The organism is Nocardia transvalensis, assembly GCF_015477765.1.
GTDB lineage: Bacteria > Actinomycetota > Actinomycetes > Mycobacteriales > Mycobacteriaceae > Nocardia > Nocardia transvalensis_A.
Genome location: NZ_JADLQQ010000009.1, coordinates 1 through 57,671, shown reverse-complemented (window position 1 = coordinate 57,671; position 57,671 = coordinate 1). Strand labels below are relative to the sequence as shown.

At 65.6% G+C, this 57,671-nt stretch carries 48 protein-coding genes and 2 pseudogenes (1 of these 50 running past the window's edge); 21 read left to right on the top strand and 29 right to left on the bottom strand.

What is annotated here, in order from left to right; translation table 11 throughout:
* The 3 genes from IU452_RS25905 to IU452_RS25895 all read left to right on the top strand — a co-directional run.
* Positions 1-97 carry the 3' end of an acyl carrier protein gene (locus IU452_RS25905; protein ID WP_195111785.1) on the top strand. 176 nt of this gene lie to the left of the window's left edge, so the window shows 97 of its 273 coding nt (coding positions 177-273); the start codon falls outside the window, past its left edge; the stop codon is at positions 95-97.
* On the top strand, positions 97-2,433 hold the full coding sequence (locus IU452_RS25900) for an MMPL family transporter (protein WP_195111784.1): 2,337 nt from the start codon (positions 97-99) through the stop codon (positions 2,431-2,433). Before IU452_RS25905 ends, IU452_RS25900 begins: the two co-directional genes overlap by 1 nt.
* Positions 2,434-2,543: 110 nt before the next feature.
* On the top strand, positions 2,544-5,600 hold the full coding sequence (locus tag IU452_RS25895; RefSeq protein WP_195111783.1) for a tetratricopeptide repeat protein: 3,057 nt from the start codon (positions 2,544-2,546) through the stop codon (positions 5,598-5,600).
* A gap of 301 nt (positions 5,601-5,901) precedes the next feature.
* Here the strand turns inward: IU452_RS25895 and IU452_RS25890 are convergent, their stop codons facing one another.
* On the bottom strand, positions 5,902-7,683 hold the full coding sequence (locus IU452_RS25890; protein WP_195111782.1) for an AMP-binding protein: 1,782 nt from the start codon (positions 7,681-7,683) through the stop codon (positions 5,902-5,904).
* A gap of 493 nt (positions 7,684-8,176) precedes the next feature.
* Between IU452_RS25890 and IU452_RS25885 the strand changes: the two genes are divergently transcribed.
* The gene (locus IU452_RS25885) at positions 8,177-8,536 is read left to right on the top strand and encodes a hypothetical protein (protein ID WP_195111781.1); all 360 of its coding nucleotides are present in this window, start codon (positions 8,177-8,179) and stop codon (positions 8,534-8,536) included.
* An 11-nt stretch (positions 8,537-8,547) separates the two neighbouring features.
* Here the strand turns inward: IU452_RS25885 and IU452_RS25880 are convergent, their stop codons facing one another.
* Positions 8,548-9,354 carry a hypothetical protein gene (locus tag IU452_RS25880; protein ID WP_195111780.1) on the bottom strand — a complete coding sequence of 269 codons (807 nt, stop codon included), beginning with the start codon at positions 9,352-9,354 and terminating at the stop codon, positions 8,548-8,550.
* Entirely contained in the window at positions 9,354-9,677 is a 324-nt protein-coding gene (locus IU452_RS25875) for a hypothetical protein (RefSeq protein ID WP_195111779.1), read from the bottom strand. The genes IU452_RS25880 and IU452_RS25875 overlap by 1 nt, the downstream gene beginning before the upstream one ends.
* Before the next feature lie 492 nt (positions 9,678-10,169).
* On the opposite strand from IU452_RS25875, the gene IU452_RS25870 reads away from it, so the two are divergent.
* Positions 10,170-11,030, top strand: a complete 861-nt coding sequence (locus IU452_RS25870) for an LLM class F420-dependent oxidoreductase (protein ID WP_195111778.1) — start codon at positions 10,170-10,172, stop codon at positions 11,028-11,030.
* Positions 11,031-11,075: 45 nt separating this feature from the next.
* Here the strand turns inward: IU452_RS25870 and IU452_RS25865 are convergent, their stop codons facing one another.
* From IU452_RS25865 to IU452_RS25855, 3 genes are all read right to left on the bottom strand, one after another.
* On the bottom strand, positions 11,076-11,495 hold the full coding sequence (locus tag IU452_RS25865) for a hypothetical protein (protein WP_195111777.1): 420 nt from the start codon (positions 11,493-11,495) through the stop codon (positions 11,076-11,078).
* Positions 11,492-12,133, bottom strand: coding sequence for a hypothetical protein (locus IU452_RS25860; RefSeq protein ID WP_195111776.1), 642 nt, complete (start codon positions 12,131-12,133; stop codon positions 11,492-11,494). Before IU452_RS25860 ends, IU452_RS25865 begins: the two co-directional genes overlap by 4 nt.
* Before the next feature lie 70 nt (positions 12,134-12,203).
* Complete coding sequence (locus IU452_RS25855; protein WP_195111775.1) at positions 12,204-13,349, bottom strand: FAD-dependent oxidoreductase; 1,146 nt, start codon at positions 13,347-13,349, stop codon at positions 12,204-12,206.
* A 197-nt stretch (positions 13,350-13,546) separates the two neighbouring features.
* On the opposite strand from IU452_RS25855, the gene IU452_RS25850 reads away from it, so the two are divergent.
* Positions 13,547-14,176 carry a TetR/AcrR family transcriptional regulator gene (locus IU452_RS25850; RefSeq protein WP_195111774.1) on the top strand — a complete coding sequence of 210 codons (630 nt, stop codon included), beginning with the start codon at positions 13,547-13,549 and terminating at the stop codon, positions 14,174-14,176.
* Positions 14,177-14,189: 13 nt separating this feature from the next.
* On the opposite strand, the gene IU452_RS25845 is transcribed toward IU452_RS25850, so the two are convergent.
* From IU452_RS25845 to IU452_RS25830, 4 genes are all read right to left on the bottom strand, one after another.
* Positions 14,190-15,956 carry a trypsin-like serine protease gene (locus tag IU452_RS25845; RefSeq protein ID WP_195111773.1) on the bottom strand — a complete coding sequence of 589 codons (1,767 nt, stop codon included), beginning with the start codon at positions 15,954-15,956 and terminating at the stop codon, positions 14,190-14,192.
* A gap of 67 nt (positions 15,957-16,023) precedes the next feature.
* Entirely contained in the window at positions 16,024-17,406 is a 1,383-nt protein-coding gene (locus tag IU452_RS25840; protein WP_324192823.1) for a HAMP domain-containing sensor histidine kinase, read from the bottom strand.
* Positions 17,403-18,116, bottom strand: coding sequence for a response regulator transcription factor (locus IU452_RS25835; protein WP_324192822.1), 714 nt, complete (start codon positions 18,114-18,116; stop codon positions 17,403-17,405). The genes IU452_RS25840 and IU452_RS25835 overlap by 4 nt, the downstream gene beginning before the upstream one ends.
* A complete protein-coding gene (locus IU452_RS25830) occupies positions 18,106-18,768 on the bottom strand; it encodes a hypothetical protein (RefSeq protein ID WP_195111771.1) in 663 nt (220 codons plus the stop codon). Before IU452_RS25830 ends, IU452_RS25835 begins: the two co-directional genes overlap by 11 nt.
* A 462-nt stretch (positions 18,769-19,230) precedes the next feature.
* Between IU452_RS25830 and IU452_RS25825 the strand changes: the two genes are divergently transcribed.
* Positions 19,231-20,349, top strand: coding sequence for a serine hydrolase domain-containing protein (locus tag IU452_RS25825; RefSeq protein WP_195111770.1), 1,119 nt, complete (start codon positions 19,231-19,233; stop codon positions 20,347-20,349).
* 274 nt (positions 20,350-20,623) lie between these two features.
* Here the strand turns inward: IU452_RS25825 and IU452_RS25820 are convergent, their stop codons facing one another.
* From IU452_RS25820 to IU452_RS25810, 3 genes are all read right to left on the bottom strand, one after another.
* On the bottom strand, positions 20,624-20,908 hold the full coding sequence (locus tag IU452_RS25820) for a hypothetical protein (RefSeq protein ID WP_195111769.1): 285 nt from the start codon (positions 20,906-20,908) through the stop codon (positions 20,624-20,626).
* 226 nt (positions 20,909-21,134) lie between these two features.
* The gene (locus tag IU452_RS25815) at positions 21,135-21,620 is read right to left on the bottom strand and encodes a VOC family protein (RefSeq protein WP_195111768.1); all 486 of its coding nucleotides are present in this window, start codon (positions 21,618-21,620) and stop codon (positions 21,135-21,137) included.
* Entirely contained in the window at positions 21,512-21,919 is a 408-nt protein-coding gene (locus tag IU452_RS25810) for an NAD(P)-dependent oxidoreductase (RefSeq protein ID WP_195111767.1), read from the bottom strand. The genes IU452_RS25815 and IU452_RS25810 overlap by 109 nt, the downstream gene beginning before the upstream one ends.
* A gap of 268 nt (positions 21,920-22,187) precedes the next feature.
* Between IU452_RS25810 and IU452_RS25805 the strand changes: the two genes are divergently transcribed.
* From IU452_RS25805 to IU452_RS25790, 4 genes are all read left to right on the top strand, one after another.
* Positions 22,188-22,844 carry a TetR/AcrR family transcriptional regulator gene (locus IU452_RS25805; RefSeq protein WP_195111766.1) on the top strand — a complete coding sequence of 219 codons (657 nt, stop codon included), beginning with the start codon at positions 22,188-22,190 and terminating at the stop codon, positions 22,842-22,844.
* 99 nt (positions 22,845-22,943) lie between these two features.
* Positions 22,944-23,828, top strand: coding sequence for a hypothetical protein (locus tag IU452_RS25800; protein WP_324192821.1), 885 nt, complete (start codon positions 22,944-22,946; stop codon positions 23,826-23,828).
* 155 nt (positions 23,829-23,983) lie between these two features.
* Entirely contained in the window at positions 23,984-24,313 is a 330-nt protein-coding gene (locus tag IU452_RS25795; protein WP_195112023.1) for an ArsR/SmtB family transcription factor, read from the top strand.
* 11 nt (positions 24,314-24,324) lie between these two features.
* A complete protein-coding gene (locus IU452_RS25790) occupies positions 24,325-24,942 on the top strand; it encodes an SRPBCC family protein (protein ID WP_195111764.1) in 618 nt (205 codons plus the stop codon).
* Positions 24,943-25,275: 333 nt separating this feature from the next.
* Here IU452_RS25790 and IU452_RS39630 read toward each other — a convergent pair whose 3' ends face one another.
* Positions 25,276-25,968, bottom strand: coding sequence for a helix-turn-helix domain-containing protein (locus IU452_RS39630; RefSeq protein WP_416382372.1), 693 nt, complete (start codon positions 25,966-25,968; stop codon positions 25,276-25,278).
* A gap of 515 nt (positions 25,969-26,483) precedes the next feature.
* On the opposite strand from IU452_RS39630, the gene IU452_RS25780 reads away from it, so the two are divergent.
* From IU452_RS25780 to IU452_RS38400, 5 genes are read left to right on the top strand one after another with little or no spacing between them, the layout of a single operon-like run.
* Positions 26,484-27,503, top strand: coding sequence for a DUF1702 family protein (locus IU452_RS25780; protein WP_195111762.1), 1,020 nt, complete (start codon positions 26,484-26,486; stop codon positions 27,501-27,503).
* Entirely contained in the window at positions 27,413-29,488 is a 2,076-nt protein-coding gene (locus tag IU452_RS25775; protein WP_324192820.1) for a CRTAC1 family protein, read from the top strand. Before IU452_RS25780 ends, IU452_RS25775 begins: the two co-directional genes overlap by 91 nt.
* Positions 29,485-30,546: an enediyne biosynthesis protein gene (locus IU452_RS25770; RefSeq protein ID WP_195111761.1), complete on the top strand. Its 1,062-nt coding sequence runs from the start codon at positions 29,485-29,487 to the stop codon at positions 30,544-30,546. Before IU452_RS25775 ends, IU452_RS25770 begins: the two co-directional genes overlap by 4 nt.
* Positions 30,547-30,550: 4 nt before the next feature.
* Complete coding sequence (locus tag IU452_RS25765) at positions 30,551-36,400, top strand: type I polyketide synthase (RefSeq protein WP_195111760.1); 5,850 nt, start codon at positions 30,551-30,553, stop codon at positions 36,398-36,400.
* A 3-nt stretch (positions 36,401-36,403) separates the two neighbouring features.
* The gene (locus IU452_RS38400) at positions 36,404-36,964 is read left to right on the top strand and encodes an acyl-CoA thioesterase (RefSeq protein ID WP_324192819.1); all 561 of its coding nucleotides are present in this window, start codon (positions 36,404-36,406) and stop codon (positions 36,962-36,964) included.
* Positions 36,965-36,985: 21 nt separating this feature from the next.
* On the opposite strand, the pseudogene IU452_RS25760 reads toward IU452_RS38400, so the two are convergent.
* Positions 36,986-37,522 (bottom strand): annotated as a pseudogene (locus tag IU452_RS25760) (winged helix-turn-helix transcriptional regulator); the annotation flags it as partial.
* Between the two features lie 294 nt (positions 37,523-37,816).
* Between IU452_RS25760 and IU452_RS25755 the strand changes: the two are divergent.
* On the top strand, positions 37,817-39,424 hold the full coding sequence (locus IU452_RS25755) for an MFS transporter (protein ID WP_195111758.1): 1,608 nt from the start codon (positions 37,817-37,819) through the stop codon (positions 39,422-39,424).
* Here the strand turns inward: IU452_RS25755 and IU452_RS25750 are convergent.
* From IU452_RS25750 to IU452_RS25730, 5 genes are read right to left on the bottom strand one after another with little or no spacing between them, the layout of a single operon-like run.
* Positions 39,408-40,328, bottom strand: a complete 921-nt coding sequence (locus tag IU452_RS25750) for a homocysteine S-methyltransferase family protein (RefSeq protein ID WP_195111757.1) — start codon at positions 40,326-40,328, stop codon at positions 39,408-39,410. The two genes, IU452_RS25755 and IU452_RS25750, sit on opposite strands and share 17 nt — an antisense overlap.
* The gene (locus tag IU452_RS25745; protein ID WP_195111756.1) at positions 40,325-41,455 is read right to left on the bottom strand and encodes a trans-sulfuration enzyme family protein; all 1,131 of its coding nucleotides are present in this window, start codon (positions 41,453-41,455) and stop codon (positions 40,325-40,327) included. Before IU452_RS25745 ends, IU452_RS25750 begins: the two co-directional genes overlap by 4 nt.
* Before the next feature lie 5 nt (positions 41,456-41,460).
* Entirely contained in the window at positions 41,461-42,333 is an 873-nt protein-coding gene (locus IU452_RS25740) for a class I SAM-dependent methyltransferase (protein ID WP_195111755.1), read from the bottom strand.
* 13 nt (positions 42,334-42,346) lie between these two features.
* The gene (locus tag IU452_RS25735) at positions 42,347-43,666 is read right to left on the bottom strand and encodes a cysteine desulfurase (protein ID WP_324192818.1); all 1,320 of its coding nucleotides are present in this window, start codon (positions 43,664-43,666) and stop codon (positions 42,347-42,349) included.
* A gap of 13 nt (positions 43,667-43,679) precedes the next feature.
* Complete coding sequence (locus tag IU452_RS25730; protein WP_228818768.1) at positions 43,680-44,399, bottom strand: crotonobetainyl-CoA--carnitine CoA-transferase; 720 nt, start codon at positions 44,397-44,399, stop codon at positions 43,680-43,682.
* 65 nt (positions 44,400-44,464) lie between these two features.
* Here IU452_RS25730 and IU452_RS25725 point away from each other — a divergent pair, with 65 nt between their 5' ends.
* Positions 44,465-45,115 carry a hypothetical protein gene (locus IU452_RS25725; RefSeq protein WP_195111753.1) on the top strand — a complete coding sequence of 217 codons (651 nt, stop codon included), beginning with the start codon at positions 44,465-44,467 and terminating at the stop codon, positions 45,113-45,115.
* Here the strand turns inward: IU452_RS25725 and IU452_RS25720 are convergent.
* Both IU452_RS25720 and add read right to left on the bottom strand, forming a co-directional pair.
* Positions 45,102-46,400, bottom strand: a complete 1,299-nt coding sequence (locus IU452_RS25720) for an ABC1 kinase family protein (protein WP_195111752.1) — start codon at positions 46,398-46,400, stop codon at positions 45,102-45,104. The genes IU452_RS25725 and IU452_RS25720 overlap by 14 nt on opposite strands.
* 44 nt (positions 46,401-46,444) lie before the next feature.
* The gene (add, locus tag IU452_RS25715; protein ID WP_324192817.1) at positions 46,445-47,515 is read right to left on the bottom strand and encodes an adenosine deaminase; all 1,071 of its coding nucleotides are present in this window, start codon (positions 47,513-47,515) and stop codon (positions 46,445-46,447) included.
* Between the two features lie 56 nt (positions 47,516-47,571).
* Between add and IU452_RS25710 the strand changes: the two genes are divergently transcribed.
* From IU452_RS25710 to IU452_RS25700, 3 genes are all read left to right on the top strand, one after another.
* Positions 47,572-48,864, top strand: a complete 1,293-nt coding sequence (locus IU452_RS25710; RefSeq protein ID WP_195111751.1) for an aminotransferase class V-fold PLP-dependent enzyme — start codon at positions 47,572-47,574, stop codon at positions 48,862-48,864.
* On the top strand, positions 48,861-50,555 hold the full coding sequence (locus IU452_RS25705; RefSeq protein WP_195111750.1) for an ABC transporter substrate-binding protein: 1,695 nt from the start codon (positions 48,861-48,863) through the stop codon (positions 50,553-50,555). The genes IU452_RS25710 and IU452_RS25705 overlap by 4 nt, the downstream gene beginning before the upstream one ends.
* A gap of 127 nt (positions 50,556-50,682) precedes the next feature.
* On the top strand, positions 50,683-51,213 hold the full coding sequence (locus IU452_RS25700; protein ID WP_228818790.1) for an NUDIX domain-containing protein: 531 nt from the start codon (positions 50,683-50,685) through the stop codon (positions 51,211-51,213).
* Positions 51,214-51,225: 12 nt separating this feature from the next.
* On the opposite strand, the gene IU452_RS25695 is transcribed toward IU452_RS25700, so the two are convergent.
* The 7 genes and pseudogenes from IU452_RS25695 to IU452_RS25665 form a co-directional block, all read right to left on the bottom strand.
* Entirely contained in the window at positions 51,226-52,443 is a 1,218-nt protein-coding gene (locus tag IU452_RS25695; RefSeq protein WP_195112018.1) for a class I SAM-dependent methyltransferase, read from the bottom strand.
* Entirely contained in the window at positions 52,440-53,171 is a 732-nt protein-coding gene (locus IU452_RS25690; RefSeq protein WP_195111749.1) for a class I SAM-dependent DNA methyltransferase, read from the bottom strand. The genes IU452_RS25695 and IU452_RS25690 overlap by 4 nt, the downstream gene beginning before the upstream one ends.
* A gap of 19 nt (positions 53,172-53,190) precedes the next feature.
* Positions 53,191-54,339 carry a DegT/DnrJ/EryC1/StrS family aminotransferase gene (locus IU452_RS25685; protein ID WP_195111748.1) on the bottom strand — a complete coding sequence of 383 codons (1,149 nt, stop codon included), beginning with the start codon at positions 54,337-54,339 and terminating at the stop codon, positions 53,191-53,193.
* Between the two features lie 108 nt (positions 54,340-54,447).
* The gene (locus tag IU452_RS25680; protein ID WP_195111747.1) at positions 54,448-55,086 is read right to left on the bottom strand and encodes a hypothetical protein; all 639 of its coding nucleotides are present in this window, start codon (positions 55,084-55,086) and stop codon (positions 54,448-54,450) included.
* Positions 55,086-55,946, bottom strand: coding sequence for a 50S ribosomal protein L11 methyltransferase (locus tag IU452_RS25675; RefSeq protein ID WP_195111746.1), 861 nt, complete (start codon positions 55,944-55,946; stop codon positions 55,086-55,088). Before IU452_RS25675 ends, IU452_RS25680 begins: the two co-directional genes overlap by 1 nt.
* A gap of 100 nt (positions 55,947-56,046) precedes the next feature.
* Complete coding sequence (locus tag IU452_RS25670) at positions 56,047-57,258, bottom strand: DUF6004 family protein (protein ID WP_324192816.1); 1,212 nt, start codon at positions 57,256-57,258, stop codon at positions 56,047-56,049.
* Between the two features lie 255 nt (positions 57,259-57,513).
* Positions 57,514-57,671 (bottom strand): annotated as a pseudogene (locus IU452_RS25665) (hypothetical protein); the annotation flags it as partial.

Sequence of the window (57,671 nt, the reverse complement as noted above, 5' to 3'; positions counted from 1 at the left end):
CCCTGAGGAGCTGGTCGACGTGCGCACCATCGGCGACGCCGTCGATCTGGTGATCGCGCTGTTGTCATCGGACACCATCGCGCCCGGAAACGCCTGATGCCGGGTCGGCCCGGCACCGCACCCGCGGCGCACGATTCCGAGGGCGGCGGACCTTCCCCCGGCTTCGGTCGATCGGGCTGGCCGACGGCGGTGTCGAACTTCGCCGAGCGCCACAGATGGCGGATCCTGGTGGTCTGGGTGCTCCTGCTCGGCATCGGTGCGGTGAGCGCGGCTTCGGTCACCGGAACATTGCGCAGCGGTGGCTGGGACGTCGCCGGGTCGGGAACGGTCGCGGTGCGCGAACTCCTGGCCGAGGGGTTGCACGGACGCGGGGCGACCACGGCCGTACTCGTGGTCCACGATCGCGAGAACACCGCTGATTCCCCCGCATTCGACCAGCGCACTCGCGAGGCCTTCGAACAGGTGCGCTCCGATCCCCGGCTGCGCGTACAGAGCAGTTTCGGATGGAGCACGCTGTCACCGCTGGCCAGGGGAGCCTTCCTCGGCAAGGACCGCGCGACGGTGGTGACCTCCATCGGATCCGGGCTCGGCGATGACGAGGCGACCAAGGTTCTGCCCGCGATACAAAAGGATCTGGTCGATCGCTTCGAATCTCGCGGACTCGATGTCTCGCTGGTGAATGTGCAGGCCTACCAGGGCGCGATCAACGAAGACTCGGCGATCAGCATGATCCGCGCCGAGGCGATCGCCCTTCCGCTCGTCGCGCTCGTGCTGCTGTTGCTGTTTCGGAGTGTGGTCGCCGTCTGCGCCGCGATGGCTGCCACGTTGACCGTCGTCATCTTCGGCCTCGGCATCGTCGGTGCCGTCGCCCGGCACGTCGAGTTGTCCATCTTCGTCCAGAACGTCGTGCTCATGCTCGGGATCGGCGTCGGGGTGGACTACTCGCTGATCATGATCAAACGCTTCAAGGAGGAACTCGCCGCCGGGCAGCCGGTGCGCACGGCCGTCCCCATCACCCTGGCCACGGCGGGACATACCGTCATCGTCTCGGGCGTGACGATCGTCGTCGGCGCGACGGCGCTGTACGTGGTGCCGTTGAATGCGATCGTGTCGATCGCCGCGGGTGCCGCACTGGTGGTGGCGCTCGGGGTGCTGGTCTGCATCGTGCTCATGCCGGTGCTGCTCCACCTGCTCGGCGACCGGATCAACCGGGGCGCCGTGCGGTTGCCCGCCCGGCTCGGCGGCACGGAATCGGCCTCCGACGCCGAACTGGCCGAGAACCGCTGGTATCGGACCGCGCTGGGCGTGATGCGGCGGCCGGTGATCTCCTTGACCGCGGGGGCCGCCGTTCTCGTGCTGCTCGCGATTCCGGCGCTGAACATGTCGTTGTCGGTGCCGGACCCGCGCATGCTGCCGGCATCGTCACCGGTACGTACCGGCTTCGAGTACGCCGCCGACCAATTCGGGCCGGGCGCCACGCTGCCGATCCAGGTCGTCGTCAGCACCCCGGCGCCGCTGGCCGATCCGGTCGTGGCGGACGAGCTGACCCGCTTCGTCGACGATGTCGCGGCACTGCCGAACGTGCAGACGGTGAACTCGGCGATGACGGTGCTGCGGCAGGTCTCGCCGACGAATCCGTTCGCCGCCCTGCAACCGGCGGCGTTCGATCGGCTGCCGTCCGACGCGCAACAGGGTGTGCGGTACTTCGTCCCCGCCGACGGGCACCTGTTCGTCGCCGAGATCGTCACCGCACAGCCTCCCGCCGATCCGGCGACGCGGGAGCTGCTGGGCAAGGTCGTCGACCGGGCTGGGCAGCTGCCGCCACCGCTGACGGCCGACGTGGGTGGTCAGACCTCCCGCGCGGAGGACGTGAACCAGGTGATCGCGGACAAGCTGGTACTGGTGCTCGTTCTGATGCTGGCCGCGGTGTACATCGTGCTGTTGTTGTCGTTCCGTTCGGTGTTCCTGCCGCTGAAAGCGATTGCGATGAACCTGCTTTCGGTGGGAGCGATATTCGGCGTGCTGGTGATGATCTTCCAGTACGGGTGGCTGCACGACGGGGTGTTCGACCACTCCGGTTATCTGGTCTCCTTCGTCCCACCGCTGGTCCTGGCCATGATCATCGGCTTGAGTACCGATTACGAGGTGTTCCTGTTGAACCGGGTCCGTGAGGAATACCTGGCGAGCGGGGACAATCAGCTCGCCGTGGCGCGAGGTATGGCCCGCACCGCACCGCTCATCACCGGCGCCGCCATCCTCATGATCGTCGTGTTCGGGGCGTTCGGGCTGGCCGGAAACATGATCATGCAGCAAATGGGTATCGGCCTGGCCGTCGCCGTCGCACTCGACGCGACGCTGGTACGGATCGTCATCGTGCCCGCGGTGATGAAGTTGTTGGGCCGATGGAACTGGTGGCCGTCCGGGAGGCCCTGAAGCATTACCAAGCCCTCTTGCAGGTTGCCGGACGAACCAGTCAGGGGCAGAGTGGTTCATGAACAGCAATGACCGTGATAGGGACGCCTGTGTCGTCAAGGTTCTCCGGGATGTCGGCCGAGACGGTTGCCGCGACGTCTGGATCTCGCGGCGACCGTAACTCGGCGCGGGCTCTGTTCGCCACCAAACTCGCAACGCTGTGCGCCGCCGCCGGTAATCCGACGCTGGAGCGCATTGCGGCAGCGGCGGCGGCCCGAATGCGGGCCGCCAACCCCAGAGGCTCCCGTCGCGGTGTGTCGCTGCAGCGGATCAGCGATTGGCGGGCAGGCCGCAATGTGCCGGCGCGATTCGAACCTCTCGTGCCGGTGCTTCTCACGCTGATCGAATCGGCCGAGGCCGGGCCCACCCCCCTGCCCCGGGACCTGGCGGACCTCGAAATGTGGCGCCACCTGTGGAAAGCTGCCCGCACGGAAGTGGATTCGGCACGACTGCAGGCCCTGCCGACCAGAACCGGCCGCCATGGCACGGTCGGTGCCGCCGCGGCCGCGCCCCGGCCGACGGTGACGACCGCGCTGCGACGCGACACCCACACGTTCGTGGGCCGCGACGCCGAGTTGCGACGCATCCTCGATGCGGCGACGCCGGGCCGGGTCGTGTCCATTCACACGGTCGACGGCATGCCCGGCGTCGGCAAGACCGCGCTGGTCACCCGCGCGGCGCACCTGTTGTCCGACCGGTTCCCCGATGGCCGCTTCTTCGTCGAATTGAACGCCTACACCCCCGGGCAGGCCGCGGCCGATCCCTTCGACGTGCTGGCCAGGCTGCTCACCGATCTCGGCATCGGTCCCGGCCATATTCCCAACTCACTCGACGGGCGCCGAGATCTGTGGCGAGACCGTGTCGCCGATAAGCGGGTGTTGCTGGTGCTCGACGACGCCCGCGATCTCGCCCAGATCGAACCGTTGCTCCCGGCCGGGCCCGAGTGCCTGACGTTGATCACGAGTCGCCGCCGCCTGGTCGCCCTCGACGGCGCTCTGCCGCTACCGCTGGACATGTTGGAACCCGACAACGCCGCGGCCCTGTTCTGCCGTCTCGCACAACGCACTCCGACCGGCAGCGAGGCCGCGGCGGTCGCCGAGATCGTCCGGCTGTGCGGGTACCTCCCCCTGGCGATCGTGCTGCTGGCCGGCCGCCTGGCCCACCACCCCGCGTGGACCATCGCCGACCTGGCCGCCCAGTTCGCGACGGCCCAGGACCGGCTCGGCGAGCTCGATGTCGGCCAGCGCGCGGTCCGCGCCTCCTTCGGCATGTCCTACGACGCGCTGCCGCCGGAGCGGCAACAGTTGTTCCGCCGATTGGGTCTGCACCCTGGCACCGCCTTCGACGCCTATGCCGTGGCCGCCCTGAACGACATTCCGGTCGACGCGGCTCGTCGCGACCTCGAGGCCCTGTACACCGAGCACCTGATCGACGAAACCGCGCCCGGCCGTTACGGTTTCCACGATCTGGTGCGCGAGTACGCACGCACGGTGGCCCACGAGGACCCGCCCGACGACCGCGCCCGAGCCGTCGACCGGCTGCTCGGCTACTACGAGACCACCGCCGGCATTGCCGTACGCCCGCACCGCGCCGCCCAATCGTCGTCCGACTCCCCGTCCGGGCCGGCACCGGACCTGTCCACCTATGCCTCGGCCCTGGCGTGGATGCGGATCGAGCGCGCGAATCTGTTGGCCTGTCTGGAATACGCCGCGTCGAACGACCAGCTGTCTCATGCGGTTGCACTGACCAACGCGCTCGCCGACGAGCTGCGCCTGCACGGCCCATGGCAGAACGCCGTCGAGTTTCATCAACGCGCGGCGGTCGCCGCGGACACGATCAACGACCGCACCGCCGGAGAATTCCCGCTGCGGGATCTCGGTTCGGCGGGATATCTCACCGATGACTATTCGACCGCGGCCGAACTGCTGCAGCGGGTCATCACGCGCCACGGCGAGATCGATGATCCGGCCGACCGAATCTCCGCCCTGCGAACCCTGTCCCGGGTTCGGTATCTGGCCGGTGACTTTGCGGTAGCTGCCGATGTGCTGGAACAGGTGCGGGCGATCTGTGACGAGATCGGCGACCGGGCCGCCGAGGGGTTCACTCTCAAGGGCCTGTCCTGGGTGCGCCATCTGATGGGCGACTACGCGGCCGCGATCGATCTGGCACAGCGGGCGCTGACCATCTTCACCGAGGTCGGCAACCGCTACGGTGCGGCCGGCGCGCTCCAGAATCTGGGCTGGGTGCGGTGCCTGATCGGCGATTATTCGGCCGCAGCGGATGCGTTGCGGCAGGCGGCGATTCTGTACCACGAGACGGGCCGCCCGTCCGACGAGGCCTATGCCCTCATGGGAGAGGCCTGGGTGTATCACTCCTCCGGTGACTACCCGACCGGATACGAGCTGATGGAGCGGGCGCTGGCGATCTGCCGCGACTCCGGCAACCGTTCGAGTGAGGCCTTCGTTCTCAACAACATGGGGTGGGTGCGGATGCTGACCGGCGGCTATGACGCCGCAGCCGAGGTGATGGAACTGTCCGCCGAGATCTACCACGACATCGGCAACAGTGCGGGTGAAGCCTCCGCCCTCAACAACCTGGGCAGGGTGCGATATCTGACCGGGGAGTACACGCAGGCGGCCGATCTGATCCGGCACGCGCTGGCGATCTACGAGGAGACCGGCAACCGGCTCGGTGAGGCCGAGGCGTTGAGCAACCTCGGTTGGGTGTACTGCCTGACCGGAGACCACCCGGCCGCCGACGATCTGTTGTGGCGAGCGTTGGCGATCTCGCGGGAAATCGGCCATCGCTACGGCGAGGTCGAGGCGCTCAACCGGCTGGGTGCGCTGTCGGCCGAATCCGGGGATCCCCAGCAAGCCTTGGAGATCTACGGTGACGCGCTACGTCTTGCACGCCGCATAGACGATTTGCTGCAGCAGGCTCGGGCGCTGGACGGATCTGCCCGGTGCCGGGCACGCCTCGGCGACCGGATGACCGCAAAGATCGAGTTGAAGGAGGCGCTGGCGATCTACCAGCGCCTCGGCACCAGCGAAACCGAGTCCGCCGCGGCATATCTCTCCACGCTCGTCGTTCCGGGATGCAATAGTTCCGGTCCGGAAAAATCTTCGTAGGCCGCTGACCTGGGAATTCACAGCGTACGGCGGCCGTAGGCCGTAGACGCGTCCGCCTGTCTGCTCGTAACTTGAACAGTGCTCAGCCGATTGGTCTCGAGCCGGGCGCCGGAGACCAGCCACCTCACAGCTGCGGTCGAGGGGTGCGCCGCTGCATATGACGGTCCGCCCAGACGCATCGTCGGTGCGGCCGAGGGGGGACGCGCGGGGGGCGCGGGAGAGGAGCTCTGCTGAGCCCCGTCGGAGCTCCTCTACCCGACTGCCCATCAAGAACTCGACCGGCGGTCCCGCAGCGCCCCTGTCACGCCGGGGTTCGAGGTGTAATCCCTTGGTGCCCAACCGTTCTCGCCTCCGGGCCGCCGCCATCCCAGGACTCCCGCAGCGGCGAGCGAGCGCCGAGATGGCACACCTTTGCGGTGATGGCACCGGTTTCCAGCAGCCGCCACAGCTCGACCCGCCTGGGTTTGCCGCTGGTGGTCCGCGGCACCCCTCGCGGGGGCATCACGGCCAGCGCGGCTCGATCGGACGGCAGCCCCAGGCGGTTCAGTGCGGCCAATGCCGCCTCCACCCGTTCCGGTGGCACGCTCTGATGGAAGATCAGCAGCGCGGCCGCCGCACCGGGTTCGTCGAGATCTCGCAGGATCGCGATCACCTTGTCGTGGGGCAGATCCAGGCGATCCGCCACCGCGATCTCGACATCCTCGGCGGTGAGGATGTTGCCGTTGATCTTCACCGAATTGCCCATCCGCCCCAGCACGTACACCTGACCGTCACACAGGAAGCCGAGATCGCCGGTGTAGTGCCGACGGCGGCCGTCGGCAGGCCGGGCGGGTGTCTCGTCTCGCAGGTATCCACTGAACATCGCGGGTGATTCGACAACGAGTTCGCCGATCCGGCGGTCCGGTAGCAGCTCGCCGTTCTCGTCGGCCACCAGGATGCGAGCACCCGGCAGCGGCGCGCCGCAGCCGACCACCCGCACCTCATCCGGGCCCGCCGCGATCGCGCTGTCCAACGTCTCCCGCGCCAGCACCGAGACTTCGCCTCCGTGGCGCAGCTTCGTTCCGTCCACCAGCAGCGCGTGCGGCGTCTCCTCGGGGCCGGAGGTGGATACGCCGACGGTGGCCTCGGCCATGCCGTAACCCGGCATCAGGGTCTGCGGGCGCAGCCCGAAGGGCGCCAGCAGTTCGTACAGGGCCCGCAGCACACCGAGATTGATCCGGTCCGATCCGATGGACAGCGTGCGCCAGGTCGAGAAGTCCATGCCCGTCAGGTCGTTCGGCCGCACCAGCCGCACGACCCGCTCCAGCGCGAAATTCGGTGAGCCCGAGTGGTTCACGCCGTGCCGACCGAACATCTCCAGCCACAGCAGGGGCCGCCGGACGAACTGCTCGGGCCGCAACAGCCAGAGGTTCCTGCCGTGCGCGACCGGCGCCACGAGGGTACCGATCAGACCCATGTCGTGGTGCATCGGCAACCACGAACCCCACGAGTCGCGGTATTCGTCCAGCCCGATGCGGAACGCCAACCTCATCATCTCGATATGAGCGATGACCGCATCGGCGCTCAGCCGCACCGCATTCGGCGAGCTCATCGAGCCCGAGGTGAACTGGATGATCGAGATGTCCTCGCCCAGAGCGGGATCGATGGTGGCGTCGGTACCGTCCGCCACGGCCTCGGACGTATCGAGCCGCACCGGTTCCCGCCTCGACCAACTCGGCCAATCGGGCAGGACGGCAAAGGTCGAGGCCTCGGCGACCACGGCCCGGGGGTCGAGGACGCGCAGCAGCGCCGCCACATGTTCCGGATAATTCGCGGTACCGTGCAGGCCCGGCGGAGCGATGACCGTCGGAATCGCCCCCATGGCAAGCATTCCGTAGAAGTAGCGAACGAAATCCAGGCCGGTGGGCAGGATTATCGCCACCCGATCGCCCTTGCGAATCCCCGTGCCCCGCATCAGAGTAGCTGCCCCGAGCGCCTCACGCGCCAGTGACGGATAGCCGGTCGGCACCCACTGCCGCCCCTCGTACAGTCTGAGCGCTCCGTCGGGATTCGGCTCCACCAGCCAATCGACAATCGACTTCATGAAATCCCCTCGGCAACAGGGGCTTGCGCCCGCGATGCACGATAGCGATGCTGGATCAGAGCCACCGGATCGACGACGGTCACCACGGCGCTGATACCCCGGTGATCGATGAACTCGATGACAATGGTAGCCCCCGACACAGTCCGATGTCGGCGCGACTCCGGTCACCGGACCGGATTCCGGACCGGAATCCGGAACCGCACCGGGTCCGCGAGCATCGATGTAACAGGTTCTAGAAATTCGGATTACCCGCCATAAAGTTTCAGCAGGCCAGGGCCTCGAGCCGTTCGAGAATCGCTCGGTAGTCCGACCCGTCGCATGGCGCCGGCACGGCCGAGTGCCAGTTCGACGCTTGTTCGGCCCGCGTTCCGACGAGAAGATGCAGGCAGATGGATGTGTGGCGCCGCGGGGAGGCGACACCACACGGATTGACACCATCTTTCAGAACGCGCGTTACCTGCATCCGGGTGCGCGAACGGCGACGGGAGGGCCAATGGTGGTGCTGTCCAACGTAGTCTCGGTGCTGCTCATCGCAGCCGTGGTCGCGGCATGCTGGTGGCTTGCGCACGACACCGATCAATTCGACGAAGCCGATCTGCCACCGCAAGACGTCTGCAGCCGCTGCCTGCTCGACGGTATCGATCAGCCGCCGCCCGGCACCCCACCCACCTGCCGACACCGCTACCACCCCGGCCCCGCCGGCCCACCCACCGAAAGACCCCGAACCCAGAACACAATCGCCGCCGATAACACCAACACCCCGACACGGCCAGTTTTAGACATCGAGCTGAACCTACCCGCGCCCGACGAACTCACAGACGGTTCGCACACGCGCTTCAGACCGATCCGCTGACGATTCGTACCTCAGCGAGTGGCGCTTCCGTTGTCGTCGTTACGGCCTTCTGTCTCTGGCATGGCCGGATCCGCCGCAGTCTCGTTCGGAGGAATTCTTCCCTGACGAGCGTCGAGGTCTCGCAGCTTCTCAGCCATTTCTCGAAGGAGAATCCGTGACTCTTCGCTGAGATCCCGGGCGGAAGCCGGGCGGCGGTGTGACAAGGCGGTGTCATCCGATGGGATCGGATAGCCGCGCTCGCGAAGAACCCGATCGGCGTATGCATCATCGGCAAAGTATTCCGGGTCGACCCCGAAGTACTCCGCGAACGCCCTGACCGTCTCTTCGGAAGGTGCACTGCCCCACCCTCTCCGCAGACGGTCGACACCGCCCCTCGTTGTGGGATGGCCACGGGCCGTCAGGGCAGCGGCGACTCGACCGTTGACGGCGGCCCACTCCGGGTCCTGTGGCATCGTCGGGCGGGTCGAGAAAGTGGCGCCGATCAATTCGTTCAGCCGTCTTGCGAAACGACCTTCCCCGAGGTAGCCCGGTTCGACCACCCGTTTGGCTGGGCTGTCGTGCAAATCCTGCTCACCGGCAACCGCGTAGTTCCTGTCCGACGTCTCGGTAACGGTGAGAGGGCCAGTCGCACCGGTGGATTCACTTGCCCTGGTTCGATATTCGTCGTTTGCCTCATGGACGAAGGCAGGTGATGTCCCGGCAAGGGCCGACAGCAGACGACGGCGACCGGTCCGTGGGTGCCGGGCAGGTTCGGTGAACGCCGGCGTCGAACCAGCCAAGGCAGCCAATAGGCGCCGCCCGAAAGCTTTGTGCCGCATCACTTCTCCCCCAGCTTCGGATCATCCTCACCCGGCAGGAGCGTCTGAACATAAGCGGATACCTTCTTCACGATTATCGGTGCGGCCGCGCCCACACCGAAGGCGATCAGGCCGCTCGAAATTATCGGCGTGGTGGTCAGGGCCGCGGTTGTCGCCGTTGCGATGCCCAGATGAACGAGTATCGACACCGCATACACATCTCCGCCCGGCCCGTTCGGCTCCTGCCATGGCCATCCCTTCACACGCCTGCTGGCCTCCAGATACACAACGCCACAGTTGGCGCAAGCACCCAGGAACCCCCACAGCGTGTACAACCACGACATCCCTTGACGATACGTCCGCCGACCATGCCCAGCCACTGAATCAAGTTCCGCCACTGGGGAGTTGCATTCGGAGCGTGCGCAGGCGGTGCGCACACTCCGCGCGGAATTGCTCGGTTTACGCTCCGATCTCCATGAGCCGGGTGGCACCGGTGCGGCGAGTGATCCCGTCGGCGAGCAAGCACCTGACTATAGTTTTCTACTGGCGGGACGGTAAGGTTGCCAAGATCGAGTCGTTCATTTCAGACGTCGAAATGCTGAACGCTTCTTTTTCTGATCCAAGCGGTGACCAGCACGGATGCGCGTGTCGCTCGCGATTTTGATCCTCCGGCGGAGGTAGTACTGGCGTTCCCAGGAAGAACTGTCCCTTTCCTCCGGCTCGGCGCCGCAGCAAGCTGGTTGCGCAGACGGAGTACGGATCAGGAGGAGTACGACAGGTGGATCGGTGACGGTTCGCAAGCCGGCCGTTCCACCTTGCGAGAGGAGTGGGTAGCTATGGATCTGAGTCTGCACTACTGGAACTTCTCGACCCCGGCGGATCCGGCGCGGATGGCGAGCACGCTCGGGGACAGTGCGCGCCTCGCCGAGCAAGCCGGGTTTGCCGAGTTCACCGTGATGGACCACTATTTCCAGCTGGAGAACGAAGCCCCTGCCGACGAGCCGATGCTGGAGGCGTACACCACCCTGGGGTATGTGGCGGCGTTGACCGAGCGCATGCGGCTGGCGGTGTTGGTGACCGGCGTGATGTATCGGTATCCGGGTCTGCTCGCCAAGATCGTCACCACGTTGGACGTGCTGTCCGGTGGTCGCGCCCAGCTGGGCATCGGCGCCTCCTGGTACGAGCGCGAGCAGCTCGGGCTCGGCGTGCCGGTGGTGCCGGTGAAAGAGCGGTTCGAACGGCTGGAGGAGACGCTGCAGATCTGCCTGCAGATGTGGAGCGACAACAACGGCCCCTACCAGGGCGCCCACTACCAGCTGGCCGAAACCCTGTGCGTTCCGGCGCCTTTGAGCCGACCGCGGCCGCCGATCCTCGTGGGAGGCAGCGGCGAGCGCAAGACGCTACGACTGGTAGCCCGCTACGCCGATGCCTGCAACCTGGTCGAATCCAACCCCGAGGACGTCGCCCACAAGCTCGACGTGCTACGCGGCCACTGCGAGACCGAGGGCCGCGATTACGACGCGATCCGCAAGACCATGTTCTACACCGCACCCCTCGATGATCCAGACACAGTTCTGGCCGATGCGCAACGCTACGCGGCCATGGGAATTTCGCAGTTCAACATGATGCCCGACCGACACCCCATCGAATATGTCGAGCGGGTCGCCGCCCTGATTCCGAAACTGGCGCACGTATGACCGTGATTTCAGTCCGCCCCTTCTGGTTTCGGCGACCGATAGCTCTTACCAGGTGGTGGGTCGGGGTGTCAGTGCCCAGTGCTGGAGTTCGCGGTCGAGGTGGGAGGCGAGGGGGGCGTTCCAGGGTGGTGCGGGCTGGAAAGTGAGGTAGGTGGTGTCTTGGCGGATCTCTGCGAGGTCGGTGTAGCGCGTGCCCTCGGGCAGGTCGAGCTCGTAGTCGGCCCTCGCGATTTTGTTGCCGGCGGAAGGGTCGTCGGATTCGCGAAGGCTGACCGGCAGCGTGAGCCGCAGCGTCCTGGCGCGATAGTCGTCGACGGAGTGGGCAACGTCGGCCGCGATTGCGGTGATCAGCCCGTTCGTGGTGCCACCACGCGCGGCTGCGACGTCACGGAGCTGATCGGTGCCGAGCCCGACGACCACGGCTGGTGGCAGACCCGCAGCCTCGGCACGCGGATCGGTCCTCAATACCAGTTGCTTCGGTTGAACAGGTCTCTGATCGCCTGCGCGCGGGGCAACGCGAGAGGAACGATGGTCCGCCAGCACTCGCGCGCACCCGCGGTGGTCGCATCGATCAGGTCGCCGCCCAGCGTGGGTCGTTGGTGATCGGGCACCGCATGAGACAGGTCGGCGCGGGCGGCGAAATCGACGGCGCCGAGCATGCCCTGGCCATCGGTGATGGCGTGCGAGGCCACGATCGAGACCACGGAGCCACCGTCGTCGAAATCAGCCGCGGACAGCACCCAGCCACGCCCAGCGGCCACGTCGAAGGATGCCGCGGCGACTTGGCGGTCGGCCCACCCCATCACTGTGGTGGCGGGCACCGGGTTCGGGTCGAGGATGAGCGGGTAGCGGTGCGTGCTACGTGTCCAATACGGGCGCGCCGGCGGTATCCGCGCCGGTATGAGCTTGCGAGAGAGGGGACCGTCGATCAGGTTGTTCCGCAAGTGGTTCAGCCGCGAGGCATCGACCGGATGATCCACCCGCCATAACAGCTGTATGGGTGCATGCTCTAGGAATTTGATCGCGAGGACATCACTGACGCTGATTCGCTCGGCCGTGGTGGGAGCCGTGTGATGCGCCAGCACGGTAGCCGTTTTTATCAAATCGATCACCCTTACGTCTTGTGAGCACCGCAGCTGCGGCGAAGCGCGCTTTGAACATTCCGTGGGCCGATCATGAACCGAGTTGAGGTTTCTGCTGCTCGGCTCCGATGAACAGGTCGATCAGGTGTTGGGGCGGGTTGTCTCCGAAGAGGTGCTCGAGGAATTCTGTGCCGGAGGTGGGTTCGGCGGTGCGAGTGAACATTGCCTGCTCGAACTCGGTGAGTGCGGCTTCGATGTTGCCGGGGTGGGCGGCGAGGGCTTTGCCGAGTTCGGCGCCGTCGAGCATGGCGTTGTTGGCGCCTTCGCCGTCCGGGGTGGAGAGGTGGGCGGCGTCACCGACGAGGGTCACCCCGGCTACCCGGTCCCACCGGTGTCCGATCGGCAGGGTGAAGATCGGGCGCAGGACCGGCGGGGTGTCACTGTCGGTGATCAGTGCGGTGAGTTCTGGTGCCCAGCCATCGAACTCCCGCGCGATCCGGGCGGCGGCCGCGTCGGGATCGGTGAAGTCGATGGCGGCAAACCAGTCCAGCCCTTTGGTGAGTACCACGTAGGTATGCAAGGTCGCACCGCGCTCCCGCTGGGCGTTGATCGACCTGTCCTGAGCTGACGCGATCAGCGAGCCGCCGCCGACCGCTTTCGCGGCGGCGGGGTGGCGCTCGTCGGCGTCGTACAGGTAGGTCTCGACGAACGACTCGCCGGTGTATTCGGGAACGGCGTCCGACAGCAGCGGCCGGACTCGGGACCAGGCGCCGTCGGCGCCGACCAGCACGCTCGTGAGGGTGGTGGTGCCGTCGGTGAAGCTCACCTCGTGGCGGCCTCCGCCGAGGGCACGGACGCTGCTGACCTTGCGACCCCACTGGACTGTGCCGGGCGGGAGCGAGTCGAGCAGCATCCGGCGCAGCTCGCCGCGTTGTACTTCGGGGCGTCCACCGGCGCCGTCGTCGGCCTTGTCGAACAGGACCGTCCCGTCCGGGGCGAGGATCCGCGTCGCCTGGCGGCCCTCCAGGGTCAGGCTGCGGAACTCGTCCATCAGGCAGGTCGCCTCGACGGCGAGCTGCCCGTTGTAATCGTGGATGTCGAGCATGCCGCCCTGAGCACGTGCCGTCGGGGAGGGCTCGGCCTCGTAGACGGTGGCCGGGATGCCGTGGACGTGCAGGACTCGGGCCAGGGTGAGCCCGGCGAGACCGGCGCCGATGATCGTGACAGGGGTTTGCATGGTGGGGCTCTTTCGGGATCGAGGATGTCGGTGAGGGGCGTGTCACCAGGTGCGAGGTAGCCGCGGACGAAAGGGTTTCCGCTGCTCACGGCCGGGGGGCTCGACGAGCCGCCAGGAGCCACGAAACCACATCAACCGAAAAAGTGCAACAAGTCAATCTTTGGGCTTGTTGCACTTATAGGGTAAAGTGACTGCCTGTGAGCCAGCCGGTCGGTCGTCGCGAGCGCAAAAAGGCCCAGACCCGTCAGGCCCTGGCCGAGGCGGCTCTGCGGCTGTTCCTCGAGCGCGGTTACGACCAGGTCGGGGTTCGCGAGATCGCCGACGCCGCCGACGTGTCGACGACCACGCTGTTCAAGTATTTCCCCAGCAAGGAAGCGTTGTTCTTCGACCTCGAGGAGGAGACCGAGGTCGCGCTCGTGGCTGTGGTCCGCGATCGCCCGCCCGGCCGGTCGATCCCCGAGGCGCTGCGCGAGCACCTCCGCCACCGTGTCGACGTGTTGCTCGACGACCCGCGCGCTGGGCCGTGGCGGGAGATTGTCACGACGACGCCGGTGCTGCAGGACTACGCCCGCCGCATGTGGCTGCGCCACGAAGCCACCCTGGCCAAGACGATCGCGAGCGAGGTCGACGCGCCGGACGACGATCCCGCCTGCGCCGCGCTAGCGCGTTTCGCCCTCGAGGCCGTCGATCTGGTCCTGCAGCACCCAAACCCACAAACGGCTCTCGAAGCAATCTTCGGCCTGCTCGAACACGGCTGGACCGCCGAAGCGAAGAATCCCGAAACGCTCCGCGATCGTCCACACACAGAGAACGAGTCGCGCGGGTGAATCACTTTTCGGTTCAACGGGATCGACGAATCATCACTATGCCACCCAAACCGATGAGTGCGATACCCCCGAGAATGGCCACAACCATTGTCGTCATACGCCAGGGTTTGCGATCCGAGACGTTGGACGAAATATCTGCAGCGGCACTGGGTTTCGCCAGGTTGCAGCCGACGCTTTCCAATCGAAGCTCGGATCCCTGGCTGATACAGGCGTTGAGGCCCATCAGCCGTTGGCCGTAGTGTGCGCCTTCGTGGGAGGCGACCTTCCCGTCGGGACCGACCTCACAGGGATTGTTCTCCGCGCATGCCGCGGGTGGGGTGGTTCTGTCTTCCGGCGGCAGCTCATCCTCGGCGGGATTCTTCGGGTAGGCGCTGGTGTTGTGGATCCCGATGATCTTTCCCTCGGAGTCGACGATCGGCGAACCCGAGGTGCCCGGGCCGGGTCCGCAGGTGCCGCTCTTCACATAACGGATGGCGTCACGCTGCGTGTATCCGCCTTCTCGAAGCGTCTCGACAATCGAGTCCACCGCGCAATCGAAACCCTTCTGCCATGCGCCGGACAGCACCTGCACCTGTTGCCCGGGCGCTGGATTTCGGTCGGAGAGGGTGAAGATCTCGACCCCGCGGCGATCGAGGTCGGCGTAGGTGGCATCGAGTCGGTAAACGGCGAGATCGGTGTCGGTCATGGTGGCGTAGAGCAGGTCGGTCGTCTTTGTGCGCAGGACCGAGTTCCCGTCCTTCCCGATGACCTGGACCGTCAGTGTGACCGGTCGCTGCCCGAAGGCTTCGCCGGGGCGCGGACGGGGATCGACGCAGTGTCCGTTGGTGAGGATCAGCAGGTGGTCGTTCGGGTGGGCCTGCGAACCGCGGATCACCGAACCGGAGCATCCTGCGAGAGTGACCGTCCCGTTGATCGGCGGTGTCGGCGGCGGTGAGTCCGGCGGCGACGGGGTACGGCCTTCGGTGTATCTTTTGATCCAATCGGTGTGGCGCGCAACGCTGACATATGTCGAAGGCGCCTGCAGGGTGCCGGTATCTGCGCCCCCCTCCGTCAAGCCCGCCAACTTCCACTGGTGTCCGTCGCGGACGACGGCGGGGCCACCGGAATCCATGTCCTCCGGGCCGACAGTGCCGTCCAGAGACCCGATACACAAGATGTTCGGATCGCGCTCGAGGGAGCAGGTTTCCTGGGGTTGGACTTTCGTGTCGGCCTGCCGGAGGGTTTTCGCGTAGCACGAGGGATCGTCATAGTTCTTGCCGCACTCGACGTTCAGCGCTCCCCACCCCATGATCCGCACATCGGTATCCGTTGCGGGTCTTTCGGCGGCCACAGCGATGGGAGCCTGCCGCACCGACCGATTGAAACGCAACAGGGCGATATCGTCGGCGGCGCGCCCGATGCCGGTCGATTTCTTGATGAACTGCTCTACCTGGACCAGGTCACCGCCCGTGTCGACTGTTGTCGAACCGAACCGCACTTGCCAGCCGACGGGGTGGCCGCTGGGAGGACGCGCACCGGGTGAGTCTGCGGCACTGCGAGCGCAGTGCCCCGCCGTGACGCCCCATTGCGGGGCCACCAACGCGACGCCGCAGACGTGGAGGTCGTCGCGTGGAGAGTCCAACCGCTGCAGCGAGCCCAGGAATCCGTACGGCTCACCGGCTTCACTTCCACCCTTGATCGCACGTGCCGGTGAAACGGCCGTGAATCCACCGCATACGACCAAAAACCCGGCGGTCGCGATCAGGGACGCGCGCCCGAATATAAGTCTGCGAAGAGTCATGACATCGATTCTCTTCACCGACGTCGCCGAATCTTCGCCGCGGGACATCACCTACATCGCAAGAACATCACAGATCTCCCGTGGGCAGTTCCGCGCCGAACACGGTGGTGTCACCGGTTCGGCGGTAGGTCAGGTCACCGCCCAACAGTCGGGCGTTCTCCCGGGCGATGGCGAGTCCGAGACCCGCTCCCCCTGTGCGCGTGCGGGATTCGGACACTTTGTACAGTCGCTCGAATACCCGGTCCACGTGCCCGGCCGGGATTCCCGGTCCGCAATCACGGACTTCGAGCAATACTCGATCGGTCCCCCGCCTTGTCGCGACGGCAATCGGAGGCCGACCGTGACGGAACGAATTACCGACGAGGTTCGCGATAATGGCCTCGATGCGGCGCGGGTCGCTGCGGATGGTTCGTTCGTCGCCGAGTTCGTGTGTGACCACCACGGTATCGGTCCAGCCGCGCAATCTGAGCGTTCGCGCGATCAGTTCGACCAGATCGACGGTCTCGGACAGGACCACCGCATGGCCTTTGTCGCGCTGGGACATCTCGAGCAGGTCCTCCACCAGCCGCGCCAGGCCATTGATCTCGGAACCGATCAGCCGCGCCGCAGTCCCTGCATCACCGTCGCGGTCGGTGAGCTCTTCATCGAGTACCTCGGCGGCCGGCACGAGGGCCGCCAGGGGACTGCGCAGTTCGTGTGCCACGTCGCTGACGAAGCGCTGCGCGCGCTCGTCCTGTTCGACCAAGCCCCTGACGATCTCCCGCTGGCGATCGACCATGTCGTTGAATGTCGTGGTCACGTCGCGCAATTCGGTGATGGCCGTGTCCGGCAGTGCACTGATCGCCTCGCCGTCCGCCACTCGGCGAGCGGCGTTCTCGATGCGGCGCAACGGCCGAACAATCGACGTCGTGAGCACGAATCCGAGCAGAGCGCCGAGCACGGCACACCCGAGCACCGACAGTGAGATGATCCAAGCCAGTTGATTCAGCTTCTCCGGCACGCCGCTCAGCTTCCGGATGGTGTACACCGAAAGATGGCCTGTTCCCGGGCGATCTCGTTCGGCCACAGCGTAACCCACGCCCACTCGCCGCCCTGGCAGCCGCTCGAAGAGGTAGATATCACTCGACCGATCGAGCCCTTCCCGAAGGCCCGAGGAGAATTCCCCGATTCTGGTGTCGCCCTGCCGCACCATGACGCCGTCCATTGTCACGGTGTATTCCGACGACAACTCGTCGACAGTGACGAATTGTCCTCTGCCGAAATAGTTCTCCATATCGTGCCTGAATTCCGAAAACGCCGCTTCCTGCGCGCCCTCGTACACCCAGGTCCGCGTCTTCACCGCGAGCGCGCCGCCCGTCAGGACAGCCGTGACGCATGCGACGGAGATCATTGCGACCAGGATTCGCCCGCGCAGGCTGGACACCACGGCTCCGGGCGACCACCGGGTCACGGCACGGCCCGAAAACGATATCCGAATCCGCGTACCGTCTCGATGTGGTTTTCCTCGTGTCCTCCGTCGATTTTCGCGCGCAGCCTGTAGATGGCGTTGTCGACGAGGCTGGAATCTCCGAGAAAGCCCTGATTCCAGGCCAATTCCAGCAGCTGCTCGCGGCTCAGTACCTGTCCGGGGTGATCGGCGAGCGCGAACAGCAGCCGCTTCTCCGTCGGGCTGAGATTCAGCGGAATGCCGTCGCGGGTCACTTCTGCGGCCAGGCGATCGATGCGAAGACCCGGTTCGGTGGCTGCGACGGCGGCTTCTGAATGCTCGGATGCCGGTGCGGCAACGGGCATATTTCTGCGCAGGACGGCCTTGATCCGGGCATCGAGCACCCGCGGACTCACCGGTTTGACCACATAATCGTCCGCACCGACCTCGAGTCCGGCCACCATATCAATATCATCGGAACGGGCGGTGAGCATGAGAATCGGAACCGAGCTCCATCGGCGTATCGCCCGGCACACGGCGAACCCGTCTTCCCCCGGAAGACCGATATCGAGGACAACCGCATCGGCCTTCGCCACCCGCTGACGCAAATCCGCCGATGCCCCGGCAAGATGGTCCACGTCGTATCCCAGACGCACGAGCGACATACCGAGCGCCTCGACGATCTTCGGATCATCCTCCACCAGCAGCAGATTCACGACAGCGTCATCTCCCACGCACTCCCCCGTCGCCGAGCAGGAGAGCCGAACTGATCATCGATATAGCGCTCGCAAGCAGCAGTGCGGCAACGACATCCGTCGGCCGATGCCACTGGAGTGCGATCACCGCGACGCCGAAACCACCGGCAACGATCGCCGCCACGACGCGAAGCCACCAGCGCACCGCAATCGGAGCCGCTGCAACGATCGCACACTCTACCGCAACGAACACCGCAATCGTGTTGGACGGAAACGAGTTGATGCCCGCGCCGATTCCCAGCGACGGCCGCTCGAGCGAATCCTTCAGTAGGGCGGCCGCTACCGCGGTCCCGAGTACGACCACACCCGCGTGAACCATGCGCCGAGCAGACGGGCGCACCACCAGAGTCAGGATCAGTACCGAGAGCGCGCCCCCGAACGCGGGCAGTTGAATCTCCCCGAGCAGCCCTCGGCTCGGCACATCGATGCCGAACCAGCCAGACACAATGCGCATGAAACCGTCGTCGACGAACTGGCCGGCATAGGTGCGAACGCCGAGGCAGTACACCGCCGCAACGAGTAGCAGCAACACCGCCCCACAGACGATGCGAGGCAACGAGAAACGCGGAACGGGTCGAGTAAACGAGGTAACAGCCATGGCTCCACCGTCGCCCGTCAACTCCCCCTTCACATCGCACCTGTATCCCGGATACTCATCAGATTCGTCGCGGGGCACTACCCTGCCGAATTCCGTCTTGACCCAAAAGCGCTACCCGATCGGTGGTGCGCGGCGCCACATCCACCGCGACGACAGCACCACTGACGGCACCACCGATCCCCACTGGTGTTCGGGCGCGGTCCCATTCGCAATCGCACAGTTACGAACCGACACAGCCAACTCGGTGTTGACCGTGCCGCCGCGGCATGGTGTGTCCTGAGTTCCGACGATCACCTTCCGGACATCAGTAGGAGACCAGGGATGACATACCTCGTCAACGTTGTCGGGCCCGTGGCGGCGACGGGGGCCTTCCTGCTTGCGATCAGGGCCGGGCCGCGGACGAGTCGTGATAATCGGTGCCACGGCTGGTCGGGTCTGCATGCTTCTGCTCGGCGGATCTATGACAGCGCTGGAATCTATTGGAGGTAAAGAGAAGTGAAGTGGCCCCTCGCTGTGGCGGCAGCAGTACTTGTTCTGGCCGTACCCGCCGGGGTCGGTGCGTGTGCGGACGGCGGCATACCGACATCCTCCACACGCCTGCAGCCGCTGCTGGATCGGCTCGTGCGCGACGCTGGTGTTCCCGGAGCGCAATTGGTGCTCACCCGTGAGGGCCATGATGTCCAACTCACCAGCGGTGTGGCCGACACAACCACCGGAGCCGTCTTCCCCGACGCCGCACGCGCGCGGATCGCGAGCAACACCAAGACATTCGTCGCCTCGGTCGTGCTGCAACTGGTCGCGGAGAACCGCGTGGAACTCGACGCTCCCGTGGCACGCTATCTTCCCGGCATCGTCACCGGACCCGGCGGCGACGGCGAACGGGTGACCGTCCGAAATCTACTGCAGCACACCAGCGGAATACCGGATTATCTGTCCCGACTGGATCTCGACTCCGTCGAAGCACTCACGCAATCCCACTCGATCGGCGACCTGATCCGACTCGGTCTGGATCAGCCCGCCCCGTTCTCCCCCGGCACCGGTTTCGAGTACTCCAACACCAACTACCTGCTCGCCGGGCAACTGATCGAACGGGTGACCGGCGTGCCGGTCGATATCGAAGTGGCCCAACGGATCATCGGCCCGTTGGGGCTGCGCGACACCTACTGGCCGCAGTATCCGATCGACAGCGTCATCCGCGGCCCCCACCCGCGTGCCTATCTCGAGGCCGACGGCCGCCGCGTCGACATCACCGATATCGACCCCAACGGTGGTTTGCCCGACGGGGCCATGGTTTCCACCGGCCACGATCTGAACCACTTCTTCATCGCCCTGCTGTCGGGCACAGTGGTGCCGGCGGCGCAACTGGCCGAGATGCTGCGCACCATCCCCGACCCGTACTCGTCGGACCGGATCGGATTAGGGCTGTTCGGCGGGACCACCGCGTCCGGTGTCGAAACGTGGGGTCACGGCGGGAGCATCCCCGGCTTCTACACCGCCGGCGGCGCGACCCGCGACTGTGCGGTGACCATCATCCTGAATCAGGTCCCTACCGAGTCGGGTCCGGGCGTCGACGATGTCATCGACGCCCTCGTCGACGAGGCCACGCGTCCGTAATTTCCGTCTGCGGGTAGGGCGGCCGTTCAGCGAATCCGCGTGAGCGATACAGCCAATCTCCTATGTAGCCGAATTGCGCGCGATAGGTCAGACGACACGCGACCTCAGGCACTGGGCACAGACCCACATGGACCAGGTCCTAGCCAACCGCGACAAGCACGACGCTCACACGTCCTGATGCCTGCCACCGGGCTCGGCCGAGCTAACAGTGGGTCTGCCCGGCACACGCTCGTCGGCAATACCGGATCACGAAAGCCACTTCGAGGTGTGTTCGTCATGCAAGGTTGGGATGGGCAGACCCTCGCGCGGTCAGTGTGGCTGTTGCCGCGACCTCAGTACTGGTGACAAGGGCGTAGGCCCGAGCAAGCTCGGCCAGGGCGCCGGCAGCGTTACCGGGTTGCAGATCTGCGACTGCGCCCGCTTCGCGGGCGATCGCCTGCAACAGGCTCTCACGCGCCGATCCGGCGGCGGGCTCGTCCCGGATAACTACGAGGGGAATCTCATGGATGCCCTTCGACTGTGAGTCGAGCTCGGAGGCAGGATGCTCTTCAGTCGTCATGTCGTCTCCTGTCAGCACGGACGAGTTTCCGGAAGGCTATCGCCCAGCCAGCGAAAGGTGGCGGAACGGGCAGCGGGCAGGGGTGAAGTGGCCGGTTCGATGGCCCGAACTCTCGCCTCGGGGAACGATAGATGCGATTGCGATGAGATCGCTGAACACTGAGATCCCCTTGGTGTGTCTCGGTTGACGGCTCTTCACCGACTTCGCTGATCGACGCCGCCGGGCGTCACCGCGGAATATCGATGTGTCGAGCCGACGGAGCGTCCAGGGCGCCGCTGAGATAGAACGTCACGCCCGGACCGGTTCGTCCGATGTCGATGAGTTCGAGCCGGATTCCGTCGGACGTTTCGTGATAGACGAACGGTGCGCCGGTGGAGACGTCGGATGCCGACACTATTCGGGGCAGGCCGGCGGCGAGCAGTCGTTCCGATTCGCTGGGCACGTCCGGTGTCCAGAGGCCGAGGTGGTGCAGGCCCGGTTCCGACCACGGGGTCCCCACCCGCTGTTCCAGCAGCTCCAGGTATGGCGGTCCCTGTTTGGAATAGGCCATGCGGGAGGTGAACGCAGTGGTGCCGGCCCCGGAATGCAGATCGGATTCGACGGCTACGGGGGTGTGCCATTCCAGCCCGAGATGTTCAGCGAATTCGGCCATGGCGGCGTCGAGATCGGTGACGACGATACCGACGTGATAGTGCGGAAACAGCGTGGACACCAGTGGCTCCTCTCCTGGCGAAAGCCTTGTCTCTGCCGCTCAGGGACCACGTCGTGCGGTGGGCGCCCGGCGGCGAAGCGGGTGACGTTATCGACGACTGCCTGGGTGATGCGGACCATCGTTTCCCGGGTAATGCCTGCCGTGTGTGCGGAGAGCAGCACATTCGGTGCCTGCAACAAGTGCAGCGTCGCGGGGGGTTCGGGGTCGAAGACGTCCAGTGCCGCTCCGGCCAATGCTTTGGTTTCGAGCGCGGCGGCCAGGGCGTCCTGGTCTATCAGCGCGCCGCGGGCGGTATTCATCCTCCATCGGATCGCACGAGAACGTCGACGCGATCATCGGAATGCTCATGGTCACTCCTCGCAATCGAGGGATATCGCCTTCGCGTCGGATTCACCACCGACACGCCGGGAGCGGTGGAGTCGATCGGCCACCGCGCATGCCACTCGGACGACACCAATCCGATACATGCATGCACTGTCAATACAAAATGTATCAAAAATACATTCATGTATCCTGAAATGTGGCAGACGCCACCTTCGGTGCACGATCCAGGGAGATGAACCAGCGATGATGGTCGACGGACCGACAAGCACCCCGTCCGCACCGGCGGCGCCCGGCAAACGCCGGGCCCGCACCCGTCGGGACCTGCTCGCCGCCGCCCATACCGTCTTCGCCACGAAAGGCTTCGGGCAAACGACCATCGAACAGGTCTGTGAGCATGCCGGATACACCCGGGGCGCCTTCTACTCCAACTTTGCTTCACTCGACGAACTGTTCCTGGCGATGTGGGAGCAGCAGACCGCACAGTTGCTCGACCGTATTCGGCAGGCCGCAGCGACCACGCCACCAGAGCCCGGACCGGGGGAGGCAACACTGGAAACCGCGGCCGCCGAAATGCTGGCGCTCATCCCCGTCGATGCCCAGCGGCATCGGATCGCGGCGGAATTCACGGCACACGCCCTGCGCAACGAGAGCCTGACCCGCGCAATGACCGCCCACGAGGAGGCGATCCGGGCGGCGATCCTGCCCTTGATCGAGCAGAAGATGACACGCATCGGCCGTCGCATCACCGACCGCGAGGCTCTCGGTCGCGCCCTGATGGCCATCAACGACGGCACCCTGACGCAGGCCGTGCTCGAACCGGACAACGACACCATCGCCCGGCTACGGCAAGACATGTTCAGCTACACACTCGACCGCTATACCGAGCCGACTCGCCCCTGATCGACAGCGCGAAGCAGCCACTCGGGAACCGCGCGGCCAGGTACGCAACGGCCGATGCGGTGCCATTCGAGTGGGAACGGTCGCTGTCATAATCGCGGCGTGGCGCAATCCCCGGCGGCGGACTATGCGGAGGCCAGGGTGGCGGCGGTTCGGGACGACCCCGCCGGCAGGCTGGCGCTCATGCGCCACCTGCACGAGAGTCCGGCGGTCGGCGGCAAACACCTGCCCTACCGTCGCGCCGCGCTGGCATTCATGGGCTGGCAGTTGCGGCGCGGCTTGCTGAACCCGGCGGTTGGCGCCGCGCCGGGCAGTCCGTGGTGGCGTGCCCTCAACGAACGCCTCCTTCGCGATACCTGCGAGGCACGCGCACTCCACAGCGGGTACGACGGTGTCCCGTCCTCGCCGAGTGTTCTCGGCGCCCTGGACTTCATCCGGCGGCCCTCCGCGCAATCCTGGTACCGAGCACACAACGTCAGCGTCGTGTCCGCCTATCTCGAGCACGAACACCTGGCCGAAGCCGAGAGCAGGGTGGAGCGATTCTTCATCAATCTCGTCCTGATCCGAGTCCTGTACGCCCACGCATTGGTCTCCGCACCCCGCCTGGCTCTCGACTGGCTGCATCCGATCGGCCCGATGCTGGGGGACCCCCGACTGGGGATGACCGGGATCTTTCTCTCGCTGTCGAGAGTGCTCCCGCAACGCTATCCGGTCGGAGACGACGTGGACCGGTACGTCGAAGCCGAGCACGGGTTCGGCCACCTACTCGACGTCGGGGTGATCCTGCCACGCCTCGAGCGCCTGTACCAATGGTCCGCGCGGGAACTCGAGCTACCCCGGCTCCACGATCTCGTACAGCACGCGATCCCCGCCTATGCATGGAACACAGCCGACCACGAGCCATGGCAACCGCCTCCCTCGGCACCCGCCCGGTGGGCACGATGGGCCGTGCGTGTTCCGGCACCGGGAAAACCACACGATCTGTAACCGGTCAACCTGCTGGAACGCGCTCCAATCGGGAGGCCCTAGTGGGAACTGTACTGCGGAGTTCGATTTCGGCCCTGCGATGTTCACCGCGCTGTGGCGTCGTCGATGAGATCATATCAGTTGATACTTTATTAAATCTGTGCTTAAATGACCGAGTGGATGCTTTGGATGTCCTGGGGGATCCGGTGCGACGACGGATTCTGGAGCTGCTTGCTGCCGGCGAGCAGAGCGCCGGGGCCATCAGCGACGCTATCCGCGGGGAGTATCCGATCACGCAACCCGCGGTGTCGCACCACCTTCGAGTGCTGCGTGAGAACGGATTCGCCACGGTTCGCGCGCAGGGGGCACGGCGTCTGTATGCAGTGGACGGCACCGGCATGCGTGACGCCGATATGTGGCTCGACCGGTTCCGTCACATGTGGCAGTCCCGGCTCGATGCACTCGAAACCGAAATCGTTCGCGGCAAGCGCGAGCGGGACCGTTGAAGGAGGACACGATGATCGACATACTCAACGAGAGCGAACAAGTCCGACGTAGTGTGACAGACCAGGGGCAGACCAAGCAGGTGACATTGACGCGGACCTACGACACGAGCGTCGAGGATTTGTGGGACGCCTGCACGAATCCGGAACGGCTGACGCAATGGTTCGAACCGATCGACGGCGATCTCCGTGAGGGCGGTCGATACCGGCTCGGTAGCAGCGGAACAAGCGGCACGATCGAACATTGCAGCGCTCCGAACCGGTTGCAGATCACGTGGGAGTACGAGGGTGACGTCAGCACCGTCGACGTGGTCATCACTGACAATGACAGGCGGGCAACGCTTTCCCTGACTCATACCGTCCCGGACAACGAGCATTGGCGCACATATGGCCCCGGCGCGGCCGGTGTCGGCTGGGACAGTTCGTTCCTGGCACTGGGCCTGCACCTGGCCGGCGACCACCGAGCGCATCCTACGGAGTTGGAGAAGGTGTTCGCGACGCCGGGAGGCGCCGTGCACGTCCGGCGCTTGGCCGACTCGTGGGCCGAGGCACATACAGACTGCGGAACCGATTCGGCAGACGCTCACACAATGGCCGATCGTGCGGTAGCTGCCTACGCGAGCATGCAATAGCTGCCGGCGACACCCCGAACCGCCGTGGTTCAGCCACCAGAGTCGGAACGGACACTGCGATGACAGGGTGTCGAGTTGCTCATGCTGTCGGGGGTGTTGGTGGCCAGAAGGGTTCGTGCGGGCGGCGGTGTCCCGGAGGAGGGCCGCCCGGTTGCAGAGGATCATCGAGAGGGGCAGACGGCCGGCGCGGATGCGGCATGCAATCGTCGCCATAGCGTCCGCGACGGCAGCCTGCGCCGCTGATCACGCAGTTGATCAGGTCCGCGAGGAGTATGTGCGGCCCGTGATTCACGACCTACAACCACTACCTACCTCATAGCGCCCGCCCGCAACTCAACGTCTCGGCAGTGCCAACAGAAAGGGAGGGGTTCGAATCGTTTGTTCTGCCAATATGATTCGGATTTCGAGCGGTTCGCTTCTTCCGAGCTGAACCTCGACACTTCCGATGCGAACATCTCCGGCAACCCGACCATTGGTCTGGCCAACGGCGGGAGAGGCTGAAATCGCTCGGACGAACCATCTCCCCGGTGGGAGTCGATTCAGGGTGAACCTGCCGTTGTTTGCGATGATGAGAGAGGCAGCGGCCGATGACAGCGGATTAGCCGCCGGGCATACACTCACGTACGCGTGACTCACCGGCGTTCCGCTCCGATCGCGGAGCTTTCCGATGAACGAGGGGGTACCGGAATTGCCTTCCCCATCGGCGTGAGATTCGTCCCATCGCAACGGGATCCGCTCGCCTCGAGCGTGACGACGGTACTGGGATGGGCTGAGGCCCACCGCTTCGGTGAACCGAGATGTGAAGGTCCCGTAGCTGAGGTATCCAACCGAGTGTGCTATATCAGAGATGTTCGTCGGCGTGGTCGCCAACAGGTGTTTGCTTCTCGCCAAACGAATAGCGGAGAGAAATCGAACCGGTGAGCATCTGGTTTCAGCTCGAAACCGTCGGACGAAGTAGAACTTGCTGTATCTAGCGACACCGGCAAGCTCGTCGAGCGATATCTGTTGCCCGCAATTATCCCACATGTACTTGATACTGTTTGCGATGTGATCGGACACATCCACCCCCACGTCATAACAATTGGCGACGCCGAGTAATGTCGGCACGGGACGACCATCGTTCGCAACTCAGGAATGTCGCGAACTTTCGCCTCGTATTCAGGTAGCGAACGCCACCGTCACCCTGCGGGCCAGGACGTTCCCCAACCGCCTCGGCACCGTGGCCAAGTAATCTGTGTTTCGTCAAAGGGGGCGCACCTTACTTCGCAGGCGCCGACCCCCGGCAGGCTGCAAGATCAACACTTCATTGGTGAAGCCGCCGGATCCGCAGCGGTGCCTGCAATTTCTCCTCGATATCCCCCTCCCCTCGGGACCCCTGCGCAAGCGAACGCGGCAGTCGACGTCGGCGCCGCTCGCGGAACGGGGCTCAATGACGCTGGTCGAAAGGTTACTTCCATTTGATGAACTGAGCAACGGGGAAGAAGCCACAGCCACCGGTCGGATGCCAACCTTGAGTGAAGATCCACGAGGGAGTGCTAGAGATGGTCTCATCGTTGGGAGGGCTCCGCCGAATGATCTTGACGCCGAATCGGCGTCAGGCGTTGTTGGAGGTCCGCGGCTTCCCCGCTCGCAACCCACAGGCCGCAGCATGCCTGGAGATGGCAGGGGCGACCTTCATCGAAGGATTCGGTATCGGCGCCGAGCGAGCCTCGGCAGCGGAAGCAGCTACCCTCCTTTCCGAAATCGATAGTGCGCGAAGGGGCTTCGCATTCGAAGGGGCAGCCATGGCATTGGCGATCCGAGATGCGCTGCCAGTCGGCCATAGCCACCATGTCGCGGATTTCATCACCGCGGCCGACGAGCATCTCTATATGATTCACGTCGGCGTCGGCTGGGCGCTTGCGCGGCTGCCGCGATGGCTGCACCCATCAGCACTGCAGGGGACGACCGATCCTGTCTTGACCTGGCTGACGCTGGACGGATACGGCTTTCACCAGGCGTACTTCCACACCGATCGCTATGTGTACCAGAAGTATGTTGACCCACACCCACCTGAAGTGTCGGCCTGGCACCCGGAGTATGCGCCGCACGCGATCGATCAGGGGATCGGGCGTGCGCTGTGGTTCGTCACGGGCGCCGATCCCGAACGCGCCAGCACGGTGATAGACGCATTCCCGTCACACCGCCGCGCGGACTTGTACGCCGGACTCGGTTTGGCGGCAACCTACGCCGGCGGCGCCACCGCATCCGAACTCGCCGACCTGGACCGGCGGGCATCGGACCATCGCCGGTGCCTGGCACAGGGCGCGGTGTTCGCCGCCGAGGCGCGCAGGCGCGCAGGCATTGTGCAGCCGACCACCGAGACCGCCGTGCGAATCTTCACCGGATACAGCGTCGTCCAGGCCGCCGAGATCGCCGTTGCTACCCGTCCCGTGGAGCCGGCCATCGACGGCAGGGTCGCCTACGAGGTGTGGCGCGATCGCATTCGGCAGCGATGCCCGGGCGCGGACGCCGACACCCCGACCCCCTCCCCGACGACGATTGCTCAGGCCGAATCATGAACTCCCGCTTAAGAACTCTTGTCCCAGCTCTCGGTGCGGTGGTGTTGTCGGTCTCTGTGTTCCTGATTGCACGGGACCAGGTCACCACCGACGATCCGGCGGCAGTCGCCTCCGATTACAAGCTGGAGTCGATGCCGATCGCGATGCCCCCCGGCTACGAGGCGGTGCCGACGAAGACTGTGCGCGAGGTGAATCCGGCCTACCAGCACATCCGATCGTGGATTTCGTCGGTCGGCGCATCGGTCGCGATCAACGATCTTGTGGGGCACGGGCGCTCCGACGGGATGTGCCTGGTCGACACGCGCACCGACTCGGTGATCGTCACCTACACGCCGACCGCGCAACCGGCCGATCGGTTCTCCCCGTTCGTCCTGAAACCCGAACCGCTGGCCATGGATTCGACGATGGCCCCGATGGGTTGTGCGCCAGGCGATTTCAATAGCGATGGCCGGATGGACCTGCTGGTCTACTACTGGGGACGAACGCCGATCATCTTCCAGCACAAGGGGAATCCGGGCGAGCTGTCGGCTTCGTCCTACACTCCGGTCGAGGTCGTGCCGTCGGCCGCCACCGCGGGGCGCTACAGCGGCGAACTGTGGAACACCAACGCCGTCTCGATCGCGGACTTCGATGGCGACGGCCATCCCGACATCGTCTTCGGAAACTATTTTCCGAACTCTGCCGTGCTCGACCCGGACGGTCATCCCGACGTCGTCATGAACGACTCGATGTCGAATGCGAGAAACGGCGCCGGTGAGCGGGTCTTCCGCTGGAACGGCAACGATCACGCCGGAAACCCGACGTATGTCGAGCAGAAACAAGCGATTCCATATGACGACGCCACGGGCTGGACATTGGCGCTCGCGGCCGGCGATCTCACCGGTGAACTGCTTCCGGAGCTGTACATCGGCAACGACTTCGGCCATGATCATCTGCTCTACAACCAGTCCACGCCGGGCAACATCCGCTTCACTACGGCGACAGGAAACCGCGACTGGACCACCCCCAAATCGTTCGTGCTGGGCAGTGACTCGTTCAAAGGCATGGGTGTCGATTTCGTCGATCTCTATCGACGCGGAAAGTTCGACATGATCGTCAGCAATATCGATACACCCTGGGGACTGCAGGAAAGCAATTTCGTGTGGCGAAACGAGGCGGCCACGCCCGATGCCATGCGCCGAGCACTTGCCGCCGGGCAAGCGGAGTTCTCGCAACAAGCCCAGCAAATGGGACTGGCCTGGACGGGCTGGTGCTGGGACATCAAGGCCGCCGACCTGCGCAACTCGGGAGATCTCGACGTGCTGCAGACCGACGGATTCGTCCAGGGCGACAGGTTCAGCAACCGCTGGGCGTGGCTGCAGGAACTCGCTACGAGCAACGACGTCCTGCTACACGATCCCAAGATGTGGCCGAGGATCACTCCCGGCGACGACCTTTCCGGGCGCGACTCCATGGCTCTGTACGCCAAGGGAAGCGACGGCAAATACGTCGACATCACCCATCGGGTCGGCACCGACGCGAAGATTCCGACGCGGGGTGTGGCCATCGCCGACACCACCGGCACCGGGGCACTCGATTTCGCCGTCGCCCGCCAGTGGGGACCCCCGGCGTTCTTCGCGAACCGGTCGCCGGAGCTTGGCCGTTCGCTGGAATTGCACCTGTATCGACCGGCGCAGTCGTCCGATCGTGCCCAGGGTGGGCCGGTCATCGGGCAGCCCGCATACAACGCGACCGTCACGGTGCGCACCACCGATGGCCGGACCATGGTCAACCAACTCGACGGCGGCAGCGGCCACGGCGGCAAGCGCAGCTTCGACGTTCACTTCGGACTCGGTACCGCAGCCGATCCCGTATCCGCGGAAATCGCTTGGCTCGACAACGCCGGCGTCCGCCACCACCAAACCCTCCGACTGGCACCGGGCACCTACGCGCTGATGCTGACCGACACCGCCACGGAGATCGCTGAGGAGATCACTGCGCCATGACGCCTCTCATCCGCAAACGCAATGGCCATCAGCCCACGGTCCCCTTACCCTCCGGGAACGGCAAGACCTCCGGGAACGGCAAACCCCCCGATGGCCACAAGGGCGGTGCGGCACCGACCACCAAGGATCCGCGGTATCTCGCACTGCGCAACTTCGCGATCTCGATCACCGTGTTGAACATCGTCGGCTACACCCTGCTCGGATTCGAGCAGCCTCCGCTGTGGCCGATTCTGGCGGTGCTGGCGGCCTACGCGACCGATCTGCTCTTCGAGACGATCACCGCGTGGGCACACCGGACCTCGCCCCGGTTTCTGGGGCACGGCATCCGCGGGATCTACGAATTCCTGTTGCCCGCCCACATCACCGGGCTGGCGGTGAATATGCTGCTGTTCGCCAACAACCAGTTCTGGCCGATCCTGTTCGCCGTCATCGTCGCGATCACCGGCAAATACGTGTTCCAGGCCCCCATCGCCGGACGGATGCGGCACTTCATGAACCCGTCCAATCTCGGAATCGTCGCGGCCCTGTTGTGTTTCCCCGCCTGGGTCAGCATCGCGCCACCCTACGAGTTCGGCGAAAACATCAACACGATGTTCCGGATCGCCGTGCCGCTCATCCTGGCCACCGCGGGCACTGTGTTGAATGCCGGTCTCACCCGGCGGATTCCGCTGATCGTGGGCTGGCTCGGCGGTTTCGTCATTCAGGCCATCGTGCGGCACGAACTGTTCGACGTCGCGCTCATCGCCGCCCTCGGCACTATGACCGGCACGGCATTCGTGTTGTTCACCAACTACATGATCACCGACCCCGGCACCACCCCGTTCCCCGCCCGGGCACAGTTCATGTTCGGTGCCGGAGCGGCGACCGTGTACGGACTGCTGATCGCCGTCAATATCGCGTACACGTTGTTCTTCGCCTTGACGATCGTGTGTGCGATCCGCGGCAGCTACGCGTGGATCGCGCACTGGGTGCGCGCGGCCCGGCGCCGGAGGGCCGAACTCGAACCCGCGGAGCCGGTTTCGGTGTTGTCGCCGAGCCCGAGTGTTCAGCGAGCCTGAGCCGATGCCCAGACTGGCGATTGTGGGAATGGCGTGCCGCTTCCCCGATGCGAATAATCCGGCACAGCTGTGGGAGAACGTGCTCGCCGGCCGGAAGGCATTCCGGCCCATTCCGAAAGTCCGGTTGAGCGCGGCCGACTATTACGCCGCGGACCCGGATGCGGCGGACCGCCATTATGCGACGCACGCCGCGCTGCTCGTGGGCTGGGTGTTCGACCGCGCACGATATAGAGTGGCCGCCAACGTCTTTCGCGCCACCGATATCGCTCACTGGCTCGCGCTCGACACGGCCTCGGCTGCTCTGGACGACGCCGGATTCCCCGCCGGGGAAGGCCTGGACCGGGCCGGTGTCGGCGTGATCGTCGGAAACACCCTCACCGGTGATATGACGCGCGCCACCGGTATGCGTCTGCGCTGGCCGTATGTGCGGCGTACCCTGGCCGCCGCACTGCACCGCAAGGGGTGGGCGGCCGAGGATATCGCCGTATTCCTCGACGACTACGAGGCCGACTACAAGGCGCCGTTCCCGGCGATCACCGAGGACAGTCTCGCCGGGGGCTTGGCGAACACGATCGCCGGGCGGATCTGTAACCACTTCGATTTCGGCGGTGGCGGATTCATCGTCGACGGCGCCTGCTCGTCGTCGCTGCTGTCGGTCACACAGGCGTGTGACGCGCTGGCCGCCGGTCACATCGATGCCGCGGTCGTCGGCGGCGTCGATATCTCGATCGACCCGTTCGAACTGGTCGGGTTCGCTAAGACCGGCGCCCTGTCGACCGCGGGTATGCGGGTCTACGACGAACAATCGAACGGTTTCTGGCCCGGTGAGGGCTGCGGCATGATCGTGCTGCTGCGGGAGGACGATGCGATCGCCCGCGGTCTGCGGACCTACGCGACGATCGCCGGGTGGGGCATCTCCTCCGACGGTCGCGGTGGCGTCACCCGTCCCGAGCGCGACGGACACCTTCGCGCCATCGAACGCGCCTATCGGATGGCGGGATTCGGGATCGATTCCGTGGACTATCTCGAGGGCCACGGCACCGGCACGGCGGTCGGTGACCGAACCGAGCTCGAGGCCTTCACCCGTGCCGTGGCCGGACGCGGCGCCGATCGACCACCGGTGGCGATCGGAACGGTCAAGGGCAATATCGGCCACACCAAGGCGGCGGCCGGTATCGCGGCCCTGATCAAGACCACGCTCGCTATTCACCACGGGACCATTCCGCCGATCACCGGAACCGTCCGTCCCCATCCGATATTCGCCGACCCGCAGGGCCGACTCCACCTTCCCACCGCGGCCCTGCCCTGGCCGCACCCCCCGCCGCTTCGGCGGGCCGGTGTCTCGTCGTTGGGTTTCGGCGGCATCAACGCCCATCTCGCGCTGGAAGGCCGCCAGCCGCCCCGGCCGCTGCCGCGCACGCTCGGTGCCCGCCTGGCACACAGCGCGCAGGATGCGGAGTTGCTCGTCTCGTCGGCCGCGACCGCCACCGACCTCGAGGATCGGCTACGGACGGTCGCGGCGCTGGCCGCCCGATGTTCCTTTGCCGAACTCGCGGATCTGTCCGCGGAGCTGATCCGCACCGACGCCGACTCGGCGGTCCGGGCGGCGGTGGTGGCCGCCGACCAGCAGCAGGCCGCGCACCGGCTGACCGAACTCGCCGATGTGCTCGCCGCCGGTGAACGGCATCGATTCGATCCGGCCCGCGGCCAGTTCCTCGGCTCGCACACCGACGCCGATCCGCGTATCGGGCTGATGTTTCCAGGGCAGGGCGCGCCCGGGCGAGGCGACGGCGGTGCACCCGCCCGCAGATTTCCGGCCATCGCGGAGCTGTATCGGCAGGTCGGTGTCCACGCGGGGGGCACCGCCACCGAGAATGCGCAACCTCGGATCGCCACCGCCTCGCTGGCCGGGCTGCGACTGCTCGATGCCGTCGATGTGACCGCGACCGGCTGTGTCGGACACAGCCTGGGCGAGCTGACCGCACTGCACTGGGCGGGGGTATTCGACCAGACCGAATTGGTGCGCATTGCGACGTTCCGTGGGCAGGCGATGAAATGCGCGGCCGAGCCGGGCAGTATGGCGACGATCGAGGCGAGCGCCGAGCGAGTGGCCACGCTGCTACCGGGGAGCCCGGTGGTTATCGCCGGATACAACGGCCCGGCCCACACCGTGGTCGCGGGTCCGGACGAGGCCGTCGACGCCGTGCTCGACGCCGCCCGTGCGGACGGGCTGCGCTGCCGGCCGCTGGCGGTTTCGCATGCGTTCCACTCTCCCTCGATGGCGCCTGCGGCACATGCCTTCGGTCGCTACCTCGACGAGATCGAGATCGGGAAGGTCGAACGGCCCGGCCTCTATTCGACCGTCACCGCAGGCCCTCTCGAGCCCGGCTCCGCCGTCGCCGATCTGCTGGTGCAGCAGGTGCGTGCACCGGTCCGGTTCGCGGCGGCGCTGGCGCAGCTCGCCGAGACCTGCGATCTGCTCATCGAGGTCGGACCGGGCACGACGCTGTCGGCCTTGGCCGCCGACGTATGCCCGGCGGTCCCGGTGGTTGCCATGGACACCGACGGTAGCTCGGTGACCGGAGTGCTGGGCACACTCGCCGCATGCTACGTGCTCGGGGCCCGCCCCGACTTGGGCGCCATCGCCGCCGAGCGGTTCCACCGCAGCATCTCGATCGACAAACGCTTCCTGTTCATCGAAAGCCCCTGCGAACACGAGCCTGCCGACGTGCCCCTGCTCCCGGCTCCGTCGGCGGTTGCCACGCCGTCGAGCACGGACGACCGGCCCGATCCCGAACTGGCGGAAGATCTTTCGTCGTTGGATACGCTGCGCCAACTGATCGCCGCTCGCACCGAATTGCCCCTGGCACACATCACCCCGCAGACCCGCCCGCTGGACGATCTGCACTTGAGCAGCATCACGATCACCCAACTCGTCTCGGATGCGGTACGCAGTCTCGGGGTACCGGCACCGGAACCGACCACCAATGTCGCCACCGCGACGATCGCCGAGCTGGCCGAAGCCATCGACGAATTCGCCGATACCGCCGGCGAGCGGGCATCGGCCGCCGCGCCCGACACGCTCACCGGCGTCGACGTCTGGGTGCGACCGTTCACCGTCGCACTCGAATCCCGGTCGTTACCTCCCAGTGGCCGCGCCGCCGTTGCGGGCCGATGGCAGGTCTTCGCACCGGAGGCCGATCGACTGGCGGCGGCAATCGAGCGGCGGCTCGATGGCGCGAACCTCGGCGACGGCGTGGTGCTGCTGCTCGGTTCACGGGCCCGCGAACCGGAGACGGCCGCTATCGAGCGGATGCTCACCGCGGCACACGCGGCGATAGATCGGCAGGCGCATCTCGTCGTCGTCGACGACGGCCGCGGTCGCGACGCCGCCGCCCTGGCGAAAACCGTGCACCTCGAGGCGCCGACCGTCCGCACGACCGTGGTCCACGCCGCCACCGGATCGGCGCCGCAGCACATCGCCGACCGGCTGTGCGACGATATCGCCGCCACCACCACCTTCCGCGAGGTCGTTTACACCTCGGACGGCGACCGAGCCGAACCCGTCCTGCGCGAGCTGGCACTCGACCCGGCCGGTCTTCCCCTCGACGCCGGTGACGTCGTCGTCGTGACCGGCGGGGTGCGTGGCATCACCATCGAATGCGCGGCCGCACTGGCGCGGCAGACCGGCTGCGCGCTGGCGGTGCTGGCCCGCAGCACCCTCGACGATCCCGATGTCACTGCGACGATGACCCGATTGCGCGAATCCGGTGTCACCGCACGGTATTACAGGGCCGATGTGACCGAGCCGCGACCGGTGGCCGACGCCGTGGCGGAGATTCGGCGCGACCTGGGTGCCATTACGGGCATTTTGCACGGCGCCGGGGTCAACGTCCCCACCCCGATCGGGTCACTCACCCCCGGCGACGTCGGGCGGACCCTCGCCCCCAAGGTCGACGGCCTGGACAACCTGCTCGCCGCGGTCGAGGCTGCCGAACTGCGTCTGGTCGTGGGCTTCGGCAGCATCATCGGACGGGCCGGTCTGCGCGGCGAGGCCCACTATGCGATCGCCAACGACTGGTTGCGCTCCCGCATCGACGACCTCGCCGCGGATTTCACGCACTGCCGGTGCCTGACCATCGAATGGTCAGTGTGGTCCGGGACCGGCATGGGCGAACGGCTCGGCGTACTGGATTCGCTGATCCGCGACGGTATCGAGCCGATCCCCACCGATGCCGGTGTCGAGATCATGCTGGATCTGCTGCGTGCGCGGGACTGCCCGACCAGTGTCGTCGTCCTCGGGCGCACCACGGGCTTGCCGACCGTTCGATTCGACGACGTCGAACTGCCGCTGCTGCGCTTCCTGGAGCGGCCGCTGCTGCACATCCCCGGCATCGAATTGATCGCCGACGCCGACGTTTCGGCGGCCACCGACCCGTATCTCGGCGACCACCTCTTCTCCGGCGACGCACTGTTCCCGGCCGTGATGGGGATGGAAGCGATGGCACACGCGGCGGCGGCGCTGTTCGGTGAACCTCGGCCGGTGGATCTGGTCGACCTCGAATTTCGCCGACCGATCGTCGTGGCATCGGACGCCGGAGCGACGATCAGACTCGCCGCACTCCGAAGCGGTGACACCGTGCGAGTCGCAATCCGGTCCAGTACCACTGCATTCCAGACCGATCACTTTCGCGGCACGTGCCGACGCGCTCGACAGGACGACACCGCACCCCCGCTCCCACCCGAGCCGCTGCGACGAGTGGCCGAGTTCGCCGACGCCGCCACCACTGTCGATGCCGGCTTGGGCATGCCGATCGACACCGACTTCTACGACCGGATCATGTTCCACGGGCCGATGTTTCGCGCGGTGCAGGACTACCGGCACATCTCCGCCCGGCGGTGCGTGGCGCGCATCCGGGTCGGCGACGGCCGATGGTTCTCCCCGCTGCTACCGAACGGACTCCTCCTGGCCGACCCGGCGGCCCGAGACGCATTCATGCACGCCATCCAGGTCTGCGTCCCCGATTCGACGCTGCTGCCGTCGAAAGTGGCACGCATCGCGTGGTTCCCGGTGTCCCCCGACGCGCGGACCGTCACGCTGACCGCCCTGGAACGGTCCCACGACCGAGCCACCTATGTGTACGACATCATCGTCCGCGACGAGCACGGCGATCCGGTCGCGGTGTGGGAGGCGCTCGAACTCACCGCGGTGGCACCGATTGCTGGATTCGACGGATGGACTCCGGAACTGCTGGGCCCCCACCTACAGCGGCGTCTGGACGATCTGCTGCTCCGCCCCGTACAACTGGCGATCGTGCGTGACCGGCCACCCACATTCGGTGTGGGACCGGGCAACGGCGGGGCGGGCCGCCGCGACACCAGTCGACGTGCGCTGACCGCCGCACTCGGACATGCCTCGACGATCCGCTACCGGCCCGATGGCCGTCCCGAGACGGCGGACGAGTACATCAGCTTCTCGCATGCTGCCGGTCTCACCCTCGTCGTCGCCGGGGAGTGCCCACTCGGCTGCGATCTCGAACCCGTCCAGGAGCGCCCGGCTGCACACTGGAACGACCTGCTGGGAGCCTCGGGGGTCGCGCTCGCGGAGATGTGCAGCCGGGTCGCGGGTGAACCGTTCGCCACCGCCGCGACCCGCGTGTGGAGTGCTCGCGAGGCCGTGATCAAGCTCGGTGTCACGGTGACCGGACCCCGACTCACAGTGGACATCGACACCACGAGCGACGGCTGGCTGGCTTTCCGGCACGGCACCGCGGTCGTCTGGTCGTTCGCCACCGTCCTGGCTGCGCCGACTCCGAACCTGCCGGTCGTGTTCTCGGTGGCCGAGAAAGGTTGACACGTGCGCGCTTACGAAATGTCCCACACCGTCGGACTGGAAGAGACCAACCTTGTCGGCAACGTCTACTTCGTGCACTACTTCCGCTGGCAAGGACGATGTCGAGAGATGTTCCTGCTGGAGCACGCGTCCGACGTCCTCGAGGAACTGCACCGCGACCTCAAGCTGTTCACGATCAAGTGCGACTGTGAGTACTTCGCGGAACTGACCGCGTTCCGGCGGCTCGTCATTCGCATGACGCTGGTCGACCTCACCCAGACCCAGATCGAATTCGAATTCGCCTATCTCGAGATCGAGGACAACACCGGGGCGGAACGCCTGGTCGCCCGCGGCCGCCAGCGCGTGGCGTGCATGCGCGACAACGGATCCCAGGTGGAACCGACCCGGGTGCCGGAAAGTCTCCGGCGGGCCCTCGAACCCTACGAGACGACGCGGTCAGGACATGTCGACGGCCTCGGCGTTCGTGGCCTGCGCACCGGGCGCGCCAGAGGTGAGCTCGAGGTCGAGCAATCGCAGACAACGCGACAGAGAATTGGTGTCACCGGTGATCACCACCCGGCCTGACAACACCGCGTCGAGGACGGCGATCTGCTCGGTTCCGATCCGGATGAAGGTCTCCGGGTCGGCGGTGACCACCAGGGCGGGCTCGTTCGGTGCGGGGCCCCCGACGACCCGTGCGGTGCGGTTCTCGCAGCACACATGGAACACTTCGTCGCCGATACGGAACTCGTACGACTCGTCGGCCTCGGGCTCCGGTCCGACGGCGATCATCGCCTCCAGCGCCAATCGTGCCCATTCGGCACGCACCAGCCCGTCTCCCTCGTACGAGGCGATATGCGACAGGCCCCACGACGCCAGCCCGAGGACCACCGGCCGGAGCGCCTCGCCGCTGGGCGTCAGCCGGTACTGGACGCCCCGGCCGTCGCCGGAGACGGGCTCGCGCTGGATCACTCCCTGTTCGGTGAGCATCTGCAGCCGCGCGGCGAGCAAATTGGGGCCGATCCCGACCAATGTCTCATCGAGGAGCTGGTTGTATCGCTTCGGGCCGGTCAGAAGGTCGCGGATGATCAGCAGAGTCCACCGCTCGCCGACGATGTCGAGCGCTGCCGCGACAGCGCACATCTGCGCATATCGCTTCGTTCCCATGTGGGCACCTCGGAGGTCGTGTTCAGGACAGCTGTTAGCTACATAGATACATGGTAATCGCTTCACGCCGCTACCTGCGCAAGCAACCAACCGGAACTAGGGCGTGCCGATAGCCGGTTTCCGCCGAGCAATCGGCGAAATGGCAGACCCGACCGGCCGGTCGCCGCGTTGGCACCGGCGACGGCTCTTTGTTTGCCACACGAAGGACAACACTATTTCGAGTTATAGTGTTCCACCTCGAGGCAGGCTGTAACCAGGGGGACAGACTCCATGACATCCGCTGCCGAAATCGCACCCGAATCGCACCGGCACCCGCTCGCATTCCGGCTGGGTCTCGTCCTCACCGTGGCCGGTGCCGCCCTGCATGTTCCGATGTTCCTGCATGCCCGCGACATGCACTACCGCCTGGCGGGTATGGCGATGACCCAGGAAATGCTGTTGGGCATGCTGCTGCTGCTCGCCGGAGTCGGCTTGGCCTTCTACGGGCTGCTGCGCGGCGGACCCGCGATACCTCGGCGATCGGAGCGAATAAGCATCAGGCCGCTCGACGACGCGCCCCTGCGCCCGGCACATATCGTGCTTCTGCTGGTGCTCGCCGCCGCGGTCACCATCGATGTGATGAAGCCGGTTTCGCTGGCATTCACCGCACCGGGCGCGGCCGCGGAATACGGATTGCAGGGGCCGTTGAATCCCACCGCGGACGCCCTGCCGATCGCCTTGTATCCGCTCTCGGGTATCACCGGCACCATGATCGGCGCCTTCCTCTGGGGCTGGCTGGGCGACCGCGTCGGCCGTCGGTCGTCGATCCTGCTCGCGGCGGTCGTGTTCATCGCAACCTCCACCTGCGGTGCGATGCCGAGCTACTGGCTCAACCTCCTCATGTGCTTCGCCATGGGGCTCGGCGTCGGCGGGATGCTGCCCATCACCTTCGCGCTGCTGTGCGAAACCGTTCCGCGGCGGCACCGGGGCTGGATGATGATCCTCACCGGCAGCGACATCGCCGGTGCGTACATCATCGTCAGCTGGTTGGCGTCCACCTGGGCGTCGCCGGACCACTTCGGTTGGCGGCTGCTGTGGCTGATCGGCCTACCGACCGGGGTGCTGCTGCTCGTGCTGAATCGGTGGATCCCGGAGTCCCCGCGATTTCTGCTGATGAACGGCCGCACCGAGGAGGCGGCCGCGGTGATGCGCCGCTACGGCGCCGCCATCGTCGAGTCGGCCCCCGAACCGATCGTCGAGAAAAAGGTTCGGAACAGCTCGTGGCAACTGGCCCGCCCGCCGTTTCTCGGGTTGTCGGCCGCCGTGGCACTGCTCGCCCTCAGCGTCGGCACGACCCAATACGGCTTTCAACAATGGATGCCGTCCAACCTGCAACGGCTCGGCTTGTCGGGAGTGGATGCCAGCGCAATCCTCCGCAATGCCGCCATCATCGGATTTCCCCTGAGTCTGCCCGTCGCCCTGCTGTACGGATTATGGAGCAGCAAGAAGACGGTGCTGTTGGTGACCGTTCTGATGGGTGCGTCGCTGAGTGCATTCGTCCTGCTCGGCGACCGAGTCGTCGACAATCACGCGGTGCTCTACGTGCTGCTGGTCATTCCGATCTGGGGTATCAATATCCTGAACGCCGTGCTGGCCGCGTATACCGCGGAGGTCTACCCCACCGCGATACGGGCGCGCGGCAGCGGGTTTTCCGCCGGAGTGACGAAAGCCGGTGGCGTGCTGATCCTCGCCGCCGCGGTCGCCGCGATCACGGCGCCCTCGATTCGAACGACCGCCGCGCTCGGCATGCTGCCGATGGCGCTCGCGGTGTGTGCACTGGCGACCTACGGGCCGGAGACCGGTCGGCAGAGCCTCGAACAGATCACCGCCGACCGCTGATCGACCCGCTCAGCAGCCGATTCGCCGCCGCAAGATGGGCAGGCGAGGTACCGCAGCATCCGCCGATGATGTCCAAGCCGTAGTCCGCACGCCATCGGAAGACCAGTTCGGCGAACTCGTCCGGCCCCAGCGCCGCCGGCAGGGCCCGATCGACATGCTCATAGGGCGGCAGACCGGTCCGGTCCTCGATATTCGGATACGCCCCGATCAGCCCCGCCCGACCACGGCACAGTGCTCGCATCGCCACCTCGGTGCCCGTCGGTGAGGTGCAATTGACCAGTACGGCCTCGGCGCCGTCGCGCTGCACCGCGTGCACAGCACCGGTCAGGGGCTCCCCCGACAGCAGCATTCCGTCCTCCGCACAGACGAACGACACCCATGCCCGGCCGCCCGCGGTGAGCACCTGCTCCAGGGCGATCCGGGCCTCCCTGATCGTGTTCATCGTCTCGATCAGAAACAGCTCCACCCCGGCCCGGGACAGCTCGCGGACCAGCCAACCGTGCTCGGCCCGCAGTTCGTCGTCCGGCGGCACCGCATCCGGTCGGTAACAGTCCTCGACGTGCCCGATCGAACCCGCGATCCACGCATCCGGGACACGTGCCTCCCTGCGAGCGGCATCGGCCACGCCGATGGCCGCGTGCACCATCCAGGCCCGGCCCGCGTCGTCGAGCCGGGTGCCGCGAAGCGTACGCAGATTGGCCCGGAAGGTGTTGGCCGTGATGACCCGTGCGCCGGCAGCGAGATACGCCTCGTGGACCGACTGAAGGATTCGCCGGTTCGCCTCGGTGAGCAGGGCACGGGTGGCCCACCACGGCGACTGCACCGACAGCCCGGCGCGCTGCAATTCGGTCGCGATGCCGCCGTCGAGCAGCAGGACCTCTTCGGAGGCAATGGAATTGCTCATCGGTCTCCCTCCAGCGCGTTGGCCAGATCCGCCACGAGATCGGCCGGATCCTCGATGCCGACCGAGAGCCGAATCAGATCGTCGGTGATGCCGGACGCGAGCCTGACCGCGCGCGGCATCGGGCGGTGCGTCATCAAGGCCGGACATTCGATCAGCGAGCGCACGCCGCCGAGACTCACCGCGCAGGCGAACAATTGCGTTCTCGCCAGCAGCTTTTCCGGATCGTCGCGGTAGCGGAAGCTGACGATCGAGCCTGGGCCGCTCATCTGCTGACCGGCCAAGGTGTGCCTCGGATGGGACGGCAACCCGGGGTGGATCACCTCGAGGACGGCCGACGAATCGCACAGCGCCTCGGCGATCGAGCGCGCGGTGGCGTTCTGGCGCGCCACCCGCAGGGACAGGGTCTTGAGTCCGCGATGCACCAGATAGCAGTCCAGCCCGCCGGGTACGGCACCGGTCACCGTCCGATGCTCGACGAATCGGGCGTGCAACGCCTCGTCGTCGCAAACCAGCGCGCCGCCGAGCACATCGGCATGACCCGCGATGAATTTGGTTGTGCTGTACAGGCTTACATCCGCACCGAGCTCGAGGGGACGCTGCAGAGCCGGACTCGCGAACGTGTTGTCGACCACCACCACCGCGCCGCGGGCGTGGCCCCGCCGACTCACCTCGGCCAGATCCGTGATTTTCAGCAGCGGATTGCTCGGAGTCTCCACCCATACCATTGCGACGTCGCTTGCCAGGGCCTGCCGCAGCTGCGCTGGATCGGCGAGATCTGCGTAATCGACCCGGATCCCATATCGGCTCAACGTGGCGAACAGGGCATAGGTGCCGCCGTAGACGTCCGCGGAGGACACCAGTCGCTGCCCGGGCTCCAGAATCGACAGCGCCGCCGCCGCGGCGGCCTGCCCGGAGGAGAAGACCGCGCAGAACCGCGCGTCCTCCAGCGCGGCCAAACACTCTTCCAACGCCGCCCGCGTGGGATTCTCGCCTCTGGTATAGAACAGGCGCGGTGGATCCTGCGCGAAGCGGTCGTAGGTGGTCGTGACATGGATCGGCGGCACGATATCGCCGGTGCCCGGTGTCGGCCGCTGTCCGCTGTGCACCAGCCTGGTGTCGAATCGCATGTCGATCAGCCGATCGGCGCGACAGCCCGCAGCAGCAATGTCTTACTCGGCAGGGAAATCCGGCCCGCCGATGTACGGTAGGGCTCGACGGCCTTGCCCACGGCCGCCCAGGTATCCGGATCGTCTTCGCTGCCGAATCGCTGTCGCAGCATGTCTTTCAGACCGGGCGGACTGACCACCTTGTTGAATTCGATATACCGCTCAGGGGATTCGAGCACGAACGGGGCCTGCGATGCGGTCACCTCGACCTCGTCGAATCCGGCCTCGGCCAGCTCCGAGCCGACCGTCTGCGGGTCACCCATGCTGAACGGACCCGGCGCTCCCGGCGACGCGGGCGGTAGCTCGAGCCGGGTGCTGAGCACTTGAAAACCCAGGGACATCATGGGCACGTCCGACCATGGCATGGCCCACACGGCGGCCGCGAGCACGCCGCCGGGCACCAGCACTCGCGCCAGCGTCCGGAACGTCTCGACCCGATCGACCGCGAACATCAGGCCCCACCTGCTGAGCACGACGTCGAACGATGCGGCGGGAAACTCCAGCGATTCCACATCGCCCACAACGAATTCGACGTTGTCCACATCGTGAGCACGGGCCCGGGCTCGGGCAATCATGTCCGGGGCGAGGTCGATTCCGGTGACCTTCCCGGTGGGACCTACGACGGCCGCGGCCGACAGGGCCGGTTCTCCGATGCCCGTGCCGACGTCGAGAACCCGGTGACCCGGCTTCACCCCACCGAGTTCGAGCAGCCGTGCGGTCACCGGCGCGCCACCGGTCTCGAAGTCGCCCAGGCACGACATCCAGCCTTCGCTGATCGCGTTCCAGTTGGTGCGTTGTGTTCGTTTGAAGCTCACCGGATCGAATTCGGCAGTTGTCATCGCGCCTGTCCCATCACTGGTGATCCTGTTCCGACGGGTCGACCGCCAGAAACCGTTCGGTCGGATGCTCTTTCGTCCAGAGGCCGGGTTCAACGGTCGTCAGTGCGCGCCGCACGACCTCGATGTCGGCTTCGGTGTTGTACACCGCGAACGACAGGCGGACGGTACCGACGACACCGAACGTGTCGACGAAGGTATTGGCGCAGTGCACCCCGCTGCGCACGGCCACGCCGTGCCGATCCAGATGCCCGCCGACATCGTAGGGATGAAGGCCATCGACGACGAAGGAGACCAACCCGCTCGGGTCGGCCGTCGGGTCGCCGAGAACGCGCACCCGCGGCAGGCTCCGCAGAACTTCGACTGCGGTGCATACCAGAAGCTCATCGTGACGCCGCACATCATCCCACCCGAGACTGTCGACGTAGTCGAACGCCGTGGCCAGTCCGATCGCGCCGGCAACATGCGGCGTGCCCGCTTCGAGACGGGCCGGCACCGGGACATAGGAGACGGGTTCGTCGAAGGTCACACCCTTCACGGTGCCGCCGCCCACTTGGTATGGCTGGAGCTGCGAGAGCAGCTTTCGCTTGCCGTACAGCACGCCGACGCCCATCGGGCCGTAGACCTTGTGCCCGGAGAAGCAATAGAAGTCCGCATCCAGATCCTGGACATCCACCCGCCGGTGCGGCACCGCCTGGGCACCGTCGACCAGCACCGGGACGCCGTGACGATGTGCGGCTCGGATCATTTCCCGAACGGGGTTCACGGTACCGAGCACATTCGACACATGCGCGACGGCCGCAAGCCGGACCCGAGGTCCGAGTACCGCGGCGAAACTCTCCGCGGCCACCCGGCCATCGGCGGCGACCGGCACGACCACGAGTTCGGCGCCGGTGGCCTCGCACAGCCTGCGCCAGGGCAGCATGTTGGAGTTGTGCTCCATGCCGGTGACCACGATCTGATCGCCAGCGGTCACGGCGGACCGGCCGAAGGTATCGGTCAGGAGATTGATCGCCGCGGTCGTGCCGGGGGTGAAGACCACCTCGTCGGAGTGCGCCGCGTTGATCGCGCGCCGGATGGTGTCGCGTGCCCGCTCGTAGGTGTCGGTCGCCGCCATGCTCAGCTGGTAGTAGCCCCGACCGATATTGCTGTTGACACTCGAGTAATAGTTCACGAGGGCATCGAGCACCACGCGCGGCTTCTGGGTGGTCGCGGCATTGTCGAGGTAGACCAACGGATTCGGCCCGAATCGCCGCTCCAGAATGGGAAAGTCCTTCCGAATCGCCTCCCCCACCGTCGACGAGCTGATCTTCCCGGAGTTCATCAGATCAGTCACCAGATCACCATATCTAAATTAAGTTAGATTGCCTAGGGGGCACGAACAGGTCCCGAAACCGATCCAGATAGCTCCGGGGATACTCGAATACCTTCTGCGGCGGGTAGCGGCGCTCGCGCGCGTGCGGACCGAAGAAGTACCAGCAGATCTGGGCGATGTGTTCGGTGAACAGCACGGGATGGACGTCGTCGGAGTACATCCCCATATGACAGAAGGCCGCCTTGAACTCCCCCCGGGGCGAGAATCCGCTCCCGGACACGATGTGCCCGAAGACGTCGTGCACGACCCGGAACACGTCGTTGTGACACAACTCCACGCCGTCTGCCACAACGCCCGACGGTTTCCGCATCGGATGGAACCCGCGGGGAGGCCCAGGACCGTGGCCGGAGCTCGTTGGATACACATAGAGCACGCCGGTGGCTCGGACCGACGCCCGCAACTCGTCCGATCGCCGGTACGGCTGCCCACGCGCGAGCCAGGGCCGCACGGTGATCCCGGCGTCTAGAACCACGCGGTACTGCTGCAAGTTCTCCCACGCGAACCGGTCGTAGAGTTCGGCGAGGGACGGGCTGTAGTCCAGCAACGGAGCCTGCTCGAAGAAGGCGGCAACCCGGCGGCAATAGTCCTCGTCCCAGTCGAGCTCCATCCCGATCCACGAGGTGAGGTTGCGCCTACTCGAGAACCGGTAGCGATCGATGTACGCCTGCGCGAGGTCGGCGAACCCGGCTTCCATCAGCATCACCCCTTAGCTCACAATATATTATGGAAGTGAAATGGTCGCCAGGTCAGGAGAGACCGATGCCCCTCAGCCACACCGCGCCGATCGTCCGGACGCTGCCCGCTCCCGCCGCCTATCTGTGCGGGCTCACGTGGGACGGCTCGATGCTGTGGCATTCGGATCAGAACGCGCAGGCGATCTACGCCATCGACCCGGTCGACGGCACGGTGAGCCGCACCCTTGCCTGTTCCCGTGTGCGCGCGGATCTCGCCTACGACGGCAGCCGGCTGCTCCAGGTCGGCGGCCGTCCCAAGCGGCTGTTGCTCATCGACGGGCGCACCGGGGAATCCGTCGGCGAGAAGGAGGTTCCGCCACCCAGCGGCAGACTGACCGGGATCGAGTTCGGCCCGGAGGGGTTGTGGATGTGCCTGCGCGGGCCGACCGTGGTGCAGCTGCGGAACTACGACACGATGGAGATCGAACGTGAATACGGGGTGGACGGCGAATCCCCCTCGGGCCTGACCTATTTCGACGGCATGGTGATCCACGGTGACTTCGAGGAGGGGGTACTGCGGGCGACGAGCGCAGCGACTGGTGCGGCGGTCGGCATTGTCCGCCTCCCCGGCCATCCCACCGGAATGACCTCGGACGGTTGCCATCTCTGGTACTGCGACTTCCCCGCACGTGCCCTGCGCGCCATCGAGCTCGACGGCCTCTTCACGGAAACGTAGAACGCCCGCGCTCGGCCCCGAACAGCCCTCGCATGAGCTGCGGCTTGGCCGCCTCCTGGAAATCCAGATCGGGATCGAGCTCGCGAATGGTGCCCTCGATGACCAGGAGGGACAACAGCGGGAAGATCAACTCCGGCGCGGCGTGGATACCGAAGCGGCGCTGGAGATCGAACATCTCCATGGCGAAGGCGATCAGACTGAACTCTCGCGCCGACTGACCGTGGCTGCGCTCGACCAGATCGGCCATCCGCGCGGTGAATCCCTCGAGATCGGCGTCGTCGGCGACCCTGGCCGCACTTTCGATCACGATCTCGGCGGCGTGCGGCCCGCGACCGATGGCCATATTCATGAAGAACTCGGCGAACAGTCGTCGGAGCCGGTCGGACAGCTGGACACTGAAGCCCGCGTCGAGCACCACCACTTGCGCGCTGCGGGTGAAGTACAGATTGCCGGGGTGCATGTCGCAGTGCACGAACCCGTCGACGAACAGCATCTGATACATCGCGGCCATGCCGGACGCGGCGAAGCGCCGACGGGCGGCCGGAGAACAGTGGTCGGCGGTATCCACCGCCAGGTCCGGGATGAACTCCATCACGATGCACCGGGGGCGGCAGGCCTCGGGATAGACCTTCGGCACCCAGACCCGTGGCACCTCGGAGAGATTCTTGCGCAACCGCAGCAGATTGTCGGCCTCCCGCTCGAAATCGAGCTGCCCGAGTACCGCATTCGCCATGTTCCCGACGACCTCCTCGACAGGAACGCCGCGGAAGACCGGTAACCGCGCGACGAGTGCGGCCCCAAGGCGAATCAGGGCCAGATCGTCGGACATGGTCTGCTCGATACCGGGCCGGCGCAGCTTGACCGCGACGTCCTGCCCCGACTTCAACCGCGCCCGATACACCGACGCCACGCTCCCGGACGCAACCGGCAGCGGGTCCAGCTCGGCGAAAACATCGTCGACCTCGGTACCGTACGCTTCCGCCAACGCGACTGCGGTTCGGGCCTCGTCCAGCGGCGCGACCGAATCCTGCAGCGTCGACAGCTCGTCGCACAGCGCCGGCGGCAGGACGTCACGCCGGGTACCGAGCACCTGACCGGCCTTGACGAAGGTCGGCCCGAGCGTCATCAGCAGAACGGCCGACCGCCGGTAGACATGCCGCCATCCGGCCGCCCGACCGTGCCGCACGCCGCGGGCGATGCCTCCGATGATCGCGGGAACCAGAATCGTGACAACCGTCGCCGTCACCCGCACCGCCCGCTTCGCGAGCGCGAACCGTGCTTTCATGACTCTCCCCATTTAGATTACAAAAATAGTACCTTTCTGAAGGCCTACGGACGGTAGCCTTCGGCGAGCGCGCTGCGCGGCCCATCGAGTCGCTCGCGCAATGCGTCGAGGTGATGACGAATCTCCCGAGCCAGCGGCTCGGGGCAGAAAGCCGCGCGCACTCCGGATTCCACGGTGTCGACGAGGGTCCGCAGCGGAATGCCCAGCCGGTCGTGGCAGAGCTGGTACTCCCGGTTCAGCGTGGTGTCGAACATCGTCGGGTCGTCCGTGCCGATCGTGATCGGCACACCGGCGGCAAGCAACGCGGGCAGCGGATGCTCCTCGAGCGTCCGAACCGCGCCCGTGCAGAGATTCGAGGATGGGCAGATCTCGAGGGTCGTGCCACGGTCGGCCAGGTGCTCCAACAGTCGCGGATCGGCCACCGCCCGAATACCGTGGCCGATCCGCTCTGCGCCGAGATCGCGTGCGGCAGACCATACTTCACCCGCGTCGGTGACCTCGCCCGCATGGGGGATACAGTGCAACCCGTTGGCTCTCGCCTTGTCGAACGCGGGGCGAAACAGGCGACGGGGAACTCCACGTTCGGGGCCGCCGAGTCCGAAGCCGACCGCCCCTTCCGGTTGGTATCGCAGGATCCAGTCCACCGTCGCGAAAGCCCCGGATATACCGTCGTCACCGGACACATCGAAGATCCAGTTCATGTGGATTCGATTCCGCGCCGCGACGATACGACGACCAATGGTGAGCGCTCGAGCCAGTTCTGCCGCGGCGATTCCGGCGCGCAGATGCGAGAGCGGGGTGACGGTCACCTCGGCATACCGCACGTTGTTCGCGGCCAGCTGAGCCCCGAGGTCGACGACCAGGGCCAGCACATCGGAACCGCTGGTGACCAGCTTGTTGACAGCGGTATACACCTCGATGAAATGGGCGAAGTCGGTGAAGCGAAAATAGCGCCCCAACTCGGCCGGGTCTGCCGGCACACCGAGATCCGGTCGGAGACAAGCCAATCCGGATACCGTCTCGACCGATGCCGAACCCAGCAGATGCACGTGCAGTTCGACCTTCGGCATCGCCGCGATGAACGCCGCCGCGGACAGCTCCCCGCAGTATTTCACTTCAAAATCATATGCTATCTTTGGAGTGACGTGGTCGTCGGAGACAGGGGTTCACCATGGGTCTCACCACAGCGCCATCCCGGCCCGGTCTGGGCGAAGCATCCTGGGAAGAGATCCGGCATCTGTTCGCTCTCACTCCGGGCGCGATCCACCTGAATACGGGTACCGTCGGCGCGATGCCGTACGACGTCCTCGACACGGTGGACCGGGTGACCCGAGAGTGGAGCGGCAGCCTGATGGATGTCTATCCGCCCGGCATGTACTCCGAGCATCGCGCCGCCATCGCCCGCGCCTACGGGGTCGATCAGGACGAGATGGTGATCACCCACAGCACGACGGACGGCACGGCCAGGGTTATTCATGGCCTGGACCTGCACGAAGGCGACGAGGTCGTGACAACCACCCATGAGTGCTACTCGATGCTGTCGAACTTCAACCTCCTCCGTAACCGGTACGGCATCACCCTGAAGACAGTCACCCTCCCCGTCGGCTACGACGTGCAGACCGAGCAGATCATCGACCTCTTCGAGGCTGCGATCACCCCGCGGACCAGGGTGCTGGCCTTCTCCGGCATCACCCTGTTCACCGGGACGATGCTGCCGATGCGGCAGCTCTGCGAACTCGCCCACCGCCACGGCCTGATCACCGTGATCGATGGGGCCCTGATACCCGGGATGCTCAATTGCAATATGCGCGCCATCGGCGCCGACTTCATCTCGTGCTCCGGGGCGAAGTTCCAGTGTGGACCGCTCGGAACAGGTCTTCTCTACGTACGCAACAAGGTCCACCCGGAGCACAACCCACTACCGCTGCCGACATTCTGGCCGATCATCTCCACGTGGTACCCGATGAAGGGCAGCCCACCGCCGCGCACAACGACCCGGACCGAGAGCGACAACATCGGCGACTACTTGCAAAGCGTGGGTAGCGCGAACATCGCCCGAGGTGCGGCGCTGGCCAAGGCCTGCGAGCTGTGGGACGAGATCGGCCGGGAGCGAATCGAACATCGCATCTTCGCGCTCGCCGAGTACGCGCGCACCCGCATTGCGGAGCGCTTCGGACTCGAGGCGATGTATTCGCCGGGCGCGGACCCACGGCTACGCTCACCGCTGATTGCCTTCCACCCGTTCCGCCGGCGGGAGGACGCGTGGAACGTCAAGAAGATCCACGCCTTCGTCAGCCGTTTGGCGGCCGAGTATCAAATCTCGGCTCGCTGGACCGAATTCGACGTCCCGGGATCACCCCATCAGCACTACGCCGCGCGGATAACCACGCATATCTTCAACGATCACCAGGAGATCGACCGTGCGCTCGAGATCATGGCCCAACTCGCCGAGGAGATCTCGTGACCGGACCGGAAGCGCAACCGCACCGCGGCGGGACCCTGCGCCTGTACGGGCCCGGTGACATCGACCGGCTGGACCCGACCTGCTCGCCTCGGACACCGACCGATCAGATTCTCAGGCTGCTCAGCAGGCAACTGTTCACCTACCGACCGGTGGCAGACCTCCACAGCTGGCAGGCCATTGCGCCGATACCGGATCTGGCTCGGGAGATTCCGTCCATCTACAACGCCGGCGTAGGTGCCAGCTACACCAGCTATGTCGTGCATCTGCGCTCGGGTGTGCTGTGGGATACCACACCTGCGCGGCCGGTGACCGCATACGACGTCGCGCGCGGGTTCAAACGGATGTGCAACCCGCTCCGCGGCCCGGCGGTACTTCCCTATTTCACCAGCACCATTCGGGGAATGGCGGAGTACTGTGAGGGCTACGCCGCTGCGGTGCACGGCGCCGGTCCGAACCCCGTGGCACTGGCCGCTTATCAGAATTCGCACGAGATTTCAGGCGTTCGGGTCCTCGACGACGAAACCGTCGTCTTCGAGCTCATTCGGCCAGCGCTCGATTTCATCGACCTTCTCACCCTGCCGTGCACGTCACCGGCGCCGGCCGAGTACGACGCCTTCCTCCCCGACGATCCCGAATTACCCGACAACATACGGTCGACCGGACCATATCGGCTCGCCCGCCGACTGGTGGGTAAGCAGTTGCAGCTGCGGCAGAATCCGTTCTGGCACAAGGATGTCGATCCTGTCCGCAATCAGTACCCGGAGACTGTGGAGGTGACCACGGAACCGGTGTCCGCGGATCGGGTGGTGCACAGGATAGCGACCGGAGAGGCCGACTTCCCCTGGGGAACACTCCCGGGGAACTCGTCCGCGACCGGCGTGCATGAGTACGGGCTCGCCCTGGACCCCTACCTCGTGTTCAATACGCGCGGGACGCTCCGGGATGTAAGGGTCCGCCGGGCGCTCATGTACGCGGTCGACAAGGCCGCCATCGCCGCGATCGTCGGTGAACTCGACCCAGGCGCCACGATCCGTATCGCGGGCTCGATCATCCCGCCCGGCAACGACGGTCACCAAGACTTTGATCCCTATCCGACACCGTTCGGCAGGGGCGATCCGGAACATTGCCGGAAGCTGCTGGCGGAGGCGGGATATCCGGACGGCCTGACACTGACCGCGATCTACCCGGAGACAGAGACGAGCCGCGCGCTCGGCCTGTCCTACACCGCCGATCTGCGAAGGGCTGGCCTGACCGTGCGATCGATCGGCCTCGGCCAGACCGACTACCGAGATCTTCTGCACGACCCGACGCGCACGGACACAGGCGAATGGGATATCGCCATCGCATCCTGGTGGCCGCACTGGTACCACAACAATGGTCGTGCCTTCCTGCAGCCCATGTTCCAGACGAGTGCCTCCGGTAGCACCGCCAATTACGGCCGTTACAGCGATCCGGAAACCGATCGGCTGATCATCCAGGCGCTTGATTCACCAGAGGAGCCCGCGCAAGCGATCAAGTCCTGGCAGGAAGCGGAACGACGCATCCTCGACAACGCCGCAATCCTGCCGATCCTGTTCCGTTCGACCGCTCCTCCGGACCTACACAGTGTCAGGGTGCGCAGCGCGATTCCCATGCCCTCGCTCCGCTTCGCACCCGACCTGGCGAACGTCTGGCTGGCCTCCCCCGGCTGAACGCTCACCTGCCGTCGAGCCACAGGTTGGTCAGATCGCCGTTCGGTACGCAACGACCACAGTGAATGAGAAACGATCCGTACGGATGGAAACGATTGGAAGCCGAGCCGTCTACGCCAATCCCTGGATGAGAGTGCGTGAGGATACGGTGCTCCGTCCCGATGGTGGCGCGGGGATCTACGGCGTCATCGAGCGGGCAAACTTCGCCATGATCATTCCGATGGACGGTGATCGCCTGCATCTGGTCGAACAATTTCGCTACCCTGTCAACCGGCGCTGCTGGGAATTCCCGGCCGGCTCTCCACCACCAGGTACTCACGCCGACCCGATTGATCTCGCGCACAGGGAGTTACGGGAGGAGACGGGCTTGCGTGCGAGGAGCATGACCTATCTCGGTGCGCTCGATGTGGCAGCCGGAATGACTGCGCAACGAGGACATGTGTACCTGGCGACCGACCTGACAGCCGGCCCGCCCCAGCGCGAGTGCGAGGAGCAGGACATGCGGTCGACGTGGCTGCCTCGCGTCATGGTCGAGTCGATGATCAATGCCGGTGAGATCTCCGAAGCAAGCAGCGTCGCCGCCTACACCCTGCTGCTCCTGCACGAACGAGGAGGTGGCGCACAGGTGTGCCATCGGGCAGGTAACGGAAACCGTTAGGCCGCTTGCCGATCAGACGATGTGCACGTCGGGTATGTAGAGGATCCACTTGCCACCGGCGTCATGGAAGACCCGTTCCTTGGCCATGATCTCCTCGGCGTGATTCCATGCGAAAAGCAAGGCGTAGTCCGGGTACGGATCCCGGAACGCCGACGGCGGCCGGATCGGGATATGCGAGGCCGGCAACAGTTTGCCTTGTTTTGCGGGGGTCGAATCGCAGACATAGGGAACCAGGTCCGCCGTGAGCCCGGAGTAGTTCACTACCGTCGCACTCTTCGAGGTTGCGCCGTAGCCGACCACGGACTTGTTCTCCGCGTGCAACCTCACCATCAACTCCATCAAATCCGCGCAGATGGCGTCCACGTTCGCGGCGAAATTCTCGAGCGTCGCCGGATCGGTAAGTCCGGTCTCCTCCTGGGCCAGGTACTCCCCTACGGCCGGGCCGACCTCGCGCCTGCCCCGACGCGCGACCGTGTACCGCATGGTTCCGCCATGGACGGGCAGATGCACAGCATCGACCAGCTCGAACCCGAAGCGAGCCGCGAGATTACAGACCGAGCGGACCGAGAACAGGTAGAAATGTTCGTCGTAGATCTGATCGAAGGCATTCCGCCTGATGATGTCCCCGAGATAACGGTCCTCGAGCACGAGCACCCCGTCATCGGCGAGCAATACATCCACCCCGCGAAAGACGGAGTCGACATAGGCGATATGGCTGGTGGTGTTCGCCGAGAAGATGACGTCCGCCGGACCCTCCCGAGCCCGGAGCTCACGCGCCGAGGACTCCTCGAAGAACCTGGTACACACCCGCACGCCCGCCGCCCTGGCCGTCGCCGACACGGTAACGGCCGGGTCGACGCCCACGTGCCGAATACCCGCCTCCGCGATGTGCCTGAGCATCACCCCATCGTTGCTGCCGATCTCGACGATGAACGGATCGGCGCCGGTCAGTTCGGTCTCCATGAACAGCTGAGCGACCGAGCCGAAATGCTTCGTCATGAAGTCCGACGACGAGGAGTAATACAGGTAGTCGGCGTGGAACATCCGGTGCCGTGGGACCTCTTCCAACAACTGGACCATCGCGCAGGAATCGCAGATACCGATGGCAAGCCTGAAGAAACACTCGGTGCCCGCTTCATCGGGGGCGATGAAGGTATCGGAGATCGGCTGACGGCCGAAGTCGAAGAACTCTCGAACATGTCCGCCGCAGACGCGGCAGGCCGGCGTCATCGGCGTGTCCCGACGAAAAGTCCCGGGCCGTTCGGGCGTCCGGTATCCAAACTCAGTCCCTTCACCAGATCGACCGTGCAGCCGGCGCGTTCGAACGCAGCGGCATACTGTTCCCGCGTGAAGAGGCTGACCCACAGGACATCGGTGAACGTCCGAATACCGCTCGCATCCGCGACCACGAAATTCACTTCGTGCCGGGTCCTGTCCCCTCGCCGCGCGGCGTGCGTTACCCGGGATATCACCCGTCCCGCCTCGGTGACCAGGTGACCGCCGACATGGCCGTCGAGGAATTCGTCAGGGAACCACCACGGCTCGACGATCAGCACTCCGCCCGGTGTCAGATGATCCGCCATCCGCCGGATCGCCGCTCCCAACTCCTCCACGGTAGGCATGCAAGCCACCGAATTGCCCAGGCAGACAACCGCATCGAAGGTGCGTCCGAGGTCGAACGTGCGCATGTCACCGTGCCGTAGCGGAAGATCGGGGCGCTTGCGCCGACCGACCGCGAGCATGTCCTCGGAGCAGTCGACACCCTCGACGTATTCGAACAGCCCTCCGAATGCGGCCAGGTGCGCACCGGTACCACAGGCGACGTCGAGCAGGCTCAGTGCCCGCGGGAATCGAGCCCTGACAAGGTCTGCGAGTTCCTTCGCCTCGCGGTCGAAATTCTTTCCCCTGCTTGCGAACACGATCTCGTACAGATCGGCGTGCTCGGCTCCGTATTGCATCCGGACCTCCTTCGTCCGCTCAGGCGCAGGTATGTCGTACGGCCAACGCTTCGGTCAGTGCGTCGCTGACGAAGGCGAGATCCTCGTCGCTGAGCGCCTGGTGCTGCGGAAGACACAGGGTGGACGCCGCGGCACGCTCGGCGCCGGGGAGGCTCGCCCGGGAGCCGTATGCCCGCACGGTGTGCAGCGCTCGATAGCGAAAGGTGGTGTAAATACCACGGCGAAGAAGATCCTGCGCCACCTGATCTCGCACGCCCGGCGACATCTGGACCGGATAGAGGAAGTAGGAGTGTTCGTAGCCGGATGGAATCCGGGCAGGCAAGCGTAGACCGGGCACCGCGGCGAGTGCGGTGTCGTAGTGCGCGGCCACTTCGCGCCGACGAGCAACGAACTTCTCCAGCTTGCCCAGCTGTACGCAGCCGATCGCACCGAGCACGTCGTTGAGTACCGAACGACGCGAGAACGACGTCACCTCGAAGTCCCACCATCGAAGGGCGGAGCGCATCGCCTCGGCGTACCCGCTCGTCTGTTCCATCCCGAGGTAGGCGAGTTTCGCAGCGCGGGCGGCCAGGTCTGGGTCGCGCGCATAAAGCATGCCGCCGTCGACCGCGCTCACGATCTTGCCGTGATCGAAGCTCCATACCCCGAGATCACCGAATGTTCCACACGCCCGGCCGTCGACCCGGGACGCGATGGCGTTGGCGGCGTCCTCGATCAGCTTGACACCGCACTCCTCGCACAGTTGAGCAATGCCTGCGATCGCGCCCGGATTTCCGGCATAGTGCAGGACCACCACGGCCTTCGTCGCCGGAGTCAAACACGAGCGCACGTGCTCGACGGTTGGGTTGAGCGTATGGGAGTCGACGTCGCAGAATACGGGGCGGGCACCGCGAGCGGCCACCGCGTTGGCTGCGCCGACGAAGCTTACGGCCGGCAGCACGACCTCATCCCCGGGACCCACGTCCAGCAGCTCCATCGCGATGAACGTGGCCTCGGTGCACGAGTTGGTCGAGGTGATCTGCCCACGGTCCACGCCGAGATGCTCGGCGAACATTCGCTCGAAGGTGTCGACCCTGCTGCCGCGACCGATCCACCGGCTCGCGAAGACCTCCCGGACGGCTTCCAGCTCTTCGTCGCCCAACGCCGGCTCGAATACGTTGACCCGCATCGTTCCACCCAACCCGCTAGTCAATTCAATTTAATATAGCGACCTTGCCTGTTCTTTGGGAAGCCAACTGGAAAGCCTCCAACGGGTCCGGACGGCTTCTCGACCCGTCTACCGACTGCTGAGGCCCGGTACCGTGATCGCACGCAGCTGCAAGGTGGTGTGGTCGCAGTACCAGATCCGGCTGCCGTCCCAGGTCAGCCCGGTCGGGTTTCCGGCGACATGGTACGAAGCGACCTCGCGCCTGCTGTCCAAGCTGACGAGATTGATCATGCCGCCCGGGTAGTCGGCGTACGCGATGTAGCTGTCGGAGACGGTAACGCCGGCGGGTGGTGCGTGCACGGGAATGGTGTCGATCAGCTGAAGCCCCTCGGCCGTGCGCAGATCGATCGCCTTTCGATCCTCGTAGCCCAGCCATACTCCGTGTTGGGTTGCCTCGAGTCCGGACAGTCCTGCGCCCGGACGGGGATTCGGGAATTCCGTGACCGTGTCGGCCGTCGCTGGATCGATCACTCGCAGTGCGCGGTCGTCCCCGACGACCTGGATCAAATAGCCGCCCATCGTGGTCAGGTCCGATCGGACTGCCGCACAGGGGATTCGGTGTTCGACAGCACCCGTTGCCGGGTCGACCGCGATGATCTGGTTGAGCACGCCTTCGGAGAACCAAAGGAACTCTCCCGACCAGGTCAGGCCGCACAGCTTCAGCGCGCGCACAGGGATGTCGCGCACCGTCCCGACGGAAAACGGCATCACGCCCCACCTCCCCGAGAGATGGCACAGTCCAGCCGCCAATCGGTGACCACCCGGGACCGGGCGGAGTCGGACGGACGGTACACCGTCACCCGCACAGCGTCGCCGTCGGTCACCGGAGTGTGCCGCAACGGCCAGATCCAGACTGCCCAGTTGCATCCTTGATACGAGGGAAAATTCGACAGGGAGACACCATCGATGAGGTCGGCGGTGAAGAATCCCATGACGGCATGCAGATTTCCGGGCCGCGTGATGGACAGGCACATGCGGTCCGAGATCGGCACGGCATCGCTGAGCAGCCGAGGTTCACGCTGAAAGAAGTGCAGTTGAGCGCGCGGCTCGGCGAATTCCTGCACGACGTCGAGTCGGTAGCCGTGAAAATCCCGCCCCCACATTCCCCAGCCTTCGTCGTCGAATTCGATGGCGGCCAGCGTGGTGGTCAGCTCGCGAGGGATGATCCGGCCGTTCGGCCTCAGATTCTTGCGAGCGACGGTGTCCAGTACGCGCATCATGTTCTCTTCCGGGCCGAGATTGCCCATCATCTCGGAGACGATGACGTCGGCCTTGCGAGGCAGCCTCACCGCACGCGCGTCGCCCTGGATCAGGGTGAGCTGTTCCTTCACGTCGTTGATCGCGATGATTCGTTCGGCCACCGCCGCCACTTCCGGGTCCGCCTCGATCGCGTACACATGCCCGGCACCGTGTTTCAGCGCAAGCAGAGACAGCGCCAACGTTCCGGCACCGACGTCGATGACGACCGAGCCGGGCTCGACGGCCTGTTTCAGGGCCTGATCATAAGCATTCACCCGGGGCCGGTCGGAGAGCATCACCTGATGCATGAGAAGGACCAGCTGATCCACGATGCCTCCCGCCGGTCATGGGTGAATTATCGCTAAAGATAACTCTAGGAAACCCACCCGAGCGGCCGGCGTCAAGCAGCGGCCGCTCGGGGAGTCCCACCTATACGTTCACGGCGGCGTGCTCACCGACAAACGCATCGCGCATGACCAGGTTGATACCGGTCAGCCTGGCCTTGACCTCGTCCTCCGTGGTGACGAGCGCGGCGTCCGCACCGTTCATCCGGAGCTCGGTCCCGGTGGCCTCCATGCTCGCCAGCTTGCCGAACACGTGCACCGGGTTCGTCGCGTACAGCGTCGCCCGGGGGGTGACCAGTTCGAACTCGGTGTCGATGTGCAGCTCGCTCGGGTAGCGGACGCGGCTCAGGCTGTCTTCGGTGCCTTCGCCGAGCGTGCCACCGGACGGACGCGGGAAACTCACTCTCAGCATCACGCGCCCGCCGAGCTCGGCGCAGTGACCGGACACCGCGACACGCGAGATCTGTGCCAGCACACCGGCTCCCTCGTCGTGCTTCTCGGGCCCGAACAGCAGGATCTCCGTGCCGGCCGCCTTCTTGTAGTCACCGGCCAGGTCGACCTTCACCTCCTTGCCATCCACCTCGAGCGTGGCCTGGCCCTCCAACGACACCTGCATGATCATCGTGGGGTCGACCAGCATCGAGATGCACGGCCCGGCGCTCGGCATGAAGAACATGCTCGGCGTGATGCCCACCGGCTCGTTGTCCTCGTTGGCGGGGTACCACGCCTCGGGCAGTGTGGTTCCTCGAACCACGTTGGGCCCCACGATGACATCGAACGGACCGTCACCGCGTGGCTTGCCGAGGTACGGGCCGGTCAGCGGCTTCTTGAACGGCGGAACATGGTCGACGACACCGTAGATGTCGATCACGTTGCGGTGCGCCAGGCGCAGCGTGCTGGACTCCAGGATGCCGAACCGGCGAATGTGGAACTCCGCGGGGAAGTTCTTACCGGGCGTGATCTGCCGTACGTGACCGGTGTTGGGCAGGAACGGGTTCGACAGCACCTGAATGCGGTCGTCCAACTCGTAGCTGTAGCCCTTGATGCCGACCTCGGGGGCCGAGATCAACTCGGTCTCGAACTCCGCGTAGCCCTTTTCGTCCACGCGATGCTCGAATCCGGGCATGGGCCACTTGTTCAGCTGAACGAAGCCGGAGAGGTTGATGGTCTCCTTCCGCGCGGCATAGTAGTCCTCACCGAAGGCCACGGTGGCCGCGGCGAGGATGTGCGGACGGATCGGCTTCGGTTCCAGGTTCAGGGACTCGTACGTCTCCTTGATAGAGCTCAATCCAGACACCTCCAGCGTCTGACTATGTGTATAACGATATCGATTACTATATGTTTTTTAACCTTTCTGAGTCAATGGTGCAGACAGCAGGAACAGGCGAATAATCAAGATTCTTTTCGAGCCGTGATCGAATTCGTAGATATTGATGACGTGCCGAAGGCCGCGCAACGGCCCCATGTTGCGCGGCAGCTTTCCAACGGATCAGGTCAGTGAAATCTTCTCCCGACTTCGAGCTCGGAATACCAAGCTCGCGGCTTCCGTGTCCTCGCCGTCCCAGCCCTCGACGTCGACCTGTACGACCTGGCCGGCGCCGATCTCGCCGAAGAGGATCTTCTCCGACAGCTGGTCCTCGATCTCGCGCTGGATGGTCCGGCGCAGCGGGCGGGCGCCCAGCACCGGGTCGAAGCCGCGCTTGGCCAGCA

Bases quoted from the DNA above. Each gene is read 5' to 3' on its own strand.
- IU452_RS25695 (WP_195112018.1), bottom strand. From the start codon at position 52,443: ATGACGCCGGCCTGCCGCGTCTGCGGCGGACATGTTCGAGAGTTCTTC.
- IU452_RS25885 (WP_195111781.1), top strand. From the start codon at position 8,177: ATGGTGGTGCTGTCCAACGTAGTCTCGGTGCTGCTCATCGCAGCCGTG.
- IU452_RS25780 (WP_195111762.1), top strand. From the start codon at position 26,484: ATGGTCTCATCGTTGGGAGGGCTCCGCCGAATGATCTTGACGCCGAAT.
- IU452_RS25855 (WP_195111775.1), bottom strand. From the start codon at position 13,349: ATGCAAACCCCTGTCACGATCATCGGCGCCGGTCTCGCCGGGCTCACC.
- IU452_RS25750 (WP_195111757.1), bottom strand. From the start codon at position 40,328: ATGAGCAATTCCATTGCCTCCGAAGAGGTCCTGCTGCTCGACGGCGGC.
- IU452_RS25770 (WP_195111761.1), top strand. From the start codon at position 29,485: ATGACGCCTCTCATCCGCAAACGCAATGGCCATCAGCCCACGGTCCCC.
- IU452_RS25870 (WP_195111778.1), top strand. From the start codon at position 10,170: ATGGATCTGAGTCTGCACTACTGGAACTTCTCGACCCCGGCGGATCCG.
- IU452_RS25765 (WP_195111760.1), top strand. From the start codon at position 30,551: ATGCCCAGACTGGCGATTGTGGGAATGGCGTGCCGCTTCCCCGATGCG.
- IU452_RS25845 (WP_195111773.1), bottom strand. From the start codon at position 15,956: ATGACTCTTCGCAGACTTATATTCGGGCGCGCGTCCCTGATCGCGACC.
- IU452_RS25890 (WP_195111782.1), bottom strand. From the start codon at position 7,683: ATGAAGTCGATTGTCGATTGGCTGGTGGAGCCGAATCCCGACGGAGCG.
- IU452_RS25700 (WP_228818790.1), top strand. From the start codon at position 50,683: ATGAGAGTGCGTGAGGATACGGTGCTCCGTCCCGATGGTGGCGCGGGG.
- IU452_RS25730 (WP_228818768.1), bottom strand. From the start codon at position 44,399: ATGGAAGCCGGGTTCGCCGACCTCGCGCAGGCGTACATCGATCGCTAC.
- IU452_RS25755 (WP_195111758.1), top strand. From the start codon at position 37,817: ATGACATCCGCTGCCGAAATCGCACCCGAATCGCACCGGCACCCGCTC.
- IU452_RS25710 (WP_195111751.1), top strand. From the start codon at position 47,572: ATGGGTCTCACCACAGCGCCATCCCGGCCCGGTCTGGGCGAAGCATCC.
- IU452_RS25875 (WP_195111779.1), bottom strand. From the start codon at position 9,677: ATGTCGTGGTTGTACACGCTGTGGGGGTTCCTGGGTGCTTGCGCCAAC.
- IU452_RS25720 (WP_195111752.1), bottom strand. From the start codon at position 46,400: ATGAAAGCACGGTTCGCGCTCGCGAAGCGGGCGGTGCGGGTGACGGCG.
- IU452_RS25680 (WP_195111747.1), bottom strand. From the start codon at position 55,086: ATGCCGTTTTCCGTCGGGACGGTGCGCGACATCCCTGTGCGCGCGCTG.
- IU452_RS25880 (WP_195111780.1), bottom strand. From the start codon at position 9,354: ATGCGGCACAAAGCTTTCGGGCGGCGCCTATTGGCTGCCTTGGCTGGT.
- IU452_RS25895 (WP_195111783.1), top strand. From the start codon at position 2,544: ATGTCGGCCGAGACGGTTGCCGCGACGTCTGGATCTCGCGGCGACCGT.
- IU452_RS25690 (WP_195111749.1), bottom strand. From the start codon at position 53,171: ATGCAATACGGAGCCGAGCACGCCGATCTGTACGAGATCGTGTTCGCA.
- IU452_RS25900 (WP_195111784.1), top strand. From the start codon at position 97: ATGCCGGGTCGGCCCGGCACCGCACCCGCGGCGCACGATTCCGAGGGC.
- IU452_RS25725 (WP_195111753.1), top strand. From the start codon at position 44,465: ATGCCCCTCAGCCACACCGCGCCGATCGTCCGGACGCTGCCCGCTCCC.
- IU452_RS25810 (WP_195111767.1), bottom strand. From the start codon at position 21,919: ATGAATACCGCCCGCGGCGCGCTGATAGACCAGGACGCCCTGGCCGCC.
- IU452_RS25805 (WP_195111766.1), top strand. From the start codon at position 22,188: ATGATGGTCGACGGACCGACAAGCACCCCGTCCGCACCGGCGGCGCCC.
- IU452_RS25790 (WP_195111764.1), top strand. From the start codon at position 24,325: ATGATCGACATACTCAACGAGAGCGAACAAGTCCGACGTAGTGTGACA.
- IU452_RS25740 (WP_195111755.1), bottom strand. From the start codon at position 42,333: ATGACAACTGCCGAATTCGATCCGGTGAGCTTCAAACGAACACAACGC.
- IU452_RS25820 (WP_195111769.1), bottom strand. From the start codon at position 20,908: ATGACGACTGAAGAGCATCCTGCCTCCGAGCTCGACTCACAGTCGAAG.
- IU452_RS39630 (WP_416382372.1), bottom strand. From the start codon at position 25,968: ATGTGGGATAATTGCGGGCAACAGATATCGCTCGACGAGCTTGCCGGT.
- IU452_RS25745 (WP_195111756.1), bottom strand. From the start codon at position 41,455: ATGCGATTCGACACCAGGCTGGTGCACAGCGGACAGCGGCCGACACCG.
- IU452_RS25685 (WP_195111748.1), bottom strand. From the start codon at position 54,339: ATGCGGGTCAACGTATTCGAGCCGGCGTTGGGCGACGAAGAGCTGGAA.